This is a genomic window from Methylobacterium sp. Leaf88 (genome assembly GCF_001422795.1).
Lineage (GTDB): Bacteria > Pseudomonadota > Alphaproteobacteria > Rhizobiales > Beijerinckiaceae > Methylobacterium.
This window is the reverse complement of record NZ_LMMK01000015.1, coordinates 1-51,710: the sequence shown is the minus strand read 5'-3', so window position 1 is coordinate 51,710 and position 51,710 is coordinate 1. Positions and strand designations below refer to the sequence as shown.

The 51,710-nt window shown below is 67.4% G+C and carries 51 protein-coding genes, 1 tRNA gene and 3 pseudogenes; 26 read left to right on the top strand and 29 right to left on the bottom strand.

The genetic code is table 11. The features are described 5' to 3' along the window. Positions 1–193 precede the first annotated feature (193 nt). Positions 194–748, top strand: a complete 555-nt coding sequence (locus tag ASF20_RS10960) for a hypothetical protein (protein ID WP_056274158.1) — start codon at positions 194–196, stop codon at positions 746–748. 97 nt (positions 749–845) lie between these two features. Next, positions 846–1,274 (top strand): DUF2147 domain-containing protein, encoded by a 429-nt coding sequence (locus ASF20_RS10955; protein ID WP_056215815.1) that lies wholly within the window; start codon positions 846–848, stop codon positions 1,272–1,274. A gap of 46 nt (positions 1,275–1,320) precedes the next feature. Here ASF20_RS10955 and alaS read toward each other — a convergent pair whose 3' ends face one another. Beyond that, positions 1,321–3,984 (bottom strand): alanine--tRNA ligase, encoded by a 2,664-nt coding sequence (alaS, locus tag ASF20_RS10950; RefSeq protein ID WP_056274112.1) that lies wholly within the window; start codon positions 3,982–3,984, stop codon positions 1,321–1,323. 214 nt (positions 3,985–4,198) lie between these two features. Between alaS and ASF20_RS10945 the strand changes: the two genes are divergently transcribed. The 3 genes from ASF20_RS10945 (at position 4,199) to ASF20_RS10935 (ending at position 6,383) form a co-directional block, all read left to right on the top strand. Next, positions 4,199–4,615, top strand: coding sequence for an MAPEG family protein (locus tag ASF20_RS10945; RefSeq protein ID WP_056274109.1), 417 nt, complete (start codon positions 4,199–4,201; stop codon positions 4,613–4,615). Positions 4,616–4,741: 126 nt separating this feature from the next. Continuing rightward, the gene (locus ASF20_RS10940) at positions 4,742–6,031 is read left to right on the top strand and encodes a PQQ-dependent sugar dehydrogenase (protein ID WP_056274106.1); all 1,290 of its coding nucleotides are present in this window, start codon (positions 4,742–4,744) and stop codon (positions 6,029–6,031) included. A gap of 43 nt (positions 6,032–6,074) precedes the next feature. Next, the gene (locus ASF20_RS10935; RefSeq protein WP_056274105.1) at positions 6,075–6,383 is read left to right on the top strand and encodes a cytochrome c; all 309 of its coding nucleotides are present in this window, start codon (positions 6,075–6,077) and stop codon (positions 6,381–6,383) included. 103 nt (positions 6,384–6,486) lie between these two features. Here ASF20_RS10935 and recA read toward each other — a convergent pair whose 3' ends face one another. Continuing rightward, the gene (recA, locus tag ASF20_RS10930) at positions 6,487–7,578 is read right to left on the bottom strand and encodes a recombinase RecA (RefSeq protein WP_056215830.1); all 1,092 of its coding nucleotides are present in this window, start codon (positions 7,576–7,578) and stop codon (positions 6,487–6,489) included. Between the two features lie 604 nt (positions 7,579–8,182). On the opposite strand from recA, the gene ASF20_RS24000 reads away from it, so the two are divergent. Together ASF20_RS24000 and ASF20_RS23275 are read left to right on the top strand one after the other, a co-directional pair. After that, the gene (locus ASF20_RS24000) at positions 8,183–8,437 is read left to right on the top strand and encodes a hypothetical protein (protein WP_156648031.1); all 255 of its coding nucleotides are present in this window, start codon (positions 8,183–8,185) and stop codon (positions 8,435–8,437) included. A gap of 213 nt (positions 8,438–8,650) precedes the next feature. After that, positions 8,651–8,985 (top strand): annotated as a pseudogene (locus ASF20_RS23275) (IS5/IS1182 family transposase); the annotation flags it as partial. A 66-nt stretch (positions 8,986–9,051) separates the two neighbouring features. Here ASF20_RS23275 and ASF20_RS10920 read toward each other — a convergent pair. The 9 genes from ASF20_RS10920 to ASF20_RS24965 form a co-directional block, all read right to left on the bottom strand. Further along, complete coding sequence (locus tag ASF20_RS10920; protein WP_056274090.1) at positions 9,052–11,730, bottom strand: PAS domain-containing sensor histidine kinase; 2,679 nt, start codon at positions 11,728–11,730, stop codon at positions 9,052–9,054. A gap of 135 nt (positions 11,731–11,865) precedes the next feature. Then, entirely contained in the window at positions 11,866–12,933 is a 1,068-nt protein-coding gene (flhB, locus tag ASF20_RS10915; RefSeq protein ID WP_056274088.1) for a flagellar biosynthesis protein FlhB, read from the bottom strand. 23 nt (positions 12,934–12,956) lie between these two features. Continuing rightward, complete coding sequence (gene fliR / locus ASF20_RS10910; RefSeq protein WP_056274085.1) at positions 12,957–13,721, bottom strand: flagellar biosynthetic protein FliR; 765 nt, start codon at positions 13,719–13,721, stop codon at positions 12,957–12,959. A gap of 18 nt (positions 13,722–13,739) precedes the next feature. Then, the gene (gene fliQ, locus ASF20_RS10905; RefSeq protein WP_056274082.1) at positions 13,740–14,006 is read right to left on the bottom strand and encodes a flagellar biosynthesis protein FliQ; all 267 of its coding nucleotides are present in this window, start codon (positions 14,004–14,006) and stop codon (positions 13,740–13,742) included. 93 nt (positions 14,007–14,099) lie between these two features. Next, a complete protein-coding gene (gene fliE, locus ASF20_RS10900) occupies positions 14,100–14,414 on the bottom strand; it encodes a flagellar hook-basal body complex protein FliE (RefSeq protein ID WP_056274079.1) in 315 nt (104 codons plus the stop codon). 32 nt (positions 14,415–14,446) lie between these two features. Continuing rightward, positions 14,447–14,857, bottom strand: a complete 411-nt coding sequence (gene flgC, locus ASF20_RS10895; protein WP_056215858.1) for a flagellar basal body rod protein FlgC — start codon at positions 14,855–14,857, stop codon at positions 14,447–14,449. A gap of 30 nt (positions 14,858–14,887) precedes the next feature. Then, entirely contained in the window at positions 14,888–15,310 is a 423-nt protein-coding gene (flgB, locus tag ASF20_RS10890; RefSeq protein WP_056274076.1) for a flagellar basal body rod protein FlgB, read from the bottom strand. Positions 15,311–15,647: 337 nt separating this feature from the next. Further along, positions 15,648–16,133, bottom strand: a complete 486-nt coding sequence (locus ASF20_RS10885) for a nucleoside deaminase (protein ID WP_244476396.1) — start codon at positions 16,131–16,133, stop codon at positions 15,648–15,650. A gap of 368 nt (positions 16,134–16,501) precedes the next feature. Further along, a complete protein-coding gene (locus ASF20_RS24965) occupies positions 16,502–16,738 on the bottom strand; it encodes a hypothetical protein (RefSeq protein WP_244476395.1) in 237 nt (78 codons plus the stop codon). 30 nt (positions 16,739–16,768) lie between these two features. Between ASF20_RS24965 and ASF20_RS10880 the strand changes: the two genes are divergently transcribed. Together ASF20_RS10880 and fliP are read left to right on the top strand one after the other, a co-directional pair. Further along, entirely contained in the window at positions 16,769–17,887 is a 1,119-nt protein-coding gene (locus tag ASF20_RS10880; protein WP_244476394.1) for a hypothetical protein, read from the top strand. A 140-nt stretch (positions 17,888–18,027) separates the two neighbouring features. Continuing rightward, positions 18,028–18,783 (top strand): flagellar type III secretion system pore protein FliP, encoded by a 756-nt coding sequence (gene fliP, locus ASF20_RS10875; protein WP_056274069.1) that lies wholly within the window; start codon positions 18,028–18,030, stop codon positions 18,781–18,783. A gap of 82 nt (positions 18,784–18,865) precedes the next feature. On the opposite strand, the gene ASF20_RS23270 is transcribed toward fliP, so the two are convergent. The 8 genes from ASF20_RS23270 to fliL form a co-directional block, all read right to left on the bottom strand. After that, positions 18,866–19,039: a DUF3606 domain-containing protein gene (locus tag ASF20_RS23270; RefSeq protein ID WP_082487900.1), complete on the bottom strand. Its 174-nt coding sequence runs from the start codon at positions 19,037–19,039 to the stop codon at positions 18,866–18,868. 160 nt (positions 19,040–19,199) lie between these two features. Next, positions 19,200–22,568, bottom strand: coding sequence for a hypothetical protein (locus tag ASF20_RS10870; RefSeq protein ID WP_244476393.1), 3,369 nt, complete (start codon positions 22,566–22,568; stop codon positions 19,200–19,202). A 202-nt stretch (positions 22,569–22,770) separates the two neighbouring features. Then, positions 22,771–23,184: a hypothetical protein gene (locus ASF20_RS10865; protein ID WP_056274063.1), complete on the bottom strand. Its 414-nt coding sequence runs from the start codon at positions 23,182–23,184 to the stop codon at positions 22,771–22,773. Positions 23,185–23,222: 38 nt separating this feature from the next. Then, the gene (locus ASF20_RS10860; RefSeq protein WP_056274061.1) at positions 23,223–23,882 is read right to left on the bottom strand and encodes an invasion associated locus B family protein; all 660 of its coding nucleotides are present in this window, start codon (positions 23,880–23,882) and stop codon (positions 23,223–23,225) included. Positions 23,883–24,014: 132 nt separating this feature from the next. Further along, positions 24,015–24,794, bottom strand: a complete 780-nt coding sequence (locus ASF20_RS10855) for a hypothetical protein (protein ID WP_056274058.1) — start codon at positions 24,792–24,794, stop codon at positions 24,015–24,017. A gap of 32 nt (positions 24,795–24,826) precedes the next feature. Next, a complete protein-coding gene (locus ASF20_RS10850; protein ID WP_056274055.1) occupies positions 24,827–25,345 on the bottom strand; it encodes a DUF6468 domain-containing protein in 519 nt (172 codons plus the stop codon). An 11-nt stretch (positions 25,346–25,356) separates the two neighbouring features. Beyond that, positions 25,357–26,574, bottom strand: a complete 1,218-nt coding sequence (gene fliM / locus ASF20_RS10845) for a flagellar motor switch protein FliM (protein WP_056215891.1) — start codon at positions 26,572–26,574, stop codon at positions 25,357–25,359. 51 nt (positions 26,575–26,625) lie between these two features. After that, positions 26,626–27,129, bottom strand: coding sequence for a flagellar basal body-associated protein FliL (gene fliL, locus ASF20_RS10840; protein ID WP_056274053.1), 504 nt, complete (start codon positions 27,127–27,129; stop codon positions 26,626–26,628). Between the two features lie 285 nt (positions 27,130–27,414). Between fliL and flgF the strand changes: the two genes are divergently transcribed. Genes flgF through flgH form a run of 4 tightly spaced genes read left to right on the top strand, consistent with a single transcriptional unit; the run spans position 27,415 to position 30,832 of the window. Next, a complete protein-coding gene (gene flgF, locus ASF20_RS10835) occupies positions 27,415–28,155 on the top strand; it encodes a flagellar basal-body rod protein FlgF (protein ID WP_056215900.1) in 741 nt (246 codons plus the stop codon). Between the two features lie 12 nt (positions 28,156–28,167). Beyond that, the gene (gene flgG, locus ASF20_RS10830; RefSeq protein ID WP_055951334.1) at positions 28,168–28,959 is read left to right on the top strand and encodes a flagellar basal-body rod protein FlgG; all 792 of its coding nucleotides are present in this window, start codon (positions 28,168–28,170) and stop codon (positions 28,957–28,959) included. Positions 28,960–28,973: 14 nt separating this feature from the next. Next, a complete protein-coding gene (gene flgA, locus ASF20_RS10825) occupies positions 28,974–30,038 on the top strand; it encodes a flagellar basal body P-ring formation chaperone FlgA (RefSeq protein ID WP_056274051.1) in 1,065 nt (354 codons plus the stop codon). Positions 30,039–30,085: 47 nt separating this feature from the next. Then, positions 30,086–30,832, top strand: coding sequence for a flagellar basal body L-ring protein FlgH (gene flgH, locus ASF20_RS10820; RefSeq protein WP_056215907.1), 747 nt, complete (start codon positions 30,086–30,088; stop codon positions 30,830–30,832). 69 nt (positions 30,833–30,901) lie between these two features. Here flgH and dksA read toward each other — a convergent pair whose 3' ends face one another. Further along, a complete protein-coding gene (dksA, locus tag ASF20_RS10815; RefSeq protein ID WP_055951344.1) occupies positions 30,902–31,321 on the bottom strand; it encodes an RNA polymerase-binding protein DksA in 420 nt (139 codons plus the stop codon). 585 nt (positions 31,322–31,906) lie between these two features. Between dksA and ASF20_RS10810 the strand changes: the two genes are divergently transcribed. Further along, positions 31,907–32,449: a ferritin-like domain-containing protein gene (locus tag ASF20_RS10810; protein WP_056274049.1), complete on the top strand. Its 543-nt coding sequence runs from the start codon at positions 31,907–31,909 to the stop codon at positions 32,447–32,449. A gap of 22 nt (positions 32,450–32,471) precedes the next feature. Here the strand turns inward: ASF20_RS10810 and ASF20_RS10805 are convergent, their stop codons facing one another. Beyond that, complete coding sequence (locus tag ASF20_RS10805; RefSeq protein WP_056274047.1) at positions 32,472–32,897, bottom strand: flagellar assembly protein FliX; 426 nt, start codon at positions 32,895–32,897, stop codon at positions 32,472–32,474. Positions 32,898–33,204: 307 nt separating this feature from the next. On the opposite strand from ASF20_RS10805, the gene ASF20_RS10800 reads away from it, so the two are divergent. From ASF20_RS10800 to ASF20_RS10790, 3 genes are read left to right on the top strand one after another with little or no spacing between them, the layout of a single operon-like run. Then, complete coding sequence (locus ASF20_RS10800) at positions 33,205–34,278, top strand: flagellar basal body P-ring protein FlgI (RefSeq protein WP_244476397.1); 1,074 nt, start codon at positions 33,205–33,207, stop codon at positions 34,276–34,278. Positions 34,279–34,323: 45 nt separating this feature from the next. Then, positions 34,324–34,701: a rod-binding protein gene (locus ASF20_RS10795; protein WP_056215917.1), complete on the top strand. Its 378-nt coding sequence runs from the start codon at positions 34,324–34,326 to the stop codon at positions 34,699–34,701. Further along, positions 34,685–35,173 (top strand): hypothetical protein, encoded by a 489-nt coding sequence (locus ASF20_RS10790; RefSeq protein ID WP_056274156.1) that lies wholly within the window; start codon positions 34,685–34,687, stop codon positions 35,171–35,173. The genes ASF20_RS10795 and ASF20_RS10790 overlap by 17 nt, the downstream gene beginning before the upstream one ends. A gap of 40 nt (positions 35,174–35,213) precedes the next feature. Here the strand turns inward: ASF20_RS10790 and ASF20_RS10785 are convergent, their stop codons facing one another. The 4 genes from ASF20_RS10785 to ASF20_RS10770 form a co-directional block, all read right to left on the bottom strand. Continuing rightward, entirely contained in the window at positions 35,214–35,537 is a 324-nt protein-coding gene (locus ASF20_RS10785; RefSeq protein ID WP_056274042.1) for a porin, read from the bottom strand. A 70-nt stretch (positions 35,538–35,607) separates the two neighbouring features. Next, a complete protein-coding gene (locus ASF20_RS10780) occupies positions 35,608–37,422 on the bottom strand; it encodes a hypothetical protein (protein ID WP_056274040.1) in 1,815 nt (604 codons plus the stop codon). Between the two features lie 56 nt (positions 37,423–37,478). Continuing rightward, a complete protein-coding gene (gene flgK, locus ASF20_RS10775) occupies positions 37,479–39,356 on the bottom strand; it encodes a flagellar hook-associated protein FlgK (RefSeq protein ID WP_056274037.1) in 1,878 nt (625 codons plus the stop codon). Positions 39,357–39,402: 46 nt separating this feature from the next. Next, complete coding sequence (locus ASF20_RS10770) at positions 39,403–40,797, bottom strand: flagellar hook-basal body complex protein (protein WP_056215930.1); 1,395 nt, start codon at positions 40,795–40,797, stop codon at positions 39,403–39,405. 252 nt (positions 40,798–41,049) lie between these two features. Here ASF20_RS10770 and ASF20_RS10765 point away from each other — a divergent pair, with 252 nt between their 5' ends. After that, positions 41,050–41,517: a BLUF domain-containing protein gene (locus ASF20_RS10765; protein ID WP_056274034.1), complete on the top strand. Its 468-nt coding sequence runs from the start codon at positions 41,050–41,052 to the stop codon at positions 41,515–41,517. A gap of 55 nt (positions 41,518–41,572) precedes the next feature. Further along, positions 41,573–42,025, top strand: coding sequence for a response regulator (locus ASF20_RS10760; protein ID WP_056215936.1), 453 nt, complete (start codon positions 41,573–41,575; stop codon positions 42,023–42,025). Positions 42,026–42,040: 15 nt separating this feature from the next. Here ASF20_RS10760 and ASF20_RS10755 read toward each other — a convergent pair whose 3' ends face one another. From ASF20_RS10755 to ASF20_RS10745, 3 genes are all read right to left on the bottom strand, one after another. Further along, positions 42,041–42,832, bottom strand: a complete 792-nt coding sequence (locus ASF20_RS10755) for a DUF2189 domain-containing protein (RefSeq protein WP_056274032.1) — start codon at positions 42,830–42,832, stop codon at positions 42,041–42,043. A gap of 240 nt (positions 42,833–43,072) precedes the next feature. Continuing rightward, positions 43,073–44,692: a peptide chain release factor 3 gene (locus ASF20_RS10750; RefSeq protein ID WP_056274029.1), complete on the bottom strand. Its 1,620-nt coding sequence runs from the start codon at positions 44,690–44,692 to the stop codon at positions 43,073–43,075. Positions 44,693–44,794: 102 nt separating this feature from the next. Continuing rightward, entirely contained in the window at positions 44,795–45,547 is a 753-nt protein-coding gene (locus ASF20_RS10745; protein ID WP_056274026.1) for an SDR family oxidoreductase, read from the bottom strand. Between the two features lie 100 nt (positions 45,548–45,647). Here ASF20_RS10745 and ASF20_RS10740 point away from each other — a divergent pair. From ASF20_RS10740 to ASF20_RS10715, 7 genes and pseudogenes are all read left to right on the top strand, one after another. Next, positions 45,648–45,722 (top strand) — tRNA-Gln (locus tag ASF20_RS10740). Positions 45,723–46,061: 339 nt separating this feature from the next. Then, positions 46,062–46,295, top strand: coding sequence for a hypothetical protein (locus ASF20_RS10735; protein WP_056274024.1), 234 nt, complete (start codon positions 46,062–46,064; stop codon positions 46,293–46,295). Positions 46,296–47,022: 727 nt separating this feature from the next. Then, entirely contained in the window at positions 47,023–47,982 is a 960-nt protein-coding gene (locus tag ASF20_RS23995) for a hypothetical protein (RefSeq protein WP_156648030.1), read from the top strand. A gap of 194 nt (positions 47,983–48,176) precedes the next feature. Then, positions 48,177–48,347: pseudogene (locus ASF20_RS10730) on the top strand (transposase); the annotation flags it as partial. A gap of 67 nt (positions 48,348–48,414) precedes the next feature. After that, positions 48,415–49,380 (top strand): annotated as a pseudogene (locus ASF20_RS10725) (IS481 family transposase). Between the two features lie 136 nt (positions 49,381–49,516). Beyond that, positions 49,517–49,738 carry a hypothetical protein gene (locus ASF20_RS10720; RefSeq protein ID WP_056274021.1) on the top strand — a complete coding sequence of 74 codons (222 nt, stop codon included), beginning with the start codon at positions 49,517–49,519 and terminating at the stop codon, positions 49,736–49,738. A gap of 553 nt (positions 49,739–50,291) precedes the next feature. After that, on the top strand, positions 50,292–51,164 hold the full coding sequence (locus tag ASF20_RS10715; protein ID WP_082501286.1) for a class I SAM-dependent methyltransferase: 873 nt from the start codon (positions 50,292–50,294) through the stop codon (positions 51,162–51,164). Between the two features lie 401 nt (positions 51,165–51,565). Here ASF20_RS10715 and ASF20_RS10705 read toward each other — a convergent pair. After that, the coding region (locus tag ASF20_RS10705) for a transposase (RefSeq protein WP_156648029.1) at positions 51,566–51,710 on the bottom strand (145 nt) is incomplete at its 5' end.

Below are 51,710 nucleotides of genomic sequence, written 5' to 3'. Positions count from 1 at the left end.
GCTGGGAGAGCGCTTCCATGGCATGGAAGAGGTCATCGGTTCGATCCCGTTAGGCTCCACCAAACTTCCCCTCCCCCCGTCCCGGCATCGACGTAGACCTTTTCGCCCGTGCTGCGTATGGCGGTGCGGTGTGAGCACGTGCGGCGGCCACGACGACGCGCGGTGCAGGTGAATGGGACGTGGTTCGGTGTTCATGGCGACGTCCCTCCCCGGCGACCCGGTCACGATCCCTGCTGCGGCCACCCTCCTGAAGGACCTGTGTGACCGGCTGCGCGCCGGCCCGAGTGCCACGGCGGTTCTGGAAGACTGGTGCCGCGCCCGAGGGCTCGCCCAGTCCCCCGGCCTCGTCGCCCATGCGGTCCCGGCGCCGGAGCGGCCGGCCAGCCCGGTGCAGCGGGAGCGCCTCGCCCTGCCGCGCACGGTGCCGGTGCACTACCGCCGGGTCCGCCTGACCTGCGGCGCGCTTGTCCTGTCGGAGGCGGAGAACTGGTACGTCCCGTCGCGCCTCACGCCCGCGATGAACCGGTTGCTGGAGACCAGCACGGTGCCCTTCGGCCGCGTCGTGCACGACCTGTCGCCCACCCGCCGGACCCTGTCCCTGGGCCTCCTGCCCGCGGGGGACCGTCCGGACACCGCCGGGCCTGCCGACCCGCTCTTCGCGATCGAGGCGCTCCTGCTGCGGGCGGACGGCCTGCCGCTCTGCGAGGTCGGCGAGACCTATACCGGCGCCGTCCTGGCCCGCGCCTGAGGCGGCCCCGCCGTTACGGCCGACCGAAGGTCTGGCCAGCGGAATAGACGCACGCTATGCCCCCGCCCGACGAACGCGCAGGGCGAGGATTTCCGACATGGCGATCACGGGACGGGTGTTGCGGAGCGCAGGCTGCGCAGGGGCGGTCGCGCTTCTGCTGAGCGGCGCGGTCTCGGCCCAACAGGGACGGGACGCCACGGGGCTGTGGCTGACGGAGACCGGCGCCTCGAAGGTGCGGATCAGCCGCTGCGGCAACGGCTATTGCGGGACGCTGGCGAGCGTCGCGGGTCCTGGCCTCGACGCGAAGAACCCCGACCCGTCCCTGCGCACCCGCAGCCTCGTCGGCGTGCAGATCATGGACACCCGCACCGCCGGAGCGAACGGCTACGAGGGCACGCTCTACAATCCCAACGACGGCAAGACCTACGCCGGCACCCTGACGCTGAAGGGGGCGGACATCGTCGAGGTCTCGGGCTGCGTGATGAGCGTGTTCTGCAAGAGCCAGACCTGGAAGCGCGTGAACTGAGCACGCGCCGCCCCCCGGACGAAGCGGAGGAGCGGGCGCGGGCGTGTCAGGCCGTGAGGGCGGCGCGGATGGCGTCGATGGCGGCCTGGGCCCCCGCGCCCTCGGGACCACCGGCCTGGGCCATGTCGCGGCGCCCGCCGCCGCCCTTGCCGCCGAGATGGCCCGCGCCGGCCCGGACCAGGGCCACGGCGTCGTAGCGCTCGGTGAGATCCGGGGTGACGCCGACCACGAGGCCGGCCTTGCCGTCGGGGGCGACGCCCACGATGGCGACGATGCCGGAGCCCAGGCGGGTCTTGCCCTCGTCGGCGAGGCTCTTGAGGTCGCGCATCTCCACGCCCTCGACCACCCGCGCCATGACCTTCACGCCGCCGATCTCGGCGATGCCGTCGTCGCCGCCCGCGCCCGCGCCCCCCATGGCGATCTTCTTGCGCGCGTCGGTGAGGTCGCGCTCCAGGCGCCGGCGATCCTCGATCAGGGCCGCGAGGCGATCCGGCACGTCGGCCGTGGCGGCTTTCAGCAGCCCGGCGATCTGCGCCAGCGTCCGGCTCTCCTCGACGCGGTGGCGCCGCGCGGCATCCGCGGTCAGGGCCTCGATGCGGCGGACACCGGCGCCGACGGCGCTCTCGCCCACCACCGAGACCTGGCCGATCTCGCCGGTGCGCCCCGCATGCGTGCCGCCGCAGAGCTCCACCGAGAACGCCTTGCTGCGTCCGCCCTCGCCCGCGATCGGGGCGCCCATGGAGACCACGCGAACCTCGTCGCCGTACTTCTCGCCGAACAGCGCGCGGGCGCCGGATTCGATGGCCTCGTCCACGGCCATCAGCTTGGTGACCACCGGCGTGTTCTGCAGGAGCACGGCGTTGGCGATGTCCTCGACGGCCCGGATCTCGGCCTCGTCCATGGGCTTCGGGTGGCTGAAGTCGAAGCGCAGGCGGTCGGGGGAGACCAGGGAGCCCTTCTGAGCGACGTGGTCGCCGAGCACCTGGCGCAGGGCCTCGTGCAGCAGGTGCGTCGCCGAGTGGTTGGCGCGGATCGCGGCGCGGCGGCCGTGGTCGACGGCGAGTTCGACGGCCTGGTTGAGCGACAGCGTGCCCGCATCCACCGTGACGTGGTGGACGAAGAGATCGCCGAGCTTCTTCTCGGTGGCGGTGACCCGCGCCTTCAGGCCGGCCGCCGACAGGGTGCCGGTGTCGCCGACTTGGCCGCCGGACTCGCCGTAGAACGGCGTCTGGTTCACGAGGACGAGGCCGGTCTCGCCCGCCGTCAGGCTCCCGGTCTCGGCGCCGTCGCGTAGCAGGGCGGTGACGATGCCCTCGGCGCTCTCGGTCTCGTAGCCGAGGAACTCGGTGGCGCCGACGCGCTCCTTCAGGCCGTACCAGACCGTCTCGGTGGCGGCCTCGCCTGAGCCCGTCCAGGCGGCGCGGGCGGCCTTGCGCTGGCGCTCCATGGCTTGGCCGAAGGCGTCCGTGTCGACGCCGATGCCGCGCGCCTTCAGGGCGTCCTGCGTCAGGTCGAGGGGGAAGCCGTAGGTGTCGTAGAGGGTGAAGGCCGTCTCGCCCGAGAGGTTCTGGCCGGAGCGCAGGTCGCGGCTCTCGGCGTCGAGGATCGCGAGGCCGCGCTCCAGGGTGCGGCGGAAGCGGGTCTCCTCCAGCCGCAGGGTCTCGCCGATGAGGCCCTCCGCGCGGGTGAGTTCGGGATAGGCCTGGCCCATCTCGCGCAGCAGCGTCGGCACGAGGCGGTACATCATCGGCTCGCGCGAGCCGAGGAGTTCGGCATGCCGCATGGCGCGGCGCATGATCCGGCGCAGGACGTAGCCGCGGCCCTCGTTGCCGGGCAGCACGCCGTCGGCCACGAGGAAGGACGCGGCGCGCAGGTGGTCGGCGATGACCCGGTAGGAGGCCTGCGTGCCGGGCTCGGGCGGGCGACCGACCGCGTGGCTCACGGCGTCGATGAGGGCGCGGAAGAGGTCGGTCTCGTAGTTGCTCGTCACCCCCTGGAGGATCGCGGCCATGCGCTCGAGGCCCATGCCGGTGTCGATGGAGGGGCGCGGCAGGGCGAGGCGGTTGCCCGGCTCGACCTGCTCGTACTGCATGAACACGAGGTTCCAGAACTCGAGGAAGCGGTCGCCGTCCTCGTCGGGGGAGCCGGGCGGCCCCCCCTGGAGCGTCGGCCCCTGGTCGATGAAGATCTCGGAGCACGGGCCGCAGGGGCCGGTATCGCCCATCTGCCAGAAATTGTCGGAGGTGCCGATGCGGATGATGCGGTCGTCCGAGAACCCCGCGATCTTGCGCCAGAGACCGGCGGCCTCGTCGTCGTCGGCATAGACCGTCACCAGCAGCCGGTCCTTGGACAGGCCGAACTCCTTGGTGATCAGGTTCCAGGCCAGCTCGATCGCCCGCGGCTTGAAGTAGTCGCCGAAGGAGAAGTTGCCGAGCATCTCGAAGAAGGTGTGGTGCCGGGCGGTGTAGCCGACGTTGTCGAGGTCGTTGTGCTTGCCGCCGGCGCGGACGCATTTCTGCGCCGTGGTGGCGCGGTCGTAGGCGCGCTTCTCGACGCCGGTGAAGACGTTCTTGAACTGCACCATGCCGGCATTGGTGAACATCAGCGTCGGGTCGTTGCGCGGCACCAGCGACGAGGACGGCACCACTTCGTGGCCCTCTTTCGCGAAGTAGTCGAGGAAGGTCGACCGGATCTCGTTGACGCCGCTCATCGCATCACAACTCTGTCGTAGGGTGCCGCCGGCATACGGGCGCCCCGGAACGCTCCGGCGCGCCGCATGCTGCGCGCCGAACATCCCGTATCCAGGGGCTCCGCCGCGCAGGCGCACTCATAAGGAGCGTTCCGGCGCAAGTCACGACCGGGTTTCGCTTTTGCCCAGGGCCGAGCTAGGAACACCCCGCACCTCTTCTCAGGGACATCGCCCCATGCCGGTCGAAATACGCCTCCTCGCCTGGTCCTGCCTGCTCGGTCTGGTCCACATCGTCGCCGCCTCCGCGAGCGGCGTGCAGCAGCGGGGCGGCTTCGGCTGGGCGTCCGGCAATCGCGAGGGGCCGACGCCCGAGGTGACGGGCGCCGCGAGCCGGCTGGAGAAGGCGTCGAAGAACTTCATCGAGACCTTCCCGATCTTCGCCGCCCTCGTCCTCGCCTGCGTGGCGACGGGCCGCCACAACACGGCGGTCGTCCTCGGCGCCTACCTCTACTTCTTCGCCCGGCTGGTCTACCTGCCCGTCTACGGCTTCGGCATCCCGAAGGTCCGCTCCCTGGTCTGGCTGGTCTCGATCGTCGGCATCCTGTTCGTGCTGTGGGGCCTGTTCATCAAGCTGCTGCCCTACACGCCCTGAGGCGTGGTCGCGCCGTCGCCCGCCGGCCCGCCCCTCGCCGGCCCGCCCCTTGCCGGCGCGCCCGGCGGGCGCATATCGTCGGGGCTCAACCGCCCCGACCATGCGGGCGGACTTCGGGAGACATCCATGCGATCGGTCCTCACCGCAACGCTGCTGGCCGGTTGCGCCGCGCTGGCGTTCACCGCCGGCGCCCGCGCGCAGGGCGCCGCGCCCGCCGAGACCAAGGCGAAGGCCGACGCCCTCGAAAAGCTCACGGGGATGCAGGGCACCGGCACCGCGGAGGCGCCGGAGATCCCGCAGACCGGCCGACGCGCCGACGCCCTGCGCAGGACGCTCGCCAAGATCAAGCTCCCCGACGGCTTCAAGATCGACCTCTACGCCGTGGTGCCCGATGCCCGCTCGATCGCGGTCGGGCCCAATGCCGGCGTGCTGTTCGTCGGAACGCGCAAGAGCAAGGTCTACACGGTCACCGACCGGGACAAGGACCGCGTCGCCGACGAGGTCCGCGCCTTCGCCCCCGGCCTCGATTTCAAGATCCCCAACGGCGTCTGCTTCTCCAAGGACGGCGTCCTAACCATCGTCGAGCAGAACCGGGTCCTGTCCTTCCCGGCGGCGGAATTCTTCTACGAGAGCCCCGACGTCGCCGCCGGCGTGCTGGTGAAGCAGGGCGACCTGATTCCGGCCGCCGAGGAGAGCTACAACCACACCGCCCGGATGTGCCGGGTCGGGCCCGACGGCAAGACCTACATCTCCCTCGGCCAGCCCTACAACGTGCCCCCGGCCGCCAAGCGCGACCTCTATGCCAAGACCGGCATCGGCGGCATCATCCGCATGGACGCCGACGGCAAGAACCGCGAGGTCTACGCCACCGGCATCCGCAACTCGGTCGGCATGGACTTCAACCCCGCCGACAAGGCCCTGTGGTTCACCGACAACCAGGTCGACGGCATGGGCGACGACATCCCGCCCGGCGAGCTGAACCGCATCGCCAAGGCCGGCGAGAATTTCGGCTTCCCGTGGTTCGGCGGCGGACAGGTCCGCACCGTCGAGTACAAGGACGAGACGCCGCCGAAGGACGTGGTGTTCCCGCAGGCGGAACTGCCGCCCCACGCGGCCGATCTCGGCATGACCTTCTACAACGGCCGTCAGTTCCCGGATTCCTACAAGGGCGGCATCTTCACCGCCGAGCACGGCTCCTGGAATCGCACCCAGCCCCTCGGGGCGCGGATCATGTTCGTGCCCATCGACAAGGACGGCAAGGCCGGCGCGCCGAAGCCCTTCGCGGAGGGCTGGCTGACGCAGGACGGCGAGTATCTCGGTCGCCCGACCGACGTGGCGGTGCTCCTCGACGGCTCGCTCCTCGTGGCCGACGACACGGCGGGCGCGATCTACCGCATCTCCTACGAGGGCAAGTAGCGTGCGGTCCGTCTCCGGAACCGCGGGGCCCGTCCGGGCGGCTTTGCTGGGCGTCCTCCCGATCCTGCTCCTCGGTCACGGGGCATGGGCGGGGGACGCGAAGGCCGGCCGCAAGGCGGCGGTGGCCTGCCAGACCTGCCACGGCCTCGACGGGGTCTCGAAGCTCCCCGAGGCTCCGAACCTGTCGGGTCAGGTCGAACCGTACCTTGTAAAGGCGCTCAAGGAATATCGGGACGGCACGCGGCGCAACGAGATCATGAACGTCGTGGCCAAGCCTCTCAGCGACATCGAGATCGCCGATCTGGCCGCGTATTACGCGGCGATCCAGGTCGACGTTCTCCCTCCGGGCTGACCGGCGGATTCAGGAACGAGAAAGGCCGCCGGGCATCGTGCCCGGCGGCCTTTTTTCTGGCTTTGAGAGCCGCGCCATCCCGTTCCGGGAGCGCGGAAGGCCCTCAGGCCTCCCCCTCGTCGAGCTCGTCCTCGGTCGGCTTGGCGTTCTCGAGGATCTTCTCGGCGACGAGCCCGGAATTCTGGCGGATCGAGGTCTCGATCTTGCCGGCGATCTCCGGGTTGTCGCGCAGGAAGCCCTTCGAGTTCTCGCGGCCCTGGCCGAGGCGCTGGCTGGCATAGGAGAACCAGGCGCCGGACTTCTCGACGATGCCGGCCTTGACGCCGAGGTCGATGAGCTCGCCGACCTTGGAGACGCCTTCGCCGAACATGATGTCGAACTCGACCTGCTTGAAGGGCGGCGCGACCTTGTTCTTCACGACCTTGACGCGGACCTGGTTGCCGATGGCCTCGTCACGATCCTTCAGGGTCGAGACGCGGCGGATGTCGAGGCGCACGGAGGCGTAGAACTTCAGGGCGTTGCCGCCCGTGGTGGTCTCGGGGCTGCCGTACATCACGCCGATCTTCATGCGGATCTGGTTGATGAAGATGACCATGCACTTCGAGCGCGAGATCGAGCCGGTGAGCTTGCGCAGGGCCTGGCTCATCAGGCGCGCCTGAAGGCCGGGCTGCGAATCGCCCATCTCGCCCTCGATCTCGGCGCGCGGCGTCAGGGCCGCCACCGAATCAACCACCAGCACGTCGATGGCCCCCGAGCGCACCAGGGTGTCGGTGATCTCCAGGGCCTGCTCGCCGGTGTCGGGCTGCGAGATCAGGAGGTCGTCGAGCTGCACGCCGAGCTTGCGGGCGTAGACCGGGTCGAGGGCGTGCTCGGCGTCCACGAAGGCGCAGACGCCGCCCTTCTTCTGGGCCTCCGCGATGGTGTGCAGGGCGAGCGTGGTCTTGCCCGAGGATTCCGGGCCGTAGATCTCGATGACGCGGCCGCGGGGCAGGCCACCCACGCCGAGGGCGATGTCGAGGCCCAGCGAGCCGGTGGAGATCACCTCGACCTCCGCGACCTTGTCGTTCTTGCCCAGGCGCATGATCGAGCCCTTGCCGAAGGCCCGCTCGATCTGCGACAGCGCGGCGTCGATCGCCTTCGCCTTGTCCTTGTCCACCATCGGGGAATCCACAACTTTCAGCGCGGGCTGGGCCATTCGTCGGCATCCTTATGCATGGGGGAGGTGCAAGGCTCAATGCGCCCCGGTTGCCGATTGTGTACCTGTTTTGTTCTCATCGGGCAAGGTCCCGGGGCGAAGATTTCCTGTCGCGGCGCGGGAATCGTCGCCCCCGGGACCCGTCGTCCCGATGCGCGCGCCTACGCCTCGTGACACGATGGTTGGCACGCTAATAGGTTGCAAGATTGTATAATACAATCTATCGTCCACAAGTCGAACCTGAGACGGATTCGACGCGCTTGGTGCTTGCGCCGCGCTGTTTACGAACTCTTCAGTCGCCATCGATGCACGCGACATGACGCACCCGCGGCGCTGAGGATCAAATGGCGGACACGGCACCTTCTTTGGAGGTCCATGTACCGACATCGTCACGGATTGCTTGCTCTGATCAATCCTCTCAGGCGTAAGGTCATGATTTCCAGCGTCAATCCAAGCCTTGGACAGATCTACAACCTCGCAGAGATGGCTCCGGCAATCACCAAGATGCCGGAAAGTCAACGCAAGGAACGCGAGGCGGAGTTGAACCCGCCACCACCTCCGGCTCCTGGGAACGTCGTGGCGGACAATGATCCGTCGAACCAATATGCGACTCTGGAAAAAAAACGGCCGTGTCCTTGCGACTGTGTATAAAAGCGGTCTTATTTCGACTCCAAATGAGGTCCAGCTGCCAAGTGACCTTGCCAACGACGGACACGGAACGTCGTTAGCCGACGCTCGCCTGAAGCAGATGTTGGACATGTGTGGCGGTGAAATCAAATACACGCAGGATGCCATGATGCAGGCCGCCTCCAAGACGGCCTCCACGCTGTTCTCCGCTCACCTCGCAGGCCAGACATGAGACCAGTTAGAAACCGCATCAGAGGCAATTCATCTGATCGCCAATAACGCTTGAAAGGAAAGCAGCGGGCTGCTTTCGAAATATCGATCGCCTCTGTACTCTGTTTTGTGCCAGTATAGCATATTCGTGGAACGACGAGCACGGCGAGGGCCTGTCGGCACCTGAACGGATTGCTCGCGCTCGCGTTTTCCCCTCCCGGCGTCGGGCGGGTCGATGCCGAGTGGGGCGCGAGGGGCCGAACGGGAGCCCTTGGTCGAGACCTGCCGGCCGAGCGCCAAGACACCACCGCAGGATCGACGCCGCACTCTCCCGGCGATTCTCTGGCTGCGGCCGAGCGAGACGCTGAGGAAGCGTTGGGCCGCTCATGGGGCGGCTATGGCACCAGGACCTGCGTGATCGCCGATGGCCGAGGGCGCGCCATCGCCGTCCGGTCGGCCCCCGGTCAGGACCATGAACGACCCCACGCCGTTCCCTTGCTCGACCAACCGCCGGGCGTGCCCCGTTGGGTGGTGGGCGACCTCGGTTTCACGAGCCACGCCGTCCGCGAGGACTTCCGGGACATGGGCGTCCTCTGCCGCGCAGCCGCCCTCGACCGGCTCGGGCGATGACAAACCCTAGCGGGCGATGGTCTCCTTCACCGTCTCCACGAGCTGCTTCAGGCTGAAGGGCTTGGGCAGGAAGTTGAAATCCTCGCCGTCGGGGAGGTTCTTGCGGAAGGCATCCTCGGCGTAGCCCGACACGAAGATGACCTTGAGGTCGGGGGATTGCTTGCGCAGTTCGCGCAGCAGGGTCGGCCCGTCCATCTCGGGCATCACCACGTCGGAGACGACGAGATCGATGGTCTCGGTGGTCTCGGCGATGATCCGCAGGGCATCGAGGCCCGAGGCGGCTTCGAGCACGGTGTAGCCGCGGGCCGACAGGGCGCGGCTGTTCACGGCGCGCACGGGGTCCTCGTCCTCCACCAGCAGGATCACGCCCTGGCCGGTATGGTCCGGCGCCGGCTTGCGGGGCGCGGGCTTCTCGCCGTCTGGGCGTGGCCGGTCCGGCCCGCCCTTGAGCCGGGTGGCCGCGATCGCGGCGGTGCTCTGCCCCGTCGGGGGGGCCAGCGCGAGCTCCGGCTCGGGCTCGGGCTCGGCGGCGGGTTCGTGGCGCGGGAAGTAGATCCGGAAGGCGGTGCCCTCCCCCACCGTGGAGCGCACGTCGATGGTGCCGCCGCTCTGCTTGACGATGCCGAACACCGTCGAGAGGCCGAGGCCCGTGCCCTTGCCGATCTCCTTGGTGGTGAAGAACGGCTCGAAGATCTTTTCCATGACGTCGGGCGGAATGCCCTGCCCGGTGTCCAGGACTTCGATCAGCACGTGGTCGCCCACCGGCATGCCGACGCGGGTCTCGCTCGGAACGGCCTCGTCGACGACGTTGGCGGTGCGGATCAGCAGGCGGCCGCCCTCCGGCATCGCGTCGCGCGCGTTCACGGCGAGGTTCACGATCACCTGCTCGAACTGGTTCACGTCGGCCTTGATCGGCCAGATGTCGCGCCCGTGCTTCAGGTCGAGGTCGACCCGCTCGCCGAGCAGGCGCTTGAGCAGGAGCGTGAGGTCCGAGAGGGCCTCGCCGACGTTCATCACCTCCGGGCGCAGGGTCTGACGCCGCGAGAAGGCGAGCAGCTGGCGCACCAGGCTCGCGGCCCGGTTCGCGTTCTGCTTGATCTGCATGATGTCCTGGAAGGCCGGGTCGGTCGGCCGGTGGCTGGCCAGGAGCAGGTCCGAGTAGCCGATGATCGCCTGGAGGACGTTGTTGAAGTCGTGGGCGATGCCGCCGGCGAGCTGGCCCACCGTGTCCATCTTCTGCGCCTGCGCCACCTGCTGCTCGAGCTGGCGCTGGGCGGTGGTGTCGAGGGCATAGAGGATGACCCGCTCGCGGTCGCTCTGCTCGGCCTCGTCCCGGCCGCCGCCGGCCGGCTCGCCGCCCGCCGGGCTCAGCCAGACGCGGGCCGACCGGTTGCCGGGGCCCGAGAGTGCGATCTCGATGGGCTGCACCTCGACGAGACCGGCCGCGGCCTTGCCCAGGGCAGCCTCGAGGCCGGCGCGATCGCGCTCGGCGATGGCATCCCACATGGTGGGCTCGCCCTGGAGGTCGTTGCGCCCATCGGGCAGGGCCTGGCGCGGAAGCCCGCCGAACAGCCGTGCGAAGGAGGCGTTGGCGCGGGCGATGTGGCCGCTCTGGTCGAGGGTCGCGATGGCGATGGGGCTGTTGTTCAGGAAGCGGGCGAGCCGCACCTCGGCGACCCGCTGCGGCTCGTCGCTCTCGGCACCCGCCGAGCGGTTGAGCACGAAGGTGCGCGACGGGCCGGGCCGTCCGTCCTGGCCGAAGGCGACCCGATGGTACAGGCGCGCGGGCAGCGGATGTCCGTTGCGGCGGCGCAGGTCGAGGTCGAACCGGTCGGTCCGGACCTCGCCCGGCAGGCCCTCCGAGGCGGTCAGGACGTCGGCGCCGGGGGCGATCTCGGGCAGGCGCAGGCCGCCGGAGCCGACCGTCGCGAGGTCGTAGCCGAGCCAGGCCGCGAGGGTCGCGTTCATGTAGACGATCGCGCCGGTCGGATCGATCGAGAGGAAGCCGGCGGGGGCGTGGTCGAGATAGTCGATCGCGTGCTGGAGTTCCTGGAAGACGTTCTCCTGGCGCTCGCGCTCGTGGGTGATGTCGCTCACTGTCCACAGGGTCGCGGGGCGACGGGGCCGCTCGATCGGGCGCACGCTGATGCGGAACCAGGCGAAGGCCCGCTCGGCCGCGCTGCCCGGAGGCGGGGCCATCCGGATCTCCTCGGCATGCCCGAGACCGTCGCGGGAGGCCTGGGCGAGGCGGTAGACCGCCTCCGAGACCTCCGGCGAGCCGACGAACACCCGCTCCACCGGGCGCAGGCTGGCGAAGGTCTCGCCGCCGGCGATGCGCAGGTACGATTCGTTGGCGTAGATGAGGCGCCCGCCCTCCTCCACCACGATCGCGCCCTCGGGCGCGGCGTCGACGATCGCCTTGGTGATGTCGTCCCGGGTGGTCTGGCCGGCGAGCTGGATCGCCCCGATGGCGAGGGCGAAGAGGCAGAACACGCCCGCCATGGCGAGGAGCGCCAGCAGCCCGAGGATCAGCGGCTGGGCCTGCTCGCTCGCGACGAAGGACAGGCCCACGGCGGCACCGACGAGCAGGCCCGCCAGCACGAGGAGCAGCCCGACGCGCCCGGGCCGCTCGGAACGATCGATCGCGTTCGACGCGGGCTTCCCGTGTCCGCTGAACTCAACCATCCGCCGCCGACCCATCCCTGAAGCTCATCCGGTTAGCCCCTCGGTTTCGCACGCAGCAAGGGCAAACCGGCGTATGTCGCCGAGAAATCTCGCGAAAGAGGGTGCATAAAGCGTGGCGAGCGCAAGCGCCAATCCTCACGCGGCCCGCCGGCGCAGGCGCATGACGTAGCCGATGACTTCGGCCACCGCGCGGTAATGCTCCGCCGGGATCTCCGCGTCGATCTCCACGGTGGCGTGCAGCGCCCGGGCCAGGGGCGGGTTCTCGAGGATCGGGACGTCGTGGTCCTTGGCCACCGCGCGGATCTTGAGGGCCAGCGAGTCGACGCCCTTGGCCACGCAGACGGGGGCCGCCATGCCGGCCTCGTAGCGCAGGGCGACCGCGTAGTGGGTCGGGTTCGTGACGATGACGGTGGCGGTGGGGACGGCGGCCATCATGCGCTTCTTCACGCGCTGGGCCCGGATCTGCTTCATGCGGCCCTTCACCTCCGGACTGCCCTCGCTCTCCTTGTGCTCCTGCTTCATCTCTTCCTTCGACATGCGCAGGCGCTGGCGCCAGCGGAAGCGCTGGTAGACGGCGTCGCCGAGCGCGATGGCGACGAACACCGCGAGCATGCCCGCCATCATCTTCAGGGCGAGGGTTAGGATCGCGGCCAGGACGGCGCTCGGGTCGAGGCGCGCGAACACCTCCATCCGGTCGCGCTCGCCCCACAGGATGGTGCCGGCGACGACCCCGACCATGCCGAGCTTGGCCAGCCCCTTCACGAACTGGAACAGAGCCTCCATCCCGAAGACGCGCTTGACGCCCGCCATCGGCGAGACCCGGTCCCATTTCGGGCCGACCGCCTCCGTGCTGAAGACGAACGGATGCTGGACGAGACCGGCGGCCAAGCCCGCGACTAGGACGAGACCTACTGGTATACAGAGGGCCTGCGCGCAGATGATCAGCGTGCGCAATCCCATCTCGGTATAGGCCGCCGAATCCGACGGCACCGCATGGGCGTTCATCAGGAAGCCCCGCAGGCTCGGCACCAAGTTCCTGGCGATCAGGCCAGACACCATGAGCAGCGCCATGGTGAAGGCGGCCAGGATGAAGAAGGTGTTGATCTCGGGGCTGTTGGGAACGTTGCCCTGCTCGATCGCCTTCTCGATCCGCCGCGGGGTCGGGTCTTCGGTCTTGTCTTCCGGATCGGAATCGTCCGCCACGGCTCAGACCTCCGCGCGGGGGCTCAGCGCCCGGCGAGCTCGGCCAGATAGCGCCCGATATCGTCGAGGAAGACGCTCATCATCACGCCGAGGCTGCCCAGCAGCAGCAGCATCCCGATGAGGACCGAGGCCGGAACGGCCACGAAGAACACCTGCATCTGCGGCATCAGGCGCGCCAGCACGCCGAGCCCCACGTTGAACAGGATGCCGAAGGCGATGAACGGGGCCGAGATCTGCACGCCGAGCGAGAAGCCCCGCGCGATGGCCTTCAACGCGAGGCTCGCCGCCTCGCCCATGCCCGGGACGCCATCCGGCGGGAGCAGGACGTAGCTGCGCCCGATCGCCTCGAAGGCGACGTGGTGCAGGTCGGTCGCCACGATCAGGGTGATGCCGAGGAGCGCCAGGAAATTGCCGATCGCGGTCTGCTGCCCGCCCTGCGTCGGGTCCACCGTCATGGCGTAGGACAGCCCGAGTTGCTGCGAGACGATCATGCCGGCGGTCTGCAGGGCGGCGAGAACCATCCGCACCGTGAGGCCGAGCACCAGACCGACCAGCAACTCGCCGATGAGCAGCGCGATCAAACCCGGACCCGCGATGGCTCCGCCCTGCATCGGCAGGAGCGGCCGCACCGTCGGAAACAGGATCAAGGTGAGCAGCAGCGCGAAGGCGAGGCGCAGCCGCGGCGAGACCAGCTGCTCGCCAACGCCCGGCATCAGCATCACCAGGGTGCCGATCCGGGCGAAGGTGAGGAGGAAGGCCGCCGCGATGCCCGGCAGGAGGAGGTTCATGGCCCGTCATAGCAGGCTTCAGCCGCCGGACACGATGCGGGCCGCGATCCGGGTCATGTAGCTGCCGAGGGCTTCGCCCATGAACGGCAGCATCAGCAGGAGCGTCGCGAACACGGCCACGATCTTGGGGACGTAGATCAGGGTCTGCTCCTGGATCTGCGTCAGGGCCTGGAACAGGGAGATCACGAGGCCCACCACGAGGGCGACCAGCATGACCGGTCCCGCCACCTTGAGGAACACGAAGATGCCGTCGCGGGCGACGTCGATGATGGAGAGACCGGTCATGGAGGGGATGTCATCTCGCGTCGTGGCGGAAGTCTTGGGAGAGCGAAGGCAAAGCGGTTGGCCGCGGTTTCGGGATCGACGGTCCGTGGACGCCTAGATCTGCATCCGCATGATTTCCTCGTAGGCGGAGATCACCCGGTCGCGGACGGCGACGAGGGTCTGGAGGGCGGTCTCGCTCTCGGCCACCGCCGTCACCACGTCGACGACGTTCGCCTTGCCGCCCGCCACGGCGAGCGCCTGGCTGTCGGCTTTGCGTCCCGCCTCGCCGACGCTGTCCAGGCTGGACGTCAGGAGCGATGTGAAGTTCGAGCCCGACGCGCCGGTGGCCGGCGCGATCTTCGGTGGACCTTTGGCGCCGATGTTCTGGATCGCCGCGTAGGCGCCGGCGGCGAAGGCGTTGCTGGTCATGGCGGCGGACTTTCAGGCAGCGGAAGCGGCGATCAGGCCTTGAGGATCTCGAGGGTCTTGGCGACCATGCGGCGGGTTGCCGTGACCATGTTGAGGTTGGCCTCGTAGGAGCGCTGGGCCTCGCGCATGTCCATGTTCTCGATCAGGCCGTTGACGTTGGGCATCGCCACCTCGCCCCTGGCGTTGGCGCTCGGATTGCCCGGATCGTACTTGGTCCGGAACGGCGAGGTATCGCGGCGCACCCGCCCCGCCTCGATCAGCGACGCGCCGGTTTCGCGGTCGACCTGCTGGGTGAAGGTCGGGATCTTGCGGCGATAGGGCTGGCCGCCGACGGCGCTCGGCGCGGAATCTGCGTTGGCGATGTTCTCGGCGATGATTCGCATCCGGCTCGACTGGGCCTTCAGGCCCGAGGCGGCGGTGGTGAGGGATTTCAGGAAGTCCATGGCGCGCTCCGTCAGGCGTAGGATGGCCGCTCAGCGCTTGCCGATGGCGATTTTGATGGTGTCGAGGCTCTTCTGGTAGAGCGAAGCGGCCATCTGATAATCCGCCTGGTTGTCGCCGGCCTTCATCATCTCCTCTTCGAGATTGACGCCGTTGCCGTTGGGACGGATCTCGAAGTCCTTCACGCGGCGCGGGTCGGCTCCGGGACCGTCCGGGCCTCCACCCGGGGCGATGTGGGACACGTTGGTCACCGCGAGGCTGCTGCTCGTGGTGGCGCCCTGCGGCTGCGACAGGACGGGACCGGATCGTCCGAGGTCGGGGCTGGCGAGATCCCGCGGCTTGAAGCCGGGCAGGTCGGCATTCGCCACGTTCTCGGCCAGGAGCTTCTGGCGCGTCTGGTGCCACTGCATCCGCGTGCGCAGCATGCCGAGAATGGGCAGGTCGGTGACGGACATGGGCGAGACCCTCCCCTCACCCGGAAGAATCTGCCCGGTGGGACCGGCAAAATCTGCCGCCCCCATGGTTAACGCCCGGTTAAACCCCGGGCGTCTCCCTCGAAGTAGGAACAGACCTCAGGGCGTTCTCTGCGTAGGTGGTTTCGCCCGTGGGCATTCCGCGGGCGGTGGCCCACTGGGATTGAGGGGCGCACAAGCCATTGGCGGACCGGCCGACCGGGCATCCTCGCTGGGATGGCGGAGGGCACCGCGGCTCCAGAGAACGCCGAGGGTGATGGCGGCCGCGAGGAAGAGGCCGGCGGCGAGGAAGGGGATCCAACGCGGAACGGTCATCGCCTCAACCCGTCTCGGAGGCGCCCTGCCGCTCGCGCCAGAGCACGTAGGGATGGTCCTCCACCGCCACGGGAAGGTGCTCCACGCGCATCGGTTGATCGCCCAGGGGCTGGCAGAGTTCGGCATAGATGCCGGCGCCGAGGAGTCCGTGGCGCTCGCCCTCCTCCGCGCTGTAGGCGAAGTAGGCCTGTTTGATGCCGGCCAAGCGCATGGCCGCATGGCACATCGGGCAGGGGCGACCGCTGGCATAGACGATGCAACCGTCGAGCTTCGGCCGCCCGAGCCGACGGCTTACCTCCCGGATCGCCACCATCTCGGCGTGGTCGGTGGGATCCTGGGTGATCGCGATAGTGTTGACGGCCCGCGACAGCACATCGCCATCGCGTACGATCACGGCGCCGTAGGGGCGCCCGCCCCGGAGAACGTTGTCGCGGGCCAACGCGACCGCGTCGCGCAGATGCGCTTGATGCCGATCTTCCACGGATGCCACGTCGAACCACCTCCGGCTGTGTCGTCCATCCAACGCGCCAGGACCGCTGGCGGGTCCCGTTTCGAGACGAGCGGCAGACGACCGCTTGATGCGCCGCTAACCGCGGGCGGGGCACTGTCATTCCAGGCCGCGTTGCGTATCGGCTTCGCCGTGGAGACACGGCACGCCCCGCCGCTCCGTGATCGGATCGGGCGGCGGGGCGTCCTTGGCGAACCGCAAGTCCTTCGAGAAATTGCCGAATTTGTCTTGGCCAAAGGAGCTGTTAACGAAGTCTTAACGTTGTTGCCCGCGCTGGCGCCGGACATGATACTGGGTTTTCCAGTGTTGCGTCGGGCCACGAGCCCCAAAAGCGAGAGACCCCGGTCTTGTCATCGTTCTTCAGCTCGGATGGCTCGTTTCCCCTCCAGTTCGCCATCATCTTCGTCGTCATCTTCCTCATCCTTGCGGCGGGCGTCTTCCTGATCCGGCGACTCGGCGGGAAGGGATCGCCCCTCTCCGGCAAGAATTCTCCCCGCGGCCGCCAGCCGCGACTCGGCATCGTCGACATCTACGAGCTCGACCGTCAGCGCCAACTGATTCTGCTGCGGCGCGACAACGTCGAGCATCTGCTTCTCGTGGGCGGCCCCAACGACGTCGTGATCGAGCGCAACATCCTGCGCGGCATGAGCGCCCGGATGGCGTCCGATGAGACCGCCTTCGACGAGGCTCCCGAGCCGGTGCTGAAGACGATGCCGGAACCGCCGGTATCCGAGCAGGCTCCGGTCCCGAGCCTGGCGCCATCCGTTCCGCCCGTTGCTCCCTATCGTGAGCCGGTCTTCGAGATGGCGGTGCCGTCCCCCGGCGCGGATTACGAGGTGGCCCCACCCCTGGGCGATCGCCCGCGTGCGGCTGCTCCAGAGCCGATGCCGGGCGTCCCGGCCCCGGAGCCGGCCGCGCCGCGACAGCGCGACTCCCAGATTGCGCGCGTCATGCGCCGGACGCCGCCCTCCCTGGCGAACTTCGTTCCTGCCGCGATCGCGGACCGCGTCGGCCTGCCGGAGCGGGGATCCGAGCCCGAAACCGGTCGCGACACGCCCGCGGAGGCGGTCGCCGCACCGGCGCCTTCCGTCTCGGCATCTCCCGTCTCGGCACCCACAGCCCGCGGCGTCGATGCCGCGATCCTCTCCGACATGGCACGCCAGCTGGAGGAGGCCCTGCGCAGACCCTCGGCGGCGGTCCGTCCCGCCATGCCCATGCAGAGCCCCGTGGCTGAGGCCGTCGCGCCTGCGATGCCCGAAGACAGGCCTGACGCCCCGGAAGCGCGCCCCGAACCCCAGCCGGAGGTGAACCGGGTCCCGGTCGCCGAGGCGCCCGGCATCGATCCCATCGCCGCCGCGATGGCGGCCACCGCTGAGACGTCGGCATCGGACGAGCGGATCGCCGTCGAACCGCGGTCTGCCGTCGACGACGCGCTCTTCGCCGATCGTATCGAGGAGCCAGAGCTCGAGGCCGTGCCGTTGGAGCCGCCCGCTCCGCTTCAGCCTGCTCCGATCGAGCCGGACCCCGTGATCCACGCGGCGGTCGCCGACGCGCCGGAGGTCGAAGATGCCGCTCCCCCGGCGGTGATCGAATCGCCACCCGCCGCAGCGCCGACCCCGCCGCCTCCCGCTCCTGCGCCCGCAAAGGCGCCAGCCAGCCCTAATCCGTTCTCCGTGGAAGAGATCGAAGCGGAGTTCGCGCGGCTACTCGGCCGCCCTCTGGATCGCAAGCAGTAGACGGATCCGGGGGCGCCCCGCACCCGACCCGCACACCCCGCCGGGGCCGAGTTCGCATGGCCTCGCACGGGGATGCGGCCCGGGGCGCGAATGCTAAGAGGGGCGCGCGGCCGCGTCGCGTCGCATCGCCCGGAACCGGTATGACCGACCCCCGCTCCTTCCCCCTGAGACGCTTGCGCCTACCGGTCTCGATCGGCCTGGGGCTGGCCTGTGCCGCGACGGCGGTGCAGGCCCAGAGCCTTTCGGTCGATCTCGGCACCGGCGGGGTGACCGAACGGGCCCTCCAGCTCGTCGCGCTTCTCACCGTCCTCGCACTGGCGCCCTCGGTGCTGGTAATGGCCACGTCCTTCACCCGGATCGTGGTGGTGCTGTCGATTCTGCGCTCGGCGCTGGGGACCCAGAGCGCCCCGCCGAACGCGGTGGTCACCAGCCTGGCGCTGTTCCTGACCGCCTTCGTGATGGCACCGGTCGGGCGGGAGGCTTATCGCAATGGCATCGAGCCGCTGATCGCCGGGCAGATCACGCAGAGCGTCGCCTTCGAGCGCGCCTCCGCACCCTTCAAGACCTTCATGCTGAAGAACGTCCGCGAGAAGGATCTCAAGCTCTTCCTGGATATGGCGAAGGCTCCCATCCCGGCCGGTCCCGAAGCCGTCGGCCTCGAAGTGGTGACGCCGGCCTTCATGATCTCAGAGCTGCGCCGTGCCTTCGAGATCGGCTTCCTGCTGTTCATCCCCTTCCTGATTATCGACCTCGTCGTCGCCTCGATCCTCATGGCCGTTGGCATGATGATGGTGCCACCGGCGACCGTGGCGTTGCCGTTCAAGCTGATCTTTTTCGTCCTCGTCGACGGCTGGACCCTGGTGGCGGGCTCACTGGTGCAGAGCTACGGGACCTGAAGGGCCGCGTGAGCCGGTGGCCGCGCACGAAAAAGGGCGCCCGAGAGCGCCCTTCCCTATCGTCACATGCCGGTTCGCGCGATTAGCGCTCGAGGTAGCTCTTCAGGGTCGAGATGCGGTTGCCGACGAGGCGCACGGCGCGCTTCAGGCGATCTTCGGACACGCCGAGGCGCGTGGCCATCGCGCTGCGCTGCTGGGTGTCGAAGATGTCGAGGTGGGTCTTTCCGGTCGTGGTGTCGAGCGGTTCCGTGAGCATGGGAAGGCCTCTGCTGTGCCGGGCTGGAACGTAAGCCGCACGGGTGATTGGGATTGGAGGCAGAACGTCGCCGCGGCGCGTTTGTTGCGCTGGGCCCGACAGAATTCGGCGAATCGCATCCGGCTTTTACGCCGCATGTCCGGCGTGACGTCGTCCCCGCTCAGCCGGGCGGGGTCGCACTCGCCTGGGCGTCGGCCCGCGCATCCGTCTCGCGCTTGCCCGGCGCCGGCACGGCGCTCTCGGGATAGCGCTTGCGGTATTCCGAGAGGAACGCCTGGAGCGTTTCGGCACTGGTGGCCTTCTGCGCGATTTCGCGGAAGCCCGCGGTGCGGACGGCGTTGGCTTGGGTGAGAAGGGCGAAGGTGCGGGCATCGACGCTCTCGGCCATCGGACCCGCAAATTTCGCCCGGAGGCGCTCGAGGCCAAGGGTCTCGCCAGCGAGCCCGTAGGCGATCGCCGCGCGCAGGATGTCCGTGCGAGCGTCGTCGTCGAGGGGTACGCGGCGGCGCCAGGCATCGCCGACCAGTGCCTCGTGCGCCTCCCCGGCGTCGCGCCAGCGCCGGCCGGTCCAGAGGATGTCCGCCCTGAGGCGCTCGGCATCCGGCCCCGTCTCGCCCTCGATGGTCTCGAGAGCGAGGTCGGTGCGGGACAGGTCGGACAGGGCACGCGCCCGCAGCAGCGCCCGCGCCCGGCGCAGATCCTCGGGGAGTTCGGGCAGGTAGGTGGCGTCCAGGGTCTGGAGGGCCTGGAGGGGCTTCTCGTCCATGAGCCGGATGGCCGCGAGTCGCGCCGCCGTGCCCGCACGGCTGGGCCCCGTCAGGCGATGGTCGACCTGATGCTGCAGCAGTTCGCCCGCAGAATCGAGGAGGTCCAACTCCACGAGGCGATCCGACAGCCGCCGTACGATCTCGTCGCCGCGACGGCCCAGTGGGGCGAACTCCTTGAAGTCGAAATACAGTGCCAGGGCCTCGACTCCGGACAGCTTGGAGCTGCGCTCACCGAGGTAGAGATCCTCGAAGAGGGTCTGGGCCATGTCGTGCACGTCGCGCACCAGCGGTGAATCCGTGCCGGTGGAATCGGCGCGGCGGGCGGTCATCATCGCCTGACGCCAGCGTCCCGCCTCGACGTAGAGCTTGGCCAGGGCCGAGATGGTTCGCGGCTCGAGGTCGCCGCCGTGCCAGGACAGGGCCAGGAGCTCCAGGCGCTCGATGGCATCCGCTACCGTGATCTTCCCCGCCGCGTGCCCCAGCACGGTGGCCCTCAGGCGGGCCGAGGCGGCGACCCCTGCCTCTCCGCTTTCGCTGAGGCGCTCGTAGGCATCGAGGGCGGCCACGGTCTGGCCGGTGACCTCGTCGATCCGGGCGCGCAGCAAGGCCAGTCGTTCCTGGGTCGGGCGGTCCGCTGCGCGGGTGGCCGCGACGATCTGGCGGTTGGCTGCATCCCAGTCTCCCGTCTCGACCGCGGCCTCGGCGGCTGCGGTGCGCAGGAGGGCCTGGAGGTCTTCGGGGTAGCGGTCGAGCACGCTCGCGGTCGCGCGGAACGAGGCATCGGCCGCGCTCCAACGGCCTTCGAGGGCTTCGAGGTAGCCCTGCCACAGCCGCGCCTCGGGATCGTTCCTGAGGATCTCGACGGCCAGACCCGTGCGCATGTCGGACATGCGCCCGATCAGGGCGTTTCCGATTACGGTGAGCATCGGAACATCGCGCTGGCCGGCCAGGACGGGATCGTCGCCGAAGGCGGTCTTGAGGACGCCGAGCGCTTCCAGGGAGAGGCGATTGGCGAGCATCGTGCGCGCCAGGACCATTCGGAGCGGTCCGCGCGCGGCACGCGGTGCCTCCGCGGCCGCTTGAAGCTGGTCGCGGATCAGCTCGCGGGTGTCGCCGCGCTGCGAGGCCTCCCAGGGACCCCGGTCCACGGCGAGGTCACTGAGGGTTATCAGGGGCGCCTCGGCGGGGCGCGCGACGCCGGAGACGGCCATGCCGCTTTCCCGGCTGATCGCGACCCCGTCGAGGTCCGGCCGCACGAGGAGGTCGTCCGCCTGCGCCAGGACTGCGACGCCCTGCCGGCTCGGCAGCAATTCGAAGTCGACGAAGATCTGCCGTTTCGGAATTCCGGCCGGCTTCGGGCCCCGGCCCGTCACGACGGCGATGCGCTCCCCGTCGAGGCTGAGCCAGGAGGCGACCCCGGGGTTCGGGAGGCGCACGCCGACACTGATCCGCCCGGCCGCATCGGTGACGCGAATCGCCGAGAGGGCGTCGCTCGCAGACAGGTTCTCGCTGGCCACCAACTCCCAGCCGGTCGGGGCCCCGGCGGGGCCGACCGGCACAAGGTCCAGGAGCCGGTCGCGCGGAACGAGAAAGCGCACGGTCACGATCCGACCGGTTCGCGTTGGCGGACCGAGCGGCGCGAGCATGGGATCGCCCGCGGGGACGACGACCGGCTCTGCGGTCTCGAAGACCAGGTTGGCGATGCCCGCGCGCTCGAACAAAGCGGCCGGCGGCATGGTCTTGAACGGGAACGCGAGGCCCGGTCCGCTGGGCCGCTGAACCGTCGCGGCGACGGGAGCCGCCGGTGCAGCCCCGGACGTCTCCGTGGTCTGCCCCGGCGACCGCTGCGGTGCCTTCTCGGGTTTGGGTTCTGCCGCCCTCACCTCCGTCGCTCTGGTCTCAACTCCCTTGATCTCGGTCGTCTTGATCTCGGTCGTCTTAGTCTCGGTCGTCTTGGCCTCGCCGACGGGCCCAGCGCCCTCCCCGGCCTTCGCATCCTGCGCGCTGGGCTTGGCCTTCTCGGCAGGCTTTCGGACGAGGTCGATCGTCGCGCCGTCCTCGTCGCTGAAGGTTTGGATCTCGTAGCCGTCCGCAGGGGTGACGAGAAGACGGGCGCCGGTCTCGTCGCTCTCGGCCGACAGGCTCTCGATGGACGGCTTCAGGCGCCCGCGGGTGGCGACCTCGTCGATGCGCCAGGCTCCCGGAATCGCGAGGCGCATGGCCGGGCCGACGGCCTCGAAGCGCGGTGCGGCGGACGCCGGTGCACGCAGGCTCAGGCGGGTGAGCGTCGGAAGATGCGCCAGTTCGAGGCGCAGGGTCTTCGGCTCGGCGGGGGGGCGCGCCGCCCGCAGGGCCGCCTCAGCGGCCTGGGTCCGCCGGAACAGCTCGGCCACCACCTCCGGCGGCAGGGCCGGCGGCAGACCGCTCCAGTCCTGCGGCAGGAGATCGACGAACACCTTCTCCCCCGCCTCCTGGACGTTGACGCGGTAGGGACGTTGCAGGGCAAGGCGTAGGCCCAGTCCGTCGGGATCGCGCCGCACGGCTGTGACGTAGTCCGGCATCTCGGCGGCGATCCGCTCGGGGCCGGCGCTCGCCTTCTCCGAGAAGCCGAGGACGAGCACGGACCCGGACATCCGCGCCTTGACCGAAACCGGGCCGTCGAAGGTCAGGACGAGGCGACCGTAGCGCTCGCTCTGCGCGCCCTTGATCGCCGTGAGTCGTGCGGCGGTCGCGTCCGTCCCCCCGCAGAGAGCCGCGGCCACGATCGAGATCGCGGCGAAGCCAGCCCGAAGCCGACGCCGTCGTGTCGCGATACCGGCATCGAGAGCCATCGCTGGATACGCCAAACCCATGGGGTGGAGCGACTCGCAGCCGAGCCGATCCGCCTTACGCCGCACTGTCCGGCCACTCTCGCGTGTCGAGGCTAACGGGCGCTTAAGACGCGGTGTCGCTTTCTCCGGACCGCTAACGTTTGGCGATCAGACCCGGGATCGTCCGGCCGGTCTCGCCGAAATTCTCGGCGGCGCGCGCGCAATTGGCGGAAATGTCCTTGGTGTATATCTCCGTATAGGCCCGGCTGCGCAGGTTCAGGTCACCCTGGGCCAGATCGTCGGGCGCGACACCGAGGCCGGCGACGACGGAATTCAAGCGCTCGGAATTCGGTTTGAGGTCGCGGCAGTAGGTTTCCACGAAAGCGAGCAGGCCGGCGAGCTTGGCTGCGCTGTTCTTCTGGCGTTCGGCCTTTGCCTCGGCGGCCGTCGGCGGGGGGCCGGGCGGCTTCTCGGGCGGCCGTTCCTCCTGGGCCCATGCCGGCGCCGCCAGGGCTCCGGCCACCATCAGGGTCATCAGGCTTCGGGTCGGCAGGGCCGATCTCTTCATAGCTACGCTCCTCGGGTCCGGCCGCGCCACGGTCCCGCTCAGCTCGTCAGCGCGATGGCGCGCGCCAGCGCGTTGGCGAATCCTTCGAGCGGTACCGTGATGGTGACGGGTTCTTTGGCCTCCGGCTTCGTCGCGGAGACCAGCAGGTTCTTGGCGGTCTTCATCGTGTCGGTCGCCAGGGTGGGCAGGCTGATGGGCACGAGGCATCCCTCCTGGCTGCAGGACAGATAGGGCGCGCCCTTTCCGAGGACGGCCTCGTCGAGCTTGAACGAGATGCCGGGCTCGATGGCGAGGCCGAGCGGCATCAGGATGAAGCCCTGCGCGCGCCCATCGTTGGGCGTCCGGATCTCCAGGGCGAATTCGCGACGGCCCTTGGCCCCCTGGGCCTGCATCACCGCGCATTCCGCCTTCGCGTCGGCCTTCGCGCAGGTCACGGTCCAGTCGCCATAGACCTCGGTGAGGGAGCTCGCACCGGTCGGCCAGCCGGCCGTGGTGGTCGGAGGCGCGGAGGCGGCGGCCGGCATCGGCGCCGCGGGCTTCGCCGGAGCTGGCTTCGGCGGGGCGGCCTTGCGCGGTTTCGGCTTGGCCGGCGCCTCGGTGGCGGCCGGAGCTTCGGCGTCCTGTGCCGCGACGGGAGCCGCCACGGTCAGGGCGAAGCTCAGGACGGCGAGGACTCGGATCAGGCTGATGGACGGCACGTGCTTGGCTCCCCGAACCCGTGCGGTGGGGATTTCATTCGCTCGGGATGCCTGCCCCTAGTCGGGCGCGGACGAACGCGCAATGGAGGCGCGGACAACCCAGTGGATGACCGCCTGCAAACGTCAGGGTGGTCAGCGCCGGGGCGGAGGCGTCGGTGCGTCGATCGCCGCGAGTTCGTTCGGGCCGAGACCGGCCGCGACCGTGGCTGCCGGGCCGCCGGCCTGCCCGCGCGCCCGATTGGCCAGGGCCACGGTGAGCTTCTCCGCGGGCTCCGACTGCATCAGCGCCAGCACCTCGGCCATCTTGCGGGGATTCATCGCCAGAACGATCGGCACGAGGACGTCGAGGCTCAGCCGGTCGAACACCCGCGCGGCGTCCTTCGGCTTCATCGTCTCGTACATTGTGACGATGTTCTTCAGCGCGGCCCGCTCGGCTTCGGCGCGCTGCGAGCCGCCTCCTTCGGCCTTGTCCTCACCCTGCTTGAGCGTGTCGACGCCCTCTTCCAGCTTGCGCTCGGCGGTGCCGAGCAGCTGCTCGCGCAGATCGAGGGCCTCGCTGCGCTGCTTGAGGGTATCGCGCCGCGCGGCGAGGCGCTCGAGGAGGGCGCGCTCGGACGCCGGCATCGGCTCCGGCGGCGGCGGTGGACGCGGTGCCGGCTTCTCGGGCTCCGGAGCCGGCTTCTCGGGTTCCTTCGGCGTCACCGAGCCGGTGGTCGACGGGTCTGCGGGCTCGTAATTCGTGCGGGCCTTGGCGAGGACGCGCGCGAACTCCGGCATCGCCGCACCCGGTTGCGGCTTCGATTCCTCCACCGCGATGGCCGCGACCTTCAGCACCAGAAGCCCGGCCGCCGCCAGGGTCACGGCATCGATCAGGCGCAGCTTCAGCGGCCGCGTCTGACGGAACCGGACCAAGCTGCCGGTCCGTTTCCCGGGGGGCGCCTTCGTCACGCGGCCTTGCTCCGCAGGCGGCCGAGGGCGCGCTCGGACATGGCCAGGGCGGCGGCGGCGGCGACCCCGAGGCGCTCGCCGTTGGGGCTCGACGGTGCGGGCGGTGCGACGCGGACGGGCGGGACCACGCGCTCGAGGTCAAGCGGCTCCCGTGCCGGGGCCGCCGTGCGTGCGAGCTCGCGGGTCGGGGCGGCCTGGGCCACGATGGAGGCGATGCGGGCGATCACCGTCTCACCCGCCTCCACGTGGGCGGCGAGGTCGGTGGCGTAGCGCTCGGCGGTGCCGAGGCGGTCGGCCAGGGTCCGGTCGCACTCGTCGAGGGTGGCGCGCAGGCCGACGATGGCCCGTTCGGCGGTGGAGCTCGCCATGACGAGGTCGCCGATGGTCTGGCGCAGGGCCGCCTCGTCGGCCTTGAGCTTGGTGATGCGGCCGCTCAGGCGCATCGAGGAGACGATGCTGGCGACCAGCAGGACGGCGACGAGGCCATCGGCCAGGAGGGTGACGAGGAGGCTCATGGCTGGTCGCGTCACCCGTCGTTGCGGTTGTTCATGGAGGCTTCGAAGGCCTGGAGCGTGGTGCGCGACCGGCGCAGCGGCCGGGTGAGCTGCACCGCGATGTTGTCGTCGATCCGGCCGATCCGGCCCTGGGTCAGGGCCCAGTCGCCGCAGCGGATCGCGATCAGGTCCGAGGGTTTGGTGTCGAACATCAGGGTGTCGCCGACCTTGAGCGACAGCACCTTCTTCAACGGCAGCATCATCTCGTGCAGCACCGCCTCCATGGTCGCGTCGGCCTGCCAGATCTCCGTGGCGAGGTGGCTTTCCCAGACGTGGTCGCGGCCGAGCTTCTCGCCCATGAAGCTCTGCATGAGCAGTTCACGGATCGGCTCGATGGTGGCGTAGGGGAACAGGATCTGCAGCAGGCCGCCGCGTCCATCCATGTCGAGCTTGAGGCTGATCAGGATGGCGGCGTTGGCGGGCCGGGTGATGGTCGCAAAGCGTGGATTGGTCTCGATCCGGTCGATGGCGAAGCGCACCGGCGAGAGCGGCTGGAACGAGAGCTCGAGGTCCGTGAGGATGATCTCCACCAGGCGCCGCACGAGCTGCATTTCGATGGTGGTGAAGGGGCGTCCGTCGAGGCGGGTCGAGGAGCCGCCGCGCTTGCCGCCGAGGAGCAGGTCGAGGGTCGAGTAGGCGAGATTGGATTCCACCGTGACGAGGCCGGAATTCTCCCAGGCATCGGCCCGGAAGACGCCGAGCAGGGTCGGCAGCGGGATCGCGTTCAGGTAGTCGCCGAAGCGCACCGAGGTGATGTTGTCGAGGGTCACCTCGACGTTGTCCTGGAAGAAGTTGCGCAGGCTGGTCGACAACAACCGGATCATCCGGTCGAAGACGATTTCCAGCATCGGCAGACGTTCGTACTGGACGACGCCCGAATCGACGATGGCGCGCACGCCGCCGGCCCCCGAGGCCGAGAGCTCGCGCAGGGAGAAGCCGAGGACGCCGTCGATCTCGTCCTGGTTCAAGATGCGGTCGTTGCCGGCGAGTTCGGGGAGATTGTCGGTCTCCCCGTCCTCGATCATCGTCGCCCATTCGGCGGCGACGTCGCTGGCATGGGTGGTGGTGCCCTGTTCGGCGAGTGCCGCGCCCCACTCGTCGGCGAGCGAGGCTTCGCCCCCCTCGCCGTTCTGGGCGATGAGGGCTGCGGCCCAGTCGTCCTCGTCGATCTCGTCTTCCGGTCCGGCCATCAGACTCTCGTCACCTGCGAAACTTCATCCATCCCAATCGGCGGCGCCCGCCTACTGGATCACCACGTCCTTGAAGAGGACCGCCTCCGCCCGGGCCGGGTGGATGGCGACGTTGACCCGGCGCAGCAATTCCTCGCGCAAGCGATAGATGCCGGCCGACCCGGCGAGGTCGCTCGCACGCAGTTCGCGCAGGTAGACCTGGAAGGTGTCCTCGATGCGCGGCATCAGGGGCTTCACCTCGCCCTCGACCTTGGCGTCCTTGAGCTCGATCGCGACCTTGATCTTGGCGAAGCGCGTCCGGTCCTGGCCCGGCTCGCTGGCGAGATTGACCATCATCTCGCGGACATCGAGGAACACGACCGGCTTCTTCACCTCGGCGGCCGCTTCGGCGTGGCCGTCGCCGGCCTTCTTCTTCAGGAAGACGAAACCGCCGCCACCCATCAGCGCCAGCACCACCGCGCCGATGATGATGAGCTTCTTCTTGCCGCCTTTCGGGGCCTCGCCCTCCGCGCCCTCCTCACCCTCGGTGGCGGCCTTCTTCGGCTTCTTGGCCATCGCTGGACCTCGGGACTGCGCGGTGGGGCGAGCGGGACCCGCTCGACGACATCGACACCCTCGGATGTCGAACCTCGCAGAGGTATCGGGCCAGCAAGGTTAACGCGTCGTTAAGGCGGCAAAAGCTGCCGGGTCGGACTTGCCGCGCGGTCGGACACGGCAGGCGCTGCCTGGTCGTCAACATCTACTTAAGATACTGACGATGTTCATAGAATACGGATTTCCTAAGCTGGCACGGCCCATGCGGATGTTGGGACATCGTCGCTCGTCGGGGCTGAGAGTGTCATGCAGAACGCATTGTTCGTGGGGGTTTCGAGCCAGGTCGCGCTCCAGCGCGAGCTGGACGTCATCGCCAACAACATGGCCAACATCTCCACCAACGGCTTCAAGGGGCGCAACAGCCGGTTCCAGGAATACCTGATGCCGGTGGCGAGCGCGGATTCCTTTCAGAGGCCGGACCGCCGCGTCTCCTACGTGATCGACCAGGGCACCGCCCTGGACCTCGCCCAAGGACCCATTGAGCAGACCGGCAATCCCCTCCACGTGGCGGTGCGCGGCGAGGCCTTCCTGGTGGTGCGCACCCCGAATGGCGATCGCTACACCCGCAACGGCGCGTTCGAGACCGACGCCCAGGGGACGCTGGTCACCAGCGACGGGTACCCGGTGCAAGGCGAGGCGGGGCCGATCCAGATCGGCCAGCAGGAGACCGGCGTGTCGATCGGCCCGGACGGCACGGTCTCGACCAACCTCGGCATCCGCGGCCGCGTCCGCCTCGTCACCTTCGCCAATCCTCAGGCGCTGACCAACGAGGGCGCGAATCTCTACGCCTCCGCGGCACAGCCGCAGGCCGCCGGCCTCGCCGGCCGGGTGGAGGCCGGCGCCCTGGAGCGCTCGAACGTGAAGCCCGTCATCGAGATGACCCGGCTCATGGACGTGAACCGCACCTACACCATGGTCTCGGGCGTGATCTCGCGCCTCGACGACCTGCGCGGCACGGCGATCCGCCGTCTCGCCGACGTCGCGTAAGGATCTCAGCAGATGCGCGCCCTCTACGCCGCCGCCACCGGCATGGCGGCCCAGGAACTCAACGTCCAGGTCATCTCGAACAACATCGCGAACCTGCGCACCACCGGCTACAAGCGCCAGCAGCCGCATTTCCAGGATCTGCTCTACCAGAACCTGCGCCGGGCGGGCTCCTCGACCTCCGACCAGAATACGCAGCTGCCCGCAGGCCTCGCCATCGGCTCGGGCGTGAAGACGACGTCGACCGCCCGGGTGATGTCGCAGGGGACGCTGACGAGCACCGAGAAGGAATACGACGTCGCCATTCGCGGCGAAGGCCTGTTCCGGGTGACGCTGCCGGACGGACGCACGGCCTACACCCGCGACGGCTCGTTCGACCTCTCGGCCCAGGGGCAGCTCGTCACCCGCGACGGCTACCTCGTCGATCCCGGGGTGACGGTGCCGAACAACGCCACGTCGGTGACGATCAGCGCCCAGGGAGCGGTCCAGGCCACCGTGCCAGGGCAGACCGCGCCGCAGGCCCTGGGCCAGTTCCAGCTCGCCCGCTTCGTCAACAAGGTCGGCCTCGAATCGATCGGCGACAACCTGTTCATCGAGACCGCCGGGTCCGGTCCGGCGATCAACGGTCTGCCGGGCTCGGAAGGGTTCGGCAACCTGCAGCAGAGCTATCTCGAGGAGGCGAACGTCAACGCTGTCACCGAGATCTCGTCGCTGATCGCGGCACAGCGCGCCTACGAGATGAACTCGAAGGTGGTGACCGCCGCCGACCAGATGCTCTCGACCACCTCCCAGATGTTCCGCAGCTGATCGAGGTCCTGACCATGCATGCGCTCAGACAGATCCCCCCCCGCCGCCCGATCCGGGTCTCGACCCTGAGCGTCGCCATCGTGGGCCGAACCCTGCTGGCCGTCCTGGCCTTCTCGTTCCTCACCTTCCAGGTCCTGGCCCAGGAGGCCCGCCCCGCCGGGGCGAGCCTGCGCTTGCGTGGCGACGTCACCGCCCGCGGCGACGTCCTCACCCTCGGCGACCTCGTCGAGGGGGCCTCTGCGGAGACGGCGCAGCGTCCGCTGTTCCGGGCGCCGGCCCTTGGCGCCACCGGCACCATCCAGGCGCGTCGCATCGCCGATGCGGTGGCCGGTCTCGGGCTCGGCCCGGTGGAGACCGGCGGCCGGGTCCAGGTCTCGGTCCAGCGCGCCGCCCGCCGGGTGACGCAGCCGGAGATCGAGGCCGCCCTGAAGCGCGCTCTGGAATCCGGCTACGGCGTCGATCCGCGCAACCTCGCCATTCGTCTCGATGGCGAGTCCCCGACCCTTCTGGCGCCCCTGGACCTGAACGGTCAGGCCGTCGCCCTCGACCTCAGCTACGATCCGCGCTCGCGCCGGATCGCCGGCCTGATCACCCTGGGCGAGCGCCAGGCATCCCTCCGGGTCTCGGGCCAGGTCATGGAGATCCGGGAGGTCGCCGTCCTGGGGCGCAGCCTCAATCGCGGCGAGACGATCAACGCGGCCGACCTGACCCTCGAGCGCCGTCCGCGCGAAGCGACACCGTCGGACGCGCAGGGGTCCCTCGGCGATCTCGCCGGACAGGTGGCGCAGCGCAGCCTCGGTGCCGGTGCGATCCTGCGCTCGGGCGACCTCGCGCCGCCCGACCTCGTGGCCCGGGGCGAGGCCGTCACGATCCTCTTCGATTCCCCCGGTCTCAATCTTTCCCTCCGGGGACTGGCCAACGAGGGTGGCCGCCTCGGCGCCATGATCACGGTCACCAACCCGGTCTCGAAGAAGATCCTGTCCGCCACCGTGATCGGACCCGGCCGCGTTTCCGTCGGTCCCGCGCCCCTGGTGCGCCAGGCCAACGCCGCCCTCGACGGTCCCGCGCTTCAGCGCTGAGCCGCCCCGTCCGCGTCCCCTTTCGGTTTGCCAAAGGTTCGGTCCCGATGACCCACCGCGTCTCTCCAGCCCTCGCCGTCGCGCTCCTCTGCACGACCCTCGGCGCCTGCAACACTGCGGACCGACTGTCCCAGATCGGTGCGACGCCAGCCCTCTCGGCCATCGAGGACCCGACCGCCCAGGCCGGCTACAAACCGGTGCGCCTGCCGATGCCGGAGGTCCAGCCGGTCTCGTACGCTCCGAACTCCCTGTGGCGGACAGGCTCGCGCGCCTTCTTCAAGGACCAGCGGGCCGCCCGAATCGGCGATCTCGTCACCGTGAAGGTCAATGTCACCGATAAGGCGAACCTGAACAACGAGACCAAGCGCTCGCGCTCGAACGCCGAGGGTTTCGGCCTGCCCAACGCCTTCGGCCTAGAGAGCAGCAAGGGGGTGACGGCGGCCGGGATCAGCCCCGACAAGCTCATCAACGCCACCTCGACCACATCGAGCGACGGTGCCGGTTCGGTTCAGCGCAACGAGACCGTCACCACCAGCGTCGCGGCCATCGTCACGCAGGTCCTGCCCAATGGAAACCTCGTGGTGGAGGGCAAGCAGGAGATCCGCATCAACTTCGAGGTCCGCGAACTCATCGTCGCGGGCGTGGTCCGGCCCGAGGACATCGAGTCCGACAACACCATCGATTCGAGCAAGATCGCCCAGGCCCGGATCGCCTATGGCGGACGCGGCCAGATCACCGATGTGCAGCAGCCGCGCTACGGTCAGCAGCTGGTCGACGTGCTCCTGCCGTTCTGAGCCCCATCGGAGCCCGTTCGTCCCTCTCGGAGAACGGTTTGGATCGCGGTCCGCCCGCGACCAGCCCGCTCAGTCGTCCCGGTAGACGCGCTCGCGTCGCTCGTGACGCTCCTGCGCTTCGAGCGACAGCGTCGCGATGGGGCGGGCATCCAGGCGCTTCAGCGAGATCGGCTCGCCGGTCTCCTCGCAATAGCCGTAGGAACCGTCCTCCAGCCGCGCCAGGGCGGCGTCGATCTTGCCGGTGAGCTTGCGTTGCCGGTCCCGCGCTCGCAACTCGATGGCCCGGTCCGTCTCGGACGAGGCACGATCCGCCAAATCGGGATGATTTTCGTTCTCGGTCTGTAACGCGACCAGCGTATCTTGGGCCTCACGTAGAATATCGGACTTCCAGCCGAGCAGTTTGCGACGGAAATACTCCCGCTGCCGATCATTCATGAACGGCTCGCTCTCACTCGGTACGTACCCGTCCTCAATCGTGACCTTCGCCATTCGCGCCTCTTGCAGCCGGTCCGCGGCGATCGTTTTGCGTGGCTATAATGCAGGGTGCAGGCCACGACAACGCATCGTGGTTACCGCACACCGCAATCCTCTCGGATGTTTTGCGCGCTGCGGCAAACACGCAACGGCTGCAAACACGCCACCGGAGGCTGTGCGTTGCAACAGCGGCTGCGCTTTGTCACCTAGAATCTGTCCTGCGTTAAAATGCAGGTCTCAGTGGCGAGGGATCAGGACCGGACCTGCATCTGCCGACAGGCCGGGGCGGTCCGGCGGAGAACGCGGGCGACGCCGTCCCGTCGGGGTCGCACGGGCCCATGCGCAAAGCTATTGCTGGCTTCTCTCGTTCTCAGGGCCAGGGAGGTGTCCTCAAGGAAACGATAATTTTCGGTGCTACCAGGCAATTCTATCCTAAGACACTGCAGACAAAGCGAGAAATTGAAGAAAAATCCCAGGGGAACTGGCCTCGGCGGGTGTGGTTCTCCCATGGCGACGCTTGCGGGACCCTTCCGGTTTCTCGGCCCTGACTCCGCTGGTGATCGCATCCTTTTCCACCGTCACGACTTCGGAGATCGCCCCATGGCAGCCAAGGCCAAAACCCTGCACGACGCGTTCTACGAGACCCTCAAGGACGTCTACTACGCCGAGAAGCAATCCGTCCGAGCCCTGAAGAAGTCGGCCAAGGCGGCCGAGCACGCGGAGCTTCGCAGCGCGTTCGAGACTCACGCGGAGGAGAGTGCCGAGCAGGTGGAGCGGCTCCAGCAGGTCTTCGAGATCATTGGCAAGCCGGCCCGCGCCAAGACCTGCGAGGCGATGCAGGGCATTACCTCCGAGATGGAGGAGGATCTCGAGGATTTCGGCGATAGCCCAGCCGCCGATGCGGTGCTGGCTGCCTGTGCCCAGGCCGTCGAGCATTACGAGATCGCCCGCTACGGCACCCTGAAGACCTGGGCACGCCAGCTTGGCTACGAGGATGCCGCCAAGCTCCTGGAACAGACCCTCGAGGAGGAGAAGAAGACCGACGCCCTGCTGAGCCAGATCGCCGAGCGGATCAACACTGAGGGCAGCGAAGTCGCCGCCGGATCGGACGACACGCCGCGCGCCAAGAAGACGAAGGCCTGAGGTCGGCTCCGGCTCCCGCGCCTCAGGCGGCGCGGGCGGCGGACAGCTTGGCGAGTTCGACCGCGGCCCGCAGCTCGATCTCGGCGATCAATCCATCGAGACGGGGGTCGCCGCTGGTGCCGCTGCGCTCCGACAGGCGGGCCGCGATGGCCTGCAGGTCGCGCGTCGAGACGCGGCCCATGATCAGGGAGGCCTTCAGCCGGTCGAGCCCATCGAGCAGGTCGTTGCCGCGCTGGGCCGACCGGCGCCGGCGCTCCTCCGGCGTATCGGTGTTGCTCTGAAGCGTGAGAATGGCATCGAGACCGGCGAGCGATGCCGCGGCGGTGGTGCCCGGCCCGCCCGCGTTCGTTGCCGGGCTGGCGACGGCGAAGGCGGGCGCGCCTTCGCTCCGGCGCGGTGCCGCGCTCGGGCCGGTGCTGGCAGTGACGAAGCGGGTGTCGACGCGCATGAGGTGAGACCGATCGGGGCGATGGTCCGCCCGGCGCCGGCAGAATCCGGCAAGCGTGGTTAACCGGTCGTAAATGACCCGGCAGAACGTGCCGGGTCGGCATGAAGCGTCCGGGACCTTTGCCCGGCCGGCGTCGGTATTGCCAGAGAATATCGTTCAAAAACAACGCTTTGGCGCAAGCGTTCGGTTGGCATGGTCCTGGCAGACTGGACAGGACCTTCCCGTCGCAAAGTGCGCCATGACCGACACTCCGAACGGCCCCACCCGAATCCGGCGCTTCGCCCTCTGCATTCTGGCAGGGTGGGCGATGCTGGTCGGCCAGGCGGTCCCCGCCCTCGCCCTGTCGCGGGTCAAGGACCTCGCCAGCGTGGAGGGCGTGCGCCAGAATCAGCTCGTGGGCTACGGCATCGTGGTCGGGCTCAACGGCACCGGCGATACCCTGAACAACATCCCGTTCACGAAGCAGTCCCTCCAGGCGATGCTGGAGCGCCTCGGCGTGAACACCCGCGGCGCTACCATGCGCACCCAGAACCTCGCAGCCGTGATGGTGACCGCGAGCCTGCCGCCCTTCGCCACCCAGGGCAACCGCATCGACATCACCGTCTCGTCCCTCGGCGACGCCAAGTCCCTCCAGGGCGGCACCCTCCTGGTCACGCCGCTGCTGGGCGCCGACGGCGAGGTCTACGCCCTGGCGCAGGGCTCGGTGGCCATCGCGGGCTTCTCGGCCGAAGGCGACGCCGCCAAGATCACCCGCGGCGTTCCCACGAACGGGCGGGTGCCGAACGGCGCGATGATCGAGCGCGAGATGGCGTTCAAGATGAACGACATGCGCTCGCTGCGCCTGTCCCTGCGCAACCCCGATTTCACCACCTCGAAGCGCATCGCCGCCGCGATCAACGACTTCATGGGCGCCGATACCGCCGAACCCACCGATCCAGCCACGGTGACCCTGCAGATCCCTGCCCGCTACAGCGGCAACATGATCCGGCTCGTGACCGAGATCGAGCAGCTGAAGGTCGAACCCGACCAGACCGCGCGGGTCGTCGTCGACGAGCGTTCGGGCATCATCGTGATGGGCCGCGACGTGCGGGTCTCCACCGTGGCGATCGCGCAGGGCAACCTCACCGTCACCATCACCGAGCAGCCGCAGGTGAGCCAGCCGGCTCCCCTCTCCAACGGCACCACCACGGTGGTGCCGCGCACCGGCGTCAAGGTCGACACGGGCGACGGCAACAAGCTCGCCCTGGTCAAGGAGGGCGTGACCCTGCGCGAACTCGTCGACGGCCTCAACGCCCTGGGCGTCGGCCCTCGCGACCTCATCTCGATCCTGCAGGCGATCAAGGCCGCGGGCGCCCTCCAGGCCGATATCGAGGTGATGTGATGCCTCTCGCCGCCCTCTCCCAACTCCAGCCGGAGACCTGAACCCATGCTGTTCGCGCCCCTCGCCGCCAGTGCCGCCCTCGGGGTCGGCAAGGCCATCGTCGGCGACATTGCCAAGACCGTTCAGAGCGCGGTCGGCGGGAGCGCCGGCAGCACCGCGAAGTCGGCCGCCGAGGCCAAGGCCAAGAAGGCCTCGACCGACTTCGAATCGATGTTCCTGGAGCAGTCCCTCGACCGCCTGTCGCAATCCGAGGGCACCGACGGTCCGCTCGGCGACAACGGCACTGGGGGTGGCGTCTACCGGTCGATGCTCACCAAGGAATATGCCGGCCAGATCGTGAAGAGCGGCGGCGTCGGTATCGCCGACCAGGTGTTCCGCGAGATGATGAAGATGCAGGAGGGTGCCGGTGCAAAGGTCAGCTGACGTTCCCGCGCCCAGCGTGTCGGACCGGGCCGGGGCGACGGCCCTGGTCGCCGGGGTGATCGCGAGCCTCGAAGCGCTCGAGGGCGTGCTCGCCCGCGAGAGCGACCACATCCGCGTCGGCCGCCTGCGGGAGGGCCTCGCCGAGAACGAGCGCAAGTCGGCCCTGGCGGCCGCCTATTTCCAGGGCCTCGAGGCGACGAAGGCTAACGCCATCGCCCTCGCGCGCTTCGCGCCGGAGGGGATCGCCACCCTCAAGGCGGCCCATGCCCGCTTCGCCCATGCCCTGGAGACCAATCAAGCCGTCCTAGCGACGGCCCGAACCGTGTCGGAAGGCCTCGTGAAGACCCTGGCGGACGAGATCGGGCGCACCCGCACGCCCACCGTCTATGGCCGCCCGTCCCAGGGCCCCTCCCCCTATGGCCGCAGCGGGGTCGCGCGAAGCCAGCCGCTGGTGCTGTCGCGCAGCCTCTGAATAACAGGACGCGCGGCGGGACGCCTGTCCGCGGGGCGCGTCAGGGACGCCCGTGACCCATGCGGACGAAGGCACGCACCGGCCCGAACTCGGATTCGCTGCGCGTGTCGATCGAAAGCTGCCCCGCCGTGACCGGCGCGGCGCCGTGGCTGCCGACGTCGATGCCACCGACGGCGCGGCCGCTGAGGCGGATGCAGGTGGGTGAGCCCGGCACGCGGACGAAGCCCGCACCCTGTTTCGGGCAGGGCAGACGTTTCTCCCCCTGAACCTGTGGTCGGAGACGCTCCGCCGCGCCGGCTCCCACCGAGAGGCCGGGCACGATCAGCATCGCCATGGCCAGCACGGTAGGCATCCTGGGGGTCATGGACCGGGCTCCCGCATTCGCTCCGGCCCCTGGGTTAAGCCATCCCGGCCGCCGGACCAACTCGCCGATCTCAGCTGAGATAGTTCACTAAGTTCAGCTTCGAGAGCATCGAGGTGACCTGGTAGCTCGCCTGGAGCTGCGTCTGCAACTGCAGGAGCTGCGCCGTCACATCCTCCGCCGAGATGTTCTCGACGCCGTCGAGCGAGCCCTGAAGGGCGTTGCGGTTGGTCCGGTTTTCCATCTTGGTGTCCGAGAGGGTACTGGCGGCGAGGCCGAGATCGCTGGCGATGCCCGGAACGCCCCCCGTGGTGTTGTTCGAGACGAGCAGGGTGCCGGCGTGGTCGGCGAGCGCGCTGAAGCGTTGGGCCTCCGGCGTCCCGCTGACGGCCGTCGTTCCCGCATCGGCCGCGATCATGGCGAGACCGGCGAGCACCTTCCGGATCGGAGCTTCGTTCGCCTGCACGCCGATGTTCAGGACCCGGTTCGCCCCGATCTGCGCCGTGGCCGTGGCGCGTGGATCCGACGAGGTGTCGTCGCCCGTGTACCAGATCACGGTCTTGGTGCTGGCCGCTTCGGCGTAGCCGTTGTCGTCGAGGCTGATGCGCCGCGGTGCGAGGCCGGCGGATTGCGACCCGGCGAAGAAATCCTGTGCCGCTCGGGACGCCGAGCTCGCCGCGAGGCTGGTGGAAGCCGCACCCTTCAGGGCATTGGTGACGGCCTGCGAGAGACTGTTCGCGACAGCCTGTGGACCGCCTGCCAGGGAGAACTCGGTGGTGGAGGTCGGATCGGCGTTGGGGCTGGCCGTCAGGGTCAGGGTCTGGGTCGTGCCGTCGCGCATGGCAACGCTGACCGTCACGGTGTCGCCCGCGACGGGTGTTCCATTGACGCCGAGCGTCAGCGACGCCGGCGTGCCGGTTCCGAAATTGGCTTGCACACCGAGATCGGTGGGGGCCTGGATGCTCGCGACCGGCGAGGTTGCGAAGCGAGTGTTGAGGTAGGTCTGCGCCTCGGCCGCCGTGGCGAAGACCGGCATGGTGTCTGTCGCGCCCGCCGACGAGGACGCCTTCGCGGTGAGATCGACGAAGCTCTGCGTCCCGTCCGGCTGATTGATCGCGATCCGAAGGCGATCGCCGTCGGCCGGCGGCTTCGCCAGGGTGAACGTCACAGGCGGAGCCGTTGCATCGGTGGTTTCGCTCGCGGAGATCGCCGTCGCGTTGGAGCTCGTCGCCGAGAGGAGCCGAAAACCGAAATTGGCCCGCGTCTCGGTTCCGGCGGCCCCGGTCCCGTCCTCGCTGATCGTCACGGTGTTGGCCGACGTCCCGGTCACGGAACTACTGACCCGGCCAGATCCGTTCGGCAGACCGAGGTCCGCGGTCTTCTGCTCCGATATCAGGGTCTTCAGGCCGGCGAGGCCCTTGGCGACGTCGCCGTTCAGCATCGTGTCGGTGGCGGCGACCGGGGGCGAGTCGGTGGCGCGGCCGCCGAAGATGTATTGGCCCGCGAGATCGACGTTCAGGGCATCGACCGCCGCGTCCAGGCTGTTGCGCGCGACCTGCGGTGTGTTGGCGATCGTCGAGCTGTTGCTGGCGGTCAGCGAGCGCCGCATCCCGTCGCCGAGGGTGTTGATCTGCGTCACGCTCGCGTTGGCGAGGGTAACGCGGGTCGTCGCGTTCGTGATCACCGCGTCGTAGCCGTCGAGGGCGCTGAGGGCCGCGTGCGCGCTCAGGCTGGTCGTCCGCCCCGTGCCGAGGCTGCCATAGGTCGTGCCGACCTTGCCGCTGGAGAGCTGGTTCGTCAGCGTATCGAGGCGACTCTTCAGGCCGACGAGGTTGGCCGTGTTGCGGTCGCCCAGATAGGTGCTGGCATTGAACGGAGCGATGCTCATCGGTGCCTCGGAAGTGGGCGGGGTCTCGGTCGGGCTCGGCACATGGGGGCTCGGCCTCAGATCCGCAGGAGGGTGTCGAGGAGGTCGCGGGCGGCGGTGAGCACCCGCGCATTGGCGCTGTAAGCGGTCTGGAGCTGCACGAGCTTCGACATCTCCTCGTCGATGCTCACGCCGGAGACGGAGGCGACGCGGGACTGGGCGGTCGCCAGCGCGATGCCCTGCCCTTCGTCGAGGTCCTGCGCGGAGGCCGCTCCCGCCCCTTGGGCGTCGATGATCCGCTGGGCGAAATCCTGGACGCTCGCGGTGTAGGGCGCCGCGACGCCGCCGATTCCGCTGGCCGCCGCGAAGGTTCGGCTCGCACCGGTGAGGGCCTGGTACAGGTACTGGGGCCGCGACGCATCCGACGCCAGGGTCTTGGACGAGAGGGTCACGAGGTTGGCGGTGTTGCTGACCACCGCCTGGTTCACGCTGATCCGCTGCGCGAAACCCGTCAGCTGCGAACCGCCGTCGAAGGAGCCGGTGTAGAGCGTGCCCTTCTTGTTTCCGTCGACGAAGAGCGGAATCTGTGCGGCGCCGCTCTGGAAATCGTTCGGGTCTTTCAGTTGCGTGACGCTGGCGCTGACGCCGAGGAGCGTCGGCGCCCCACTCGATGGATCGGTGAGGATGCGCAGGCCGCCGGTGCCGGCGCTCAGCTGGCTGGTGACGCTGAAGCTCGCCCCGAGGGCCGTCTGGATGGCGTCGCGCAGCCCGGCATTGGTCCCCGTCAGCTTGATCGGAAGGATCGATGCCGTCGGGTCGTTGATATCCGCGCGATCGATTTTCGGCTCAGAGTCCGAGGTGTAGGGGAGGAGGACGAGGTTGCGCTGTGTGCCGGCGGCGTCGCGCACGCTCACCGTCACGGCATTACCGGCCTTCAGTCCGGCGAGGTCGATATCCAAGGCCCCCGTCGTCCCGTCGGTGGGCGGGGTACCCACCGCGCTGCGATCCGACAGGGAGCGCGAGAGCCCAGCCGCCAGTTCGTCGAGCTGGCGCTGCGCCTGCGGCAGGACCGAGTCGCGCAGCTCGATCCCGGCGGCGAGCGAGCCGGAGCGAATCGCCTGGGTGGCGATCAGGTCGATCTTGGAGCCGCCGGGCGTCGTCGCGGTGATCGTTCCGACCCCCCGGGTCGCCGCGTTGTCCGTGTATTCCGAGTCGGGCGAGAGCGTGCCGCGTCCGTCGAAGCTGAGAATCGCCGCGGCGCCACGATCGACGAGGGTCATGCCCGACGTGGTGATGACCGTCAGGGTGCCGTCCCGCTGGTCGACGGTCTGGATGTCCAGGAAGGCGGACAGGCCGGTCACGGCCTGGTCGCGCTGGTCGAGCAGGCTGGCGCGGGCCCCCTCGTCGGTGGTGCCCGTGATCTGCGTGTTCAGCTTGGCGATGGAGGCGAGGTACGCACTCGCCTTCGCCGTGTCGCTGCCGAGCTGGCTCTCGGTCGCCGAGCGCAGGTCCTGGACGCCCTGCGCGATCGTGCCGATGGTGGAGGCGAGGTTCGCGGCCTTTGTGACGACCGTGGCACGGGCCGGTGCGGAGGTCGGATCGCTGGCGAGGGCTTGCAGCGACTGGGCGAAGTCGTTCATCACGCCGTCCAGGGCCGTGAACGCGCCGGGGGTCCCGTAGAGCTGATCGAGCTGCGTCCGAACCGCGGAGAGGGAGCCGGTATAGGCGGCACCCGAGGTCTCCATGCGCAGTTGCCGGATGGAGGCCGCATCGAGGGCCCGGCCGATCGTGCCGACCGAGACGCCGGAATTGCCAACGCCCGTCGAGACGGTGTCGAGGGTGCGCTTCGTGTACCCGACCGTGCCGACATTGGCGATGTTCTGCGAGACGACCCCGATCGCGGCCTGGGTCGCCTTCAGCCCGGCGGAGGCGGTGTTGATGGCGTTGAAGCTCACAAAGCCCCTCCCCTCGGTGTCGGATCGCGTCCGGTGTCAGGCGTCCTCAGCGGATGATGTTGATCAACGCGGACATCATGTCCTGGGCGGTCGAGATAACCTTCGTATTGGCGGAATATGCCTGTTGGGTTACGATCATCTTAGAAAATTCGCCCGCAATGTCGGTATTCGACTGCTCCACGTTGCTGCCGACGACGGTGGTTCCGTTCAGTCCGACGAGGGCCGTGCCGGACTCGAGGGTCTGCTGATAGGTGCCGTTCGAATTCGCTTTCAGGCCGTCCGAGTTGGTGAACTGCACCACCTTGATGTTCGCCAGCGCGATGGTGTTGCCGTTGCTGTAGGTACCGGAGACCTTGCCGTCGGTGGTGATGCTGAGGCCGGTGAGTGTCCCCGAGGTGTAGCCGTCCTGAGTCTGGGTATTTGTCGTCACGGTGCCGCCGGCCGAGGTGTAGGCCGTCAGGCCGCCGCTGCCGTAATTGAGCTGAATGTTGCCCAGATTAACGTCGCCGACCGTGAGAGCAGGAATGGTCACCGCGTTGGAGGCTGGCGAAATCAGCTGACCGCTGCTGTTGAACTGGAAATCCGTACCGGCATTGACCCAGGACGTTCCGGAATCCGACACGGTGCTCTTGTCGGCATAGTACAGATTCCAGACATCGTTAGTCGCCGGGGTCGCCCCGTTGGCCGCTGCGCCGTTCTGAACTTTCGCCCACCGCATCTGGATGCCGACTGGTCCACCGCTCGGCGTGTAGGCGGTGAGTGCCGGCCCAGCGATGCTGGTTGCAACGAATTTCTGTATGTCTGCCGGATCGGAGATTTTGACCTGCGCGCCCGTCGAACTCGCTCTCCACGCGGAATCGCCGATGAGTTCCGAGTTCGGCTTGTTGGCGTCCGCGGCGGATGTCGCTGGCGTCTTGGGCAGGTTGGCCGAGTAGGTGATCGTTGTGGTGGCGTGCGCCGGTATGATCGAATTCGAGACCTTAATCGGTCCTTCTCCGGTCGCTTGTCCGGTCAGCGGGTCTAGGCTGCTGCCCTTGAGATAGGCGCCCCCGCCGTTGACGAGGTACCCGTCCTTGTCCAGAGCGAAGTCGCCGCGTCGCGTATAGGAATCGCCGGTCGCGAAGTTTGACTGGCCGTTGGCGTCGCCGGACTTGGTGGCCACGGCGAAGAAGCCCTCCCCGTTCAACGCCATGTTCGTGCCGATGTCGGTGGCGTTCAGGTTGCCCTGCACCGTCGTGGTCTGGCGAGAATTCGCCGCGACCGATCCGGCGACCTGCCGGCTCGGCGTCTGCTGCTCGGCGACTAGGTCGACGAAGCTCGTATCGACCCGCTTGAATCCGGTCGTCTGGGAATTCGCGATGTTGCCCGAGATGTTGTCGAGCGAGAACGCCTGCGCCTTGAGGCCGGAAACGGCCGTCTGCATCGCGGTGAAGACATCCATGGCCGAAAACCTTGCGTCACGGTGGCAGTGCCGGCGCGTTCCCGCACGGCTTCAGCCTCATCGAGCAATCGGCATGCCATGGTCAAGTCGTTGATTATCCGTCGATATTCGTGACCGGTACCCGGCAGGAATCGTACTGTGCTTCGTCCCATCGGCAGCTTTTGCCGGGTCAACGGTCGCAGGCGAGGTCGTTTACGTGCCGTTATCGTCGTCGCGTCTAAGGTCGCCGGAACAAGGTGGTGGATCGAAATCATGAGAGCCAAACGGTCGACCCTCGTCCATCTGATCTACTTCTCGCGACTCAACCTCGCGGCGGACGCGGCGACGCGCACCCGGCAGATCGGCGAGATCACGCGGCAGGCGCAGAAGAAGAACGAGTTCTCGGTGATCACCAGCTTCCTGCTCATCGAGCAGAACTTCGCTGCGCAGGTCATCGAGGGCGAGCGGGCTTCGGTGAGCGAGACCTTTGCCCGGATCAGCAACGATTCGCGGCATCGTGACGTGCAGATCGTGGAATGGCGCGAGATCCTGAAACGTGAGTTCGTGAACTCCTTCACCACGGGGATCCGGAGTCCGGTCAACGACGCGATCTTCCAGAAGGCCAACCTGCTCCCGATGTTCCAGCGCGGAACGCCGAAGGGCATCGCGATCCATGCCCTCGCGGCGACCCTTCAGGCGGAGTCGATGACGAAGCAGGGTATCGACCACCTCTTCGTCTGATGCTGCGGTTGCGTGGCGCGCCGTCGTCGCCCCGTCCTCAAACCCGTGAAATTCCATGAGCGATACGCCCGCGATCCTCATCGTCGATGACCAGGAGAAGTTGCTCAAGCTGGTCATCCTTCTGATGAATCGGCTTGGCTTTCCCGATGTCGAGGGCGTGACCGATGCGGTCACGGCCCTCGAGCGCATGCGGGAGCGCCGCTACGCGCTCGTGATCTCCGATCTCGACATGGAGCCGATGGACGGCCTCTCGTTCCTGCGGGAGATCCGGGCGGACGACGCCCTGATGAACACGCCGTTCCTGCTGACGGAAGCCTCGTTCGACTTCGAGGACATCAACCTCGCCCACCAGGCGGGCGCCGATGCCTTCATCCTCAAGCCCTTCGACATGTCGGTGCTGAAGGCCAAGCTGAAGCAGGTCATCAATCGCAAGCCGCGCCGGCGCGAGGCGCCGCTGGCCACCGAATCGGCCCTGAGCATCGACTTCCCGATGTTGGGAAAGTTCTGAGGCCGACCGTCGGTCTCAGGCGGGGATGACCCGCCTGTAGAGGTGCCAGGTCGCATGACCGAGAATCGGCATCACCACCGCGAGGCCGACGAAGAGTGGCAGCGACCCGAGGATGAGCAGGCCGGCCACGATGAAGCCCCAGGCCGTCAGGGTCCGCGGATTGCGCCGGAAGGCGGCGAGCGAGGTTTCGAGCGCCGTCAGCATGTCCACGTCCCGGTCCACGAGCATCGGCACCGAGACCACGCTGAGCGCGAGGACCACGAGGGAGAAGGCGAAACCCACGAGATTGCCGATGACGATCAGGGCCCAGCCCCGCGGGGTGGTAAGCACGTCCTGAGCGAAGGCAAAGATCGAATCCGGCACGCTCGTTCCGTAGAGCGCCCAGTAGATCCCCTGCGCCACCACCAGCCAGCAGGCGAAGACCACCGCCAGCAGCAGTCCGAGCCCGGCGAGGGCGCCCGCAGCCGGACGTGTCAGGTTGGCGAAGGCGTAGGCCCAGTCGGTGGACAGGCCCTTCTCGCGGCGGCGGCTCAGTTCGTAGAGGCCGATCGCCGCGAAGGGGCCGATCAGGGCGAAACCCGCCGCCAGGGGAAAGACCAGGGGCAGGACCTCGGTGCCGAAGGCGGCGGTGGCCAGCACGATGCCGACGAGGGGATAGATCAGCCCGATGAAGAGGGCGTGGGTCGGCATCGCCAGGAAATCGTCGACGCCGCGGCGCAGCGCCATCGAGAGGTCGTGCCCGTCGATGGCGTTCACCACCGGACGGGCCATGCTGTGGCCGAAATCGTGAACCGGAAGGGTCGTCATGGCTCAAGCCCTCACGCAGGGAGGATGCCCACGACGTCGGCGCCCGAGCCCGTCTCGGCAAGACAAAAGCCCTTCCGGACCCAATCCCGCCGCGCATGCCCGTGCGTGCTTGCGCCGAGAGCGACTACCCTCGACGCTAATCCCTTTCGGCGGTCTTGTCTTCAGCCGCGCGGATATGCGAGCGAAGATTTTCGGATACTGTCTGCCGCGGCGCGAAAGCTTGGCGCTGGGCGGCCTGTGTCAGGCCGCGCGCTTCTGATAGTCCTTGATGTCGCTGAAGCGGACCTCCGGGGCGCGCTCCTCCTCGTAGCGCAGGGAGAAGGCCGTCGTGGCCATGAAGACCGGGGCCCCATCGAGGTCGCTCGCCATGGCGGAGCCGTGGCTGCCGATGAACTTGTCGAGTTCGGGCTCCTTCTCGGCGGTGATCCAGCGGCAGATCGAGAACCGGGTCGGCTCGTAGTCGATCGGCAGGCCGTACTCCGCCTGGAGACGCTCCTTCAGCACGTCGAGCTGCAGGGCGCCCACGACGCCGACGATAGCCTGGGAGCCGTCATGCGGGCGGAAGACCTGCACGACGCCTTCCTCGCCCATCTGCTGCAGGGCCTCCTTCAGCTTCTTCGCCTTCATGGCGTCGGTGAGCTTGATCCGCCGCAGGATCTCGGGCGCGAAGCTCGGCACGCCGCGGAACACGATCTCCTCGCCCTCGGTCAGGGTGTCGCCGATGCGCAGGGTGCCGTGGTTCGGAATGCCAACCACGTCACCCGCAAAGGCTTCGTCCGCGATCGCCCGGTCCTGAGCGAAGAAGAACTGCGGCGCGGAGAGCGACATCGGTTTGCCGGTGCGGACCAGCTTGGCCTTCATGCCCCGATTCAGGCGCCCCGAGCAGACCCGCATGAAGGCGATGCGGTCGCGGTGGTTCGGATCCATGTTCGCCTGGATCTTGAAGACGAAGCCGGTCATCTTCGGCTCGGTCGGCTCTACGAGGCGCTTGTCGGCATCCTGGCCGCGCGGTGGCGGTGCGAAGCGGGCAAGCCCGTCGATCAGGTCGCGCACGCCGAAATTGCGCAGGGCCGAGCCGAAGAACACCGGCGTCAGGTGGCCCTCGCGGAACGCCGCGAGGTCGAAGCGCTTCAGTCCGGTTTCGGCGAGCTCCGCCTCCTCCCGCCAGGTCGCGGCCTCACCGTCCTCGGTCAGCAGCTGGTCGAAGAGCGGATCGTCGACGCCCGTCACCGCCACAGTCCCGGCATCGTCCGCCGCGTCGAGGCGGCGCACCCGGCCGTTGCCGAGGTCGTAGGTGCCGGCGAAGCTTCGCCCGCGACCGATCGGCCAGGTCACCGGCGCCACGTCGAGGGCGAGCACCTTCTCGATCTCGTCGAGGAGCTCGAAGGGGTCGCGCGCCTCGCGGTCGAGCTTGTTGATGAAGGTGACGATGGGGATGTCGCGCAGGCGGCAGACTTCGAACAGCTTGCGGGTACGCGCCTCGATGCCCTTGGCGGCATCGATCACCATCACGGCCGAATCGACCGCCGTCAGGGTGCGGTAGGTGTCCTCGGAGAAGTCCTCGTGGCCGGGGGTGTCGAGGAGGTTGAAGACGCAGTCGCCGTATTCGAAGGTCATCACCGAGGTGACGACGGAGATGCCGCGCTCCTTCTCGATGCCCATCCAGTCCGAGCGGGTCGAGACCCGGTTGCGCTTGGCCTTGACCTCGCCGGCGAGCTGGATCGCGCCGCCGAACAGCAGCAGCTTCTCGGTGAGCGTGGTCTTGCCGGCATCCGGGTGCGAGATGATCGCGAAGGTGCGGCGGCGGGCGACGGGGTCGGCCTTCGCCTCCGGCGGCTTGATCTCAGACGGCATCAGCATGGCGAGCAAAAATTTCCGGGTCCGCCGTGGGCGGCACTGCATTCGCGACGGATAAGCGACGAAGGGGTGTTCTGTAGGCGTTTCGGACGCGATGCGCAAAACTCAGCCGCGTCCGAGATAGGGCATGGCGGTGGCCATCACGGTGAGGAACGGGACGTTGGCCGAGAGCGGCAGGCCCGCCATGTAGACCACGGCGTCGGCGACATGCCGCACATCCATCACGGGCTCGGGGCGAATGCTGCCATCCGCCTGCCGGGCGCCCTTGACGATGCCCGCCGTCATCTCCGTCTCGGCATTGCCGACGTCGATCTGCCCGCAGGCGATGTCGAAGGGGCGCCCGTCCAGGGCCGTCGCCTTGGTCAGGCCGGTGATCGCGTGCTTGGTGGCCGCGTAGGGCGCCGAATGCGGCCGCGGCGCCTGCGCGGCGATGGAGCCGTTGTTGATGATGCGCCCGCCCCGAGGATCCTGCGCCTTCATCATCCGGAAGGCACCTTGCGTGCACAGGAACGCACCGGTGAGGTTCACGTCGACCGAGCGTCGCCAGTCGTCGAGGGCGACCGTGTCGATCGCCGCTGCGGGGGTGAAGAGCCCGGCATTGTTGAAGAGGAGGTCGAGCCGCCCGAACCGCTCGCCCACCCGGGCGAACAGCCGCGCCACCGAATCCGCGTCCGCCACGTCCGTTTCTACCGCCTCCGCGGCCACGCCGGCCGCCCGCGCCGTTCCGGCCACGGCCTCCAGAGGGGCCAAGCGCCGCCCGGCCAGGGCAAGATCATAGCCGGCCACGGCCAGCGCCAGGGCCACGCTCCGTCCGATCCCCGACCCTGCCCCCGTTACCACCGCGATCCGCCCGCTCATGTCCCAACGCCTCCCGCTGAACCCGCGAGAGCCATAAGCGTCCCCTCCCCCTGTTGCCAGCACCCGATACTGCGTCTAGACACCTCTCCGCCGAGCGCGATGGGGCGTCGCCAAGTGGTAAGGCAGCGGTTTTTGGTACCGCCATTCCCAGGTTCGAATCCTGGCGCCCCAGCCAAACTTTCCTTGTGTTTCAGCTGGATGGCTAGTCGGACTTCTCGGCCACATCAGAACAGACCGTGTTTTTGGGACGCACATGAGTCGGCACAGTCGACGGGGGCATACGAAGCGCCGCCTGTGACCCTTCGGCCATAGGTCCGCTGCCCCGCCTCCCCTATCTCGTCCGGCCCGCATCAACCGCCGGATCCCATGCCAACGTCACCCAAGCCGAAGATGGTCCCCGCTGACCCGAAGCTCTGGCGCGGGGGGCTTCCTTGACCTCCGAACCAGCGTCGTCCCCTGCCCGGGCTTCCTGCTGCAGTCATGGGGCGGCGCGCACGAGGCGTGCGTCGAGTTCTTGGATCGCTGGGCCGACAAGGCGGCAGCCCTCGGCTGGACGACCCTCGAGGTCTTCGGCGTACACCCTGAGGTCGGTACGATCCGACCTGATTTCTGCGGCGCCATGGTTCTCAGCGCCGAGCGGGTTTCCGCGATCACCGACAAGCAAATGCGGTTCGGGAACATGACGTTCTATCGGGACAAGCCGGGTTGGCCCAGCGGCGCGGTGCCGCTGTGGCTGTTCGGGCGGTGACGCTGCCCGAATCTATGCGTATCGACGGAAATAACGGAGCATGACCGAATCGACAACACGGTTTTCCTAGCCGGCGCTCTAACAGATGAGAATGTCAGCGCGGCCGTTGACGCCCACTTAGCGGATCCGAACATCACTGCCTCCGCGTTCGAGGATGGCTATCGTATCGATCTCATGGGAGCTGTGAGCCCACATGGAGAGCCCTCAGTGGCCGACGCCAATGCCGGCGAGGATTCTGACGCCCGATGGAAGCGGAGAGCAGTTCGTGCCGCGATACTATTGCGCCGACTGGAGAAGTCGCCAGGAACTCAAGGGCGTACCGCGAACATTAAGCAAAATCCGGGTACATTGAATTTGCAAATCAATTCTCGAATGTGACTTATGGGGAACGTTTTTGATTGATATTCGAATAGATAGTGCGAATGGAAGCCATGATTCGACGGACTGCCTTATGTCCTTTCAATACACAGCATCCCTCAACGATCCAACTGGATCTTCTCTCCGCAGTGCCGTTCTTGCGCTCGCAAATGCCGCTGCCGCGAAGTGGTAAAGTTATCTTAGTGGACTAGGGGCGCTAGATATTCAATTTAATATTAGAAAGACCCAGACTTAATCAAATTTCTACTATGTAAACGGTGGATGGATTGCTAGCACACCTATTGGAACTGACAACGAGCATACGGTTTTTCAAAGTGGCGCCGCATGCGAACTTGCTACCGGCAAGGACTTGAATGGAACACAGCTGGATATCGTTGTTAAAATCGATCCTAGTTTTCAGAATTTGCAGCTCGATCCTAACGCCAGCCCGTCAGCAAATCAGATCAGTGGTCTCAGCTTGTTTGAGCACGAGATTGCGCATGGGTTAGGGTTTGGAGGCTTCCGAGATCAAACGACTGGTGCTCTTAGCACCAATGAGACGACTTGGGACAAATTCACAATGGTCACCGGAGATGGTACTGCCTATCTAACCGGTTCCGTAGCGGAGGCAGTCTATGGGAGTGGTGTCCCAGAGACCACGGTCAGGAATGGGGAGCAGTACGCGCATATCAGCAACATCGCCTCGGATCGCGCAGCCAACGATCTCATGGCCAGCCTATTGTTTAAAGCGGGTCAAAATTATGCGATAAGCGATCTGGATCTCGCAATACTTAAGTATATGGGCCTAACCGTTACATCCAAGGTTAGAGACTATCCGACCGTGTCTAATGAAAGCCCAAGACTGCACAACGTTTTTCGTTTTTATCAAACGGGAACAGGTGACCATTTTTGTACGACCGATTTTAATGAGCGAGGGTCGATCGAGAATACTAGTCAAGTCTATAAGTTTGAGGGCACGCCTTGGTCAACGCCTGACAAAGCTGCAAATACAATCGATACATTCCGCTTCTACGATACGCATACAAGAGACCATTTCTACACGACCAGCGCAAGCGAGCGGGATGCAATCGAACAGATCCTCGGGACAAAATATTACTATGAAGGTGCCGGGTTTGAAATTTATGGAAATGAGGGCGCTGACGGTACCTTTGCCCTTAAGCGCTTTTACAACACCCAAAGTGGTCAGCACCACTTCGCCACAATGAATGAGGCGGACGGTATTCGTCACGGCTCTGCCGGCGTAAATTGGGTAGACGAGGGCAAAGCCTTCGTGGTGCAAAACCCAGCTGGAGATGTCCTCTTCGCTTAGAAATCAACAAACCTCCTCAATTTCGCCGATTCTTTAATTTATTTATCCGAGCGCAGCGATAATCTTACGGATGTCAATGCATAATTGTATGCAAATCCGTATCGGCAGCACTTTAGGGTCTGAACCGAACCAAGGCATTGCGAGAGGGATGGTTTTGTGATTCAGAGCCGCCGTTTTCCAGCACGGAGGTGGCGATGGCGGACCTGTTCTGGCTTTCGGACGAGCAATGGGCGGTCATGGAACCGTTCATGCCCAAGAACCAGCCTGGGCCAGAGCGGAACGACGATCGGCAGGTCATCTTCGGCATCCTGCACGTACTCACCTCAGGCTGCCGCTGGCGCGACTGCCCAACCGCGTATGGCCCGCGCACTGTGCAGTCCCGCGGTGTGGTGGCATCAGTTTAGCTGAGGTCGCTTCATACCGGGAGGCGTTATGGGACAGGTTCTTCACGGCTGCGCCACGACCACGCACGCGGTCAGAGCAGCGCTACAGCGATCGAAAGCTTCGCTCAAAGAGCTTGCCGCACAGCATGGACTGAACCCCAAGACGGTCGCGAAGTGGCGTAAGCGCGCCTTCGTGCATGACGCGGTGATGGGACCGAAGACGCCGCGCTCGACGGTGCTCACGACCGAAGAGGAGGCGATGATCGTTGCCTTCCGCCGGCACACCCTCTTGCCGCTCGACGACTGCCTGTACGCGCTCCAGGCCACCATCCCGCACCTGACCCGCTCGTCGCTGCATCGCTGTCTGCAGCGCCACGGGATCAGCCGGTTACCCGAGGTCGGCGGCGACAAACCCGGTAAGCAAGCCTTCAAGGCCTACCCGATCGGCTTCTTCCATATCGACATCGCGGAAGTTCGCACCGGCGAAGGCAAGCTGTACCTTTGGGTGGCCATAGACAGGACATCCAAATACGCCTTTGCCCAGCTGCACGAACGCGCTGATCGGCCCGTGGCCTTCGCCTTCCTGGAGGCGCTCATTGAGGCTTGTCCTTACCGCCTGCACATCATCTTGACCGACAACGGCATCCAGTTCGCCGAGCTGCCCAAGAACCGTCGAGGCCCGACTGCCCTGTACCGCGTCAACCGCTTCGATCAGATCTGCCGGGCGCACGACATTGAGCATCGGCTCACCAAGCCAAACCACCCGTGGACCAATGGCTAGGTCGGGCGCATGAACCGGACTCTCACGGAGGCGACGGTCAAGCGCTACCATTACGATAGCCACGACCAACTGCGAGACCACCTCGCCGCCTTCCTGGATGCCTACAACTTCGCTCGCCGGCTCAAGACCCTACGCGGCCTTACGCCATACGAGGCGACCTGTAGAGCCTGGGCAGACGATCCAAGCCGGTTCAGATACGATCCGACCCATCTCGCCTCGCGACTGAACACCTAGGTCTAGGGCGTGGCAGAGGCCGTGAAGGCGCAACCGTGGGCCAAGGCGACGGTCGCGAATCGGGAAGCGACCGAACACCTGCGCCGCGCCGCGCCGCCGTACGCACCGCGATCCTACTCGCACTGCCGGACAAGTCATGAGCCTGCAAGCACCCACACTCGACGAGATCCAGCATGCGGTCGCGCTCCTCAGGGGCCGGGGCCGGAAGGTGGAAACCATTCCGGGAAACAAGGCAGGCCTCTACAAGATCGATGCCCACCTCAGCACGGCACACGGCGTGATGAGGCATGCGGTGATGGTCGGCATGAAGCCGCAGAGGCCCTTTGGCAGCCCTACCGAGCAGCAGAGGGAGGAATGAGCGAGGCGCCGCGCCCAGCCGGAGAAGCCGTGAGTGACGAGACGCCCTGCCCTGACGCGAGATCACGACCGACGACTACCACCCGCGCATCTTTCCCGCGACGACGACCAGTTCGGAGTGGATTGCATCGAGCAAGTGCGTGCACGAGCTCCTGCTTCAGCGGCACCAGGGCGAAATCCGGCTGTGCCTGATCCTACGCGAGGCGGTCGACCTCACTCGCGGCCCGAAGGCGAACCCGCTCTGGTGCTGAGACTATGATCCAGGACCGGATGCGATCAGCTGTGTGGCCGAGATCTGGATTCAGACCAAAGACGGCCGACGACGGCGAGTCGGCGAGCGGAGATCCGCTCGCTCAAACGCAAAAGCTCCGCTCGGCAGATGCCGGCGGGGTTTGGGGGCGTGCGAACCCTGGTGTAAGGGGAGTGGTGAGAGCAACGATATTCCTCCCTTGGTGTGCGCACAGCTTGCAATTGTGCGCTCGCACAGCTAGCGAAGGTCATCGATCACAGGTATGTGAAAATTTCGCTATTCGTGCCTTTCAGGAGCTTATTGCATGTCTGACGGAAGCAGAATTTGGGAAGACTTTATCGCTCTCAACAGCCAAGACGAACCAAAGTTCGATGTGATTCCTTGCGTCAGCGAGATTGATGAACGGCGAAACTGGACCGTCAACACGGATTTTGCATCTGCCGAGAGAATTGCAGAACTTGAAGCTAATGACCCTGATCCGTTGCCGCTCCCGCAGGACCGAGAGGGCTACAATGGTGACAGGCATTACGAGTACTGGATCTCGGGTGCGCAGTTAGCGTCCAAGATCCAGGAGAAAGCTTCGGAACATCATACTCGTCGAGAGGTGTACGCAGAGATCGGCGCCGCGAGCGGTCGGGTCGTCCGGCACCTCGCTCGACAGAAGGCTTTCAAGGAGATCTGGGCCTTTGACATCAACTGGCGGCATATCGTCTGGATGGAGCGGTATCTGCCATCCAGCATCATCCCTGTGCAGACGAGCTCTGTCCCAACATTGCCTCTGGCCGACGCCTCGGTTGATGTCTTTTCGGCGTGGTCCGTCTTCAGCCACATCGAGACTTTTGAGCTCCAGTGGCTTGCCGAGATCCGTCGCGTGCTCAAGCCTGGCGGGATCGCACTTTTGAGCATCGTCACCGAAAATCAGATCGCCCGCATGGACGAGTCGTGGCCGATGTACGTACCTCTCACGACGCACCCGCGCTGGTCGCCGCAGTTTGCTGACGAGTTGAAGGAACAGGGTAAGATCACCCTTCGCTGGCACAACGATCGCTCATATGCCTCGAACGTCGTCTACAGCACTGATTACATCCGGCGAATGTGGTCTCGAATGTTTGAGATTGTTGAGTATCAAGAGCAGTACCCAGATTATCAAGATATGATTGTGCTGAAGAAGCGCTAGACTTCAGAGGTCAAAAATTGACAAGCCCGCTGCGGCCGGAGCCGGGTGGGTGAAGGTCAAGTCTCGCTTTGGTCTGGTGTGAACGGGCCGGCGCAGAGGTTGTTCCAGGCTACGTCGGCGAGGCTCCAGTCACGAGACGGATGCCAGTCTGCCACCAATCGCCGATCCAGGGCCGCGAGCGTTCGAGATTGGGGCCGATGTCAGGCTTCGACGCGATTAGCGCGCCAACGGTAAACACCGCAATGCCGAAGCCGATCGCGAGCGCGTATTGGTTCCGGCGGGGCACCACTGGGTTGCCGTCCTCCTCGACCGTGCCGGGCGTGCAGACGTGGCACACGACGGCGATGACCGAGAGCAGGATGACCCCGCCCAGGAGCTCATTGTTCAGCCTCTAGGATGTGTCATCGCTTGAGCCAATTGATGACGGCGGCGAGGCAGAGGACGTTCATGAAACTGATGGCGGTCTTCTTGTATCGGGTGGCGATGGCACGCCATTCCTTGGGCTTGGCCCAGAGGCGTTCGACCTGATTGCGGTTGTTGTAGATC

Excerpts from the sequence above, each read along its gene's own strand:
- ASF20_RS10960 (WP_056274158.1), top strand. The coding sequence starts at position 194 with ATGGCGACGTCCCTCCCCGGCGACCCGGTCACGATCCCTGCTGCGGCC.
- ASF20_RS10955 (WP_056215815.1), top strand. The coding sequence starts at position 846 with ATGGCGATCACGGGACGGGTGTTGCGGAGCGCAGGCTGCGCAGGGGCG.
- alaS (WP_056274112.1), bottom strand. The coding sequence starts at position 3,984 with ATGAGCGGCGTCAACGAGATCCGGTCGACCTTCCTCGACTACTTCGCG.
- ASF20_RS10945 (WP_056274109.1), top strand. The coding sequence starts at position 4,199 with ATGCCGGTCGAAATACGCCTCCTCGCCTGGTCCTGCCTGCTCGGTCTG.
- ASF20_RS10940 (WP_056274106.1), top strand. The coding sequence starts at position 4,742 with ATGCGATCGGTCCTCACCGCAACGCTGCTGGCCGGTTGCGCCGCGCTG.
- recA (WP_056215830.1), bottom strand. The coding sequence starts at position 7,578 with ATGGCCCAGCCCGCGCTGAAAGTTGTGGATTCCCCGATGGTGGACAAG.
- ASF20_RS24000 (WP_156648031.1), top strand. The coding sequence starts at position 8,183 with ATGCGACTCTGGAAAAAAAACGGCCGTGTCCTTGCGACTGTGTATAAA.
- ASF20_RS10920 (WP_056274090.1), bottom strand. The coding sequence starts at position 11,730 with ATGGTTGAGTTCAGCGGACACGGGAAGCCCGCGTCGAACGCGATCGAT.
- fliR (WP_056274085.1), bottom strand. The coding sequence starts at position 13,721 with ATGAACCTCCTCCTGCCGGGCATCGCGGCGGCCTTCCTCCTCACCTTC.
- fliQ (WP_056274082.1), bottom strand. The coding sequence starts at position 14,006 with ATGACCGGTCTCTCCATCATCGACGTCGCCCGCGACGGCATCTTCGTG.
- fliE (WP_056274079.1), bottom strand. The coding sequence starts at position 14,414 with ATGACCAGCAACGCCTTCGCCGCCGGCGCCTACGCGGCGATCCAGAAC.
- flgC (WP_056215858.1), bottom strand. The coding sequence starts at position 14,857 with ATGGACTTCCTGAAATCCCTCACCACCGCCGCCTCGGGCCTGAAGGCC.
- flgB (WP_056274076.1), bottom strand. The coding sequence starts at position 15,310 with ATGTCCGTCACCGACCTGCCCATTCTCGGCATGCTGCGCACGCGGATG.
- ASF20_RS24965 (WP_244476395.1), bottom strand. The coding sequence starts at position 16,738 with ATGCTCGACGTTGTCGCGCCGCAGCAGAATCAGTTGGCGCTGACGGTC.
- fliP (WP_056274069.1), top strand. The coding sequence starts at position 18,028 with ATGACCGACCCCCGCTCCTTCCCCCTGAGACGCTTGCGCCTACCGGTC.
- ASF20_RS23270 (WP_082487900.1), bottom strand. The coding sequence starts at position 19,039 with ATGCTCACGGAACCGCTCGACACCACGACCGGAAAGACCCACCTCGAC.
- ASF20_RS10865 (WP_056274063.1), bottom strand. The coding sequence starts at position 23,184 with ATGAAGAGATCGGCCCTGCCGACCCGAAGCCTGATGACCCTGATGGTG.
- ASF20_RS10850 (WP_056274055.1), bottom strand. The coding sequence starts at position 25,345 with ATGAGCCTCCTCGTCACCCTCCTGGCCGATGGCCTCGTCGCCGTCCTG.
- fliM (WP_056215891.1), bottom strand. The coding sequence starts at position 26,574 with ATGGCCGGACCGGAAGACGAGATCGACGAGGACGACTGGGCCGCAGCC.
- fliL (WP_056274053.1), bottom strand. The coding sequence starts at position 27,129 with ATGGCCAAGAAGCCGAAGAAGGCCGCCACCGAGGGTGAGGAGGGCGCG.
- flgF (WP_056215900.1), top strand. The coding sequence starts at position 27,415 with ATGCAGAACGCATTGTTCGTGGGGGTTTCGAGCCAGGTCGCGCTCCAG.
- flgG (WP_055951334.1), top strand. The coding sequence starts at position 28,168 with ATGCGCGCCCTCTACGCCGCCGCCACCGGCATGGCGGCCCAGGAACTC.
- flgA (WP_056274051.1), top strand. The coding sequence starts at position 28,974 with ATGCATGCGCTCAGACAGATCCCCCCCCGCCGCCCGATCCGGGTCTCG.
- flgH (WP_056215907.1), top strand. The coding sequence starts at position 30,086 with ATGACCCACCGCGTCTCTCCAGCCCTCGCCGTCGCGCTCCTCTGCACG.
- dksA (WP_055951344.1), bottom strand. The coding sequence starts at position 31,321 with ATGGCGAAGGTCACGATTGAGGACGGGTACGTACCGAGTGAGAGCGAG.
- ASF20_RS10810 (WP_056274049.1), top strand. The coding sequence starts at position 31,907 with ATGGCAGCCAAGGCCAAAACCCTGCACGACGCGTTCTACGAGACCCTC.
- ASF20_RS10805 (WP_056274047.1), bottom strand. The coding sequence starts at position 32,897 with ATGCGCGTCGACACCCGCTTCGTCACTGCCAGCACCGGCCCGAGCGCG.
- ASF20_RS10800 (WP_244476397.1), top strand. The coding sequence starts at position 33,205 with ATGCTGGTCGGCCAGGCGGTCCCCGCCCTCGCCCTGTCGCGGGTCAAG.
- ASF20_RS10795 (WP_056215917.1), top strand. The coding sequence starts at position 34,324 with ATGCTGTTCGCGCCCCTCGCCGCCAGTGCCGCCCTCGGGGTCGGCAAG.
- ASF20_RS10785 (WP_056274042.1), bottom strand. The coding sequence starts at position 35,537 with ATGACCCCCAGGATGCCTACCGTGCTGGCCATGGCGATGCTGATCGTG.
- ASF20_RS10780 (WP_056274040.1), bottom strand. The coding sequence starts at position 37,422 with ATGAGCATCGCTCCGTTCAATGCCAGCACCTATCTGGGCGACCGCAAC.
- ASF20_RS10770 (WP_056215930.1), bottom strand. The coding sequence starts at position 40,797 with ATGGATGTCTTCACCGCGATGCAGACGGCCGTTTCCGGCCTCAAGGCG.
- ASF20_RS10765 (WP_056274034.1), top strand. The coding sequence starts at position 41,050 with ATGAGAGCCAAACGGTCGACCCTCGTCCATCTGATCTACTTCTCGCGA.
- ASF20_RS10760 (WP_056215936.1), top strand. The coding sequence starts at position 41,573 with ATGAGCGATACGCCCGCGATCCTCATCGTCGATGACCAGGAGAAGTTG.
- ASF20_RS10755 (WP_056274032.1), bottom strand. The coding sequence starts at position 42,832 with ATGACGACCCTTCCGGTTCACGATTTCGGCCACAGCATGGCCCGTCCG.
- ASF20_RS10750 (WP_056274029.1), bottom strand. The coding sequence starts at position 44,692 with ATGCTGATGCCGTCTGAGATCAAGCCGCCGGAGGCGAAGGCCGACCCC.
- ASF20_RS10745 (WP_056274026.1), bottom strand. The coding sequence starts at position 45,547 with ATGAGCGGGCGGATCGCGGTGGTAACGGGGGCAGGGTCGGGGATCGGA.
- ASF20_RS10720 (WP_056274021.1), top strand. The coding sequence starts at position 49,517 with ATGAGCCTGCAAGCACCCACACTCGACGAGATCCAGCATGCGGTCGCG.
- ASF20_RS10715 (WP_082501286.1), top strand. The coding sequence starts at position 50,292 with ATGTCTGACGGAAGCAGAATTTGGGAAGACTTTATCGCTCTCAACAGC.